The sequence below is a fragment of the Pantoea sp. SYBGC1 genome (assembly GCF_057197005.1).
Window position 1 is genome coordinate 1 of sequence record NZ_JBXUNM010000009.1, and the last position, 55,543, is coordinate 55,543.

Consider the following 55,543-nt stretch of genomic DNA (forward strand, 5'->3'; position numbering starts at 1 on the left):
ACCTGACGACCCAGCAGGATGTGCTCACGGGTCTGTGGCATCGGGCCATCAGTCGCAGCAACAACCAGGATCGCGCCATCCATCTGCGCAGCACCGGTGATCATGTTTTTCACGTAGTCGGCGTGTCCCGGGCAGTCAACGTGTGCATAGTGACGGCCTGCGGTTTCGTACTCTACGTGTGCGGTGTTGATGGTGATACCACGTGCTTTTTCTTCAGGGGTGCTGTCGATCTGGTCGAATGCACGTGCCTGGCCGCCGTTGGTTTTAGCCAGAACGGTGGTGATTGCTGCAGTCAGGGTGGTTTTACCGTGGTCAACGTGACCGATGGTGCCCACGTTTACGTGCAGTTTGTTACGCTGAAATTGCTCTTTCGCCATGGCGATAATCCTTACGTTATGCCTTCATCATTGATGAAGGCATCAGTTAACAATTTTTAAACCGTAGCCTTATTTGCCACGAGCTTCAATAACGGCCTGAGCGACGTTGTTCGGCGCATCATCGTACTTCAGGAACTCCATGGAGTAAGAAGCACGGCCTTTTGTCAGTGAACGCAGCTGAGTTGCATAACCGAACATTTCGGAAAGCGGGACTTCAGCGTGAATCTGAACGCCGGTAGCGTTAGATTCCTGACCTTTAAGCATACCACGACGGCGGCTCAGGTCACCGATAACGTCACCGGTATTCTCTTCTGGCGTTTCTACTTCAACCTTCATGATTGGCTCAAGCAGAACCGGGGTTGCTTTCTTAAAGCCGTCTTTAAACGCAAGAGAAGCAGCCAGTTTAAACGCCAGCTCTGAGGAGTCAACGTCATGGTAAGAACCGAAGTGCAGACGCACGCCCAGATCAACTACCGGGTAACCCGCCAGTGGACCAGACTTCAGCTGCTCCTGGATACCTTTATCAACGGCAGGGATGTATTCGCCAGGAATCACACCACCTTTAATGTCGTTAATAAATTCGTAGCCTTTCGGGTTTGAACCCGGCTCCAGTGGGTACATGTCGATAACAACATGACCATACTGACCACGACCACCAGACTGCTTGGCGTGTTTACCTTCAATACCGGTAACTTTAGAGCGGATCGCTTCGCGATACGCAACCTGAGGTTTACCGATGTTCGCTTCAACGTTGAATTCACGCTTCATGCGGTCAACGATGATGTCGAGGTGCAGCTCACCCATACCAGCGATGATGGTCTGGTTAGACTCTTCATCAGTCCATACGCGGAATGATGGGTCTTCTTTCGCCAGACGACCCAGAGCCAGACCCATTTTTTCCTGGTCAGCTTTGGTTTTCGGCTCAACGGCGATAGAGATTACCGGCTCCGGGAACTCCATGCGCTCAAGGATGATGACGTTATCCGGGTCACACAGGGTGTCACCGGTGGTCACATCTTTCAGGCCGATCGCAGCAGCGATGTCGCCCGCACGAACTTCTTTGATCTCTTCACGCTTGTTAGCGTGCATCTGAACGATACGGCCCAGACGCTCACGGTTTGACTTGACCGGGTTGAACACGGTATCACCGGTGTTAACCACGCCAGAGTAAACGCGGAAGAAGGTCAGGTTACCAACAAACGGGTCGGTTGCGATTTTGAACGCCAGCGCAGCAAACGGCTCGTTGTCGTCAGAGTGACGCTCAGCCGGTGTGTCTTTACCGTCGTCCAGCATACCGTTGATCGCGGTAACGTCAGTCGGTGCTGGCAGGTATTCAACTACCGCATCCAGCATCGCCTGAACACCTTTGTTCTTAAATGCAGAACCACAGGTTACCAGGATGATTTCGTTGTTCAGAACGCGCTTACGCAGAGACGTTTTGATCTCTTCTTCAGTCAGCTCTTCGCCGCCGAAGAATTTCTCCATCAGCTCGTCAGAACCTTCAGCTGCAGATTCAACCAGCTTCGCACGCCATTCGTCAGCCAGATCCTGCATATCAGCCGGGATATCTTCGTAAACGAAGGTAACGCCCTGATCTTCATCGTTCCAGTTGATGGCTTTCATTTTCACCAGGTCAACAACACCGGTGAATTTCTCTTCTGCGCCGATTGCCAGCTGAAGTGGAACCGGGTTTGCACCCAGACGCACTTTCATCTGATCAACAACTTTCAGGAAGTTAGCACCCATGCGGTCCATTTTGTTAACGAACGCGATGCGTGGAACTTTATATTTGTTAGCCTGACGCCATACGGTTTCAGACTGTGGCTGAACACCACCAACCGCACAGTAAACCATAACTGCGCCATCAAGCACACGCATAGAGCGCTCTACTTCGATGGTGAAGTCAACGTGTCCCGGGGTGTCGATGATGTTGACGTGGTGTGGCTCAAACTGCTTAGCCATACCAGACCAGTAACAGGTGGTCGCAGCGGAAGTGATGGTAATACCACGTTCCTGTTCCTGCTCCATCCAGTCCATGGTTGCGGCGCCGTCATGTACTTCACCGATTTTATGGTTTACACCGGTGTAGAACAGAACACGTTCGGTAGTGGTAGTTTTACCGGCGTCGATGTGAGCACTGATACCGATATTACGATAGCGCTCAATGGGTGTTTTACGAGCCATTTGATTCCTCTGATTCTGAGACGTTCATAGTTAAAAAAGCCCAGCAGGTAAGCCACTGGGACGCCCGCTGGGTTAATAACGACTACCTTGCTGTTACCAGCGGTAGTGTGCGAACGCCTTGTTGGCTTCAGCCATACGGTGAACGTCTTCACGTTTCTTAACTGCAGTACCTTTGTTCTCTGCAGCGTCAGAAAGTTCGTTCGCCAGGCGAAGAGCCATTGATTTATCACCGCGTTTACGAGCAGCTTCAACGATCCAACGCATTGCCAGAGCATTACGACGAACCGGACGGACTTCAACTGGAACCTGGTAGGTTGAACCACCAACGCGACGTGACTTCACTTCGACAGTCGGACGTACGTTTTCGAGTGCAACTTCGAAAGCTTCCAGACCATCTTTACCAGCACGTTGAGCCAGGGTATCAAGTGCGGTATAGACGATTGATTCAGCAGTAGACTTTTTACCATCTACCATCAGGATATTTACAAATTTAGCCAGCAGCTCTGATCCGAACTTAGGATCCGGCAGAATTTTACGCTGACCAATGACGCGACGACGTGGCATGGAAATACTCCGTTGTTAATTCAGGATTGTCCAAAACTCTACGAGTTTATTTTGACATTAAAGTTAAAACGTTTGGCCTTACTTAACGGAGAACCATTAAGCCTTTGGCTTCTTCACGCCATACTTGGAGCGAGCCTGCTTACGGTCTTTAACACCTGAGCAGTCCAGCGCGCCACGAACGGTGTGGTAACGCACACCTGGCAGGTCTTTAACACGACCGCCACGGATCAGGATCACGGAGTGTTCCTGCAGGTTATGACCTTCACCACCGATGTAGGAGGTAACTTCAAAACCGTTAGTCAAACGCACACGGCAAACTTTACGCAGTGCTGAGTTTGGTTTTTTCGGGGTAGTGGTGTAGACACGAGTACAAACACCACGTTTTTGCGGGCAAGCTTCCAGCGCTGGCACGTTGCTTTTAGCAACCTGACGAACGCGTGGTTTGCGAACCAGCTGGTTAACTGTTGCCATTAAATAGCTCCTGGATTTAGCTTTTGCTTCGTAAACACGTAATAAATCACCTCGCATTTCTACGAGGAGGCAGAATTTTAGGGCTGTGCCTATAGGGTGTCAAGAAATAACCAGGTTTTCGCGTTTACCAGGCCACTTGCTGTTGATGCTTAATCGTCAGCGCAACGAATCCAGTATAGTCCAGACGGGCAATACTGGTTGAAATTTGAGCAGATAATCCGCGTGCGGCCACATCCTCTTCCAGCACCCATAGCGTGGCCGGTGCCGCGCTGAGCCGGGCCAGCATTGTGCTGCCCTGCAGCGCGCCGGTAACCCCATCCTGCAGCAGCAGCAGGTCATCCTCCGGGCGCAGCAGCAGCAGCAGCGTTTCGATATCACACTGCCAGGGGGAGTTCATCAGCGTATAAAGCATGGCAGTTTCTCAAAAACAGATAATGCGATCGAAAGAGGCAAGCGTCTGGCGTAGTGCGTCACTCTCCAGCACCTGGGCAGTTAACACGCGTTCTGCGCTCAGGCTCACTCCGCGCGCCAGTAGCGAATGCTGACAGATATAGCACTGCTCAATATCATAGAGCGCCAGCACACCAAAGGTGGCGATATAGTCGCGCGCCAGTATGATCCCCGGCTGCTGCTGCTCAGTCAGCTGCAGCACACCGTCGCCGATAAAAAAGAGGCCAACCTCTTCGCTCAGGGCGCCGGTAGCCAGAACGGCATCCAGCCCTTCCCTGCCGGCACTGCTGCCGTGTGGTGCGCGGGTAAAGAGGAACGCAACGCGGTTCATCAAAACTGCACCAGACGATCGCAGCTGAGCGCCGCTTCAGCCAGTGCGCCCAGACCGCTGAGTTCAAAACCCGGCTGCAGGTTGCTGCCCGCCAGCTGTAAACGCGCTGCCTCCTGCCGATCGGTAATACCACGCCGTAGCGCGGCAGCCACGCAGACGTTAAGCGCGACACCGCAGGCGTCGTGCAGCTGCTGCCAGCTGCGCACAATATCAGCTTCGTCACTGGCAGGCGCGCTCAGCTCGCTGGCGTTCAGCACACCTTCACGATAAAAAAATATGCTTTCCAGCTCGTGGCCTGCAGCAATCAGCGCACGGGCAAACAGCAGCGCGCTGGTCGCGTTCTGGGTGCCGTAAGCTGGCCCGGTCACCAGCAGGGTATAGCGCATCAGCGATCCTGCCCCTGAAAATCGCCGTTCTTAAACTGACGTATATAGAGATAGACCGTATGCCTGGAGATATTCAGACGAGCAGCAACCTGATTGATGGCATCCTTGATATCAAAAATGCCTTTCTCATAGAGATTAAGCACGATCTGCCGGTTCTTGGCGTTGTTAGAGACGTTGCGATCCGCGCTGACCTCTTCAATGGTGAACTCCAGCGTCTGCATCACCAGATCTTCTACTGAACTGGCAAAGTTTACGCTTGAGTCGACCTGCTGCATCTCTGGCGGCATAAAGGTCGACATGATTTGCGAGAACGGTACATCCAGATTCATATTGATGCAGAGCAAACCAATGACGCGCTGCTGGCGATTACGAATAGCAATGGTGACCGATTTCATCAGAACACCGCTTTTGGCACGCGTAAAGTAGGCGCGGGAGACATTGCTGTCAGCGCCATGCATATCATGCAGCATGCGCAGCGCCAGATCGGTAATCGGCGATCCGACTTTACGCCCCGTATGTTCACCGTTAGCGATACGTACAGCTGAACATTTCAGATCTTCCAGCGAGTGCAGCACGATTTCGCAGTGCGAGCCAATCAGCATCGCCAGACCATCAACCACTGCCTCGTAAGATTTGAGAATATCGTAATCTGCTTGCTCAAAAGGGCGCTGCTCCAGTAAATCGAAGTCAGTCAGTTCACCGGGATTAAATGGATTAGACATCGAAGACATTACCCTACGTGGCTGGAGCCTGTCGCGACAGCATTGGGGCAGACTCATCTTATGATCATTATGCAGGCGATAGTCTGGCAAATGTCGCCCGCTTTAGCCAGAGCTTTGCACATATGCAGCAGGAATTGAACGTGCGGGGGAATGCAGAGGGAACTGCCGCCCGAAGGCGGCAGAACAGAGCAATTACTGCGCTTTTTTCTCAGCAGCGGCCGGAGCCTGTGCTTTTTCATCCGCTTTTGGTGCTGCTTTGATATCCAGCAGTTCTACATCAAACACCAGCGTGGAGTTGGCCGGAATACCCGGTACGCCGTTTTTGCCGTAAGCGAGGTTCGGCGGGATCACCAGTTTGATCTTGCCACCTTTTTTCACGTGCTTCAGGCCTTCAGTCCAGCCCGGGATGACGCCATCCAGACGGAAAGAGAGCGGTTCGCCACGGGTGTAAGAGTTATCAAATTCGGTGCCGTCGATCAGCGTACCTTTGTAGTTGACTACAACAGTGTCACTATCTTTAGGTGCGGCGCCGCTGCCCTCTTTCTCCACCTGATAGAGCAGGCCAGATTCGGTCTTCTTCACGCCCTTCTCTTTCGCGAATTTTTCAGCAAAAGCGTTGCCTTTGTCAGCATTCTCTTTTGCATCTTTTTCCAGCTTCGCCTGAGCAGCACCCTTCACGCGACCTTCAAAGGCCTGCAGGGTCTGTTCGATCTCCTGGTCAGAGAGTTTGCTTTTACCGCCAAACGCGTCCTGAACACCAGCAATCAGCTGATCTTTGTCCAGTTTGATGCCCAGTTTCTCCTGTTCCTTCAGAGAGTTGTCCATGTAGCGACCCAGCGAAGCACCCAGTGCATAGGCAGATTGCTGATCTTCGTTTTTGAAAGCAGCATTTTTTGGTGCCTGTGGCGCAGCCTGCGCCGCGTCAGCCGGAGCTGCAGCGGTTTCTGCTGCCATCGCCAGCGGTGCATTGAGTGCGACAGCCATAGTGGTAGCTAACAATGTGACTTTAAACAGTGATTTCATCCTTTCTCCAAAACCGAAGCTTCAAACCTCGGGAATCATTGCGGACAGTGGTCCACACTATAACTTTACGCGGCAGCAACGAACACTCCCGCAGTGTAATTACCCGGTTAACCTCCGACCTTTTTTGCTTCAGGAAGTTTCATCTGAGATGTAGGCGCTACGGGTAAATTCAATGGCAGGAGATAAACGCCGGGTAAATATCAGGTGATTCTGACCGCAAAGGCCGTAGAATCACGCCGGTTCATATCAATGCGCAGTACGATGACAGGAGGAGTAACGATGCAACAGACAGACTGGGATCGGCGCCTTGAAGCGCTGGAGAGCAAGCTGGCTTTTCAGGAAGACACCATTGAGCAGCTTAATCAGACGGTGGTCGAACATGAACTGGAGATGAGCAGACTGCGGGAACACGTCCGCTTGCTGGTCGACAAAGTTAAAGCGGCAGCGCCCTCAATGGTCGCTTCGCCGTCGGAAGAGACACCTCCGCCGCATTATTAATGCCTGCCGGCAGCGGAAACAGAAAGGCCACCCGCAGGTGGCCTTTTTATACCGGCAACGCTTAGTGGTTGCAGCCGCAACCGCCGCCGTGACCATGGTCGTGGTCATGACCGTGATCGTGGTCGTGATGATGACCATCTGCGCCATGCACGTGACCGTGCGCCAGCTCTTCTTCCGTGGCTTCGCGGATAGCAACCACTTCCACGTTGAAGTTCAGGTTCTGACCAGCCAGCATATGGTTACCATCAACCACAACGTGCTCATCTTCTACTTCAGTGATTTCAACCGGCACCGGGCCCTGGTCGGTTTCTGCCAGGAAGCGCATGCCAACCTGCAGCTCATCCACACCCATGAAGACATCTTTAGGTACGCGCTGTACCAGATTGTCATCATACTGGCCATAAGCATCGTTTGCCGGGATATGCACGTCAAACTTGTCGCCGACCGCGTGATTTTCCAGCGCTTTTTCCAGACCAGAAATCAGGGAACCATGACCGTGCAGATAGTCTAACGGTGCACTTACCGGTGACTCGTCAACCAACACGCCATCTTCGGTACGAACCTGATACGCCAGGCTCACCACCAGGTCTTTTGCTACTTTCATGATATCTCCTAACCGTTGAGAACTAAGGATCCCGTCTCATTGGTCTATTTTTGCGTGCAATAACCAACCAGAAAGGTTTAAAGCTGAACAGATTTACTCTGCAGAATATGCAGACCATTCAGCGTTAGTGGCGCCGATTGTAACGGAATTCAACACCACTGTAAGTCTAAGCGTAAAAAAAGCTGTGCCGGCACGCTACTCGGGATGAAAAATGCCGATCACCTGCTCATTACTGCGGATCTGATCGCGCGCCTGCTTATCGGCCTCGCGCATCTGATGCCCGCATTTTACGCATTCCACCACATCGACACTGTTTTCGCGCCACATGGCCAGGGTGTCTTTTTCCTGACAGTGCGGACAGACCGCACCGGCGATAAAACGTTTACGCATTTTTTCCTGCCCGCCTGTTGTTCACGGAAACTTTAAGTGTATACCCTGCACACCGCAAATTGCAGCGGTGGCTCTGAATGGCTTACGCTGCCGGCTTACTCATCATCCCAGCCATTTATCTGCCGCTTTTCATGCTGCATCTCACGCTGGAAGATATCCTCCAGTTCGCGTCGCGCTTCACGCACGCGGGAGACCTGCACGCTGTCATCATGGCCAGGCATCAGCTCACGCAGCATGCGCATATCCAGCCGGCGGAAATGCTGCTGCGCACGCTGCGCCTGATGAGGATGCATGCCGAGAGAAATCAGCGCCTTGCGGCCAAGCTCCAGCGCACTGGAGAACGTTTCACGGGAGAATAGCGTGACGCCCGCCTGCAGCAGTTCGTGCGCTTCAACGCGCCCGCGCGCCCGCGCCAGAATCTCCAGCTGCGGAAAATGGTGCTGGCAGAGGTGCACAATGGTCATGGCATCTTCGGGATCGCTGCAGGTAATAACAATAGACTGCGCATTCTCTGCGCCTGCGGCCCGCAACAGCTCCAGCTCGGTGGCGTCACCGTAGTAAACTTTATAGCCATACTTGCGCATCAGGCTGACCGCAGAGATATCCCGCTCCAGCACCGTGATGCGCTTGTTGTTAGCCATCAGCAGACGCCCTACCACCTGCCCGAAGCGGCCAAAACCCACTACAATAACCTGCGGCTGATCGTCCTCCACAAAGGGCTTCTCATCACTGTCATCTTTGTCATTAAAGCGACGGGCCAGAATCTTATCCACGCCCTGCATCAGCAGCGGGGTTGTCATCATCGAGAGGGTCACCGTGACCAGCAGCAGCGGCAGCTGATCGCCGCTGAACAGATGGGCGGATGACGCGGCGGAGAACAGGACAAACGCAAATTCACCGCCCTGGCTGAGCACACCCGCAAACTGCAGACGCTCTGAACTGCGCAGGCCGTAAATGCGCGCCAGCACGTAAAGCACCAGCGCTTTTATCGCCACCAGCACCAGTACGCCGATCAGAATAGCCACGATATGGGTATAGAGCACGCCAAGGTTCAGCGCCATACCAACAGAGATAAAGAACAGGCCCAGCAGCAGCCCTTTGAACGGCTCGATAGCCACTTCAAGTTCGTGCCGGTACTCGCTCTCCGCCAGCAGGATCCCGGCGATAAAGGTGCCCAGCGCCATCGACAGGCCCAGCGCATCCATAAACAGCGCCGAGCCCAGTACCAGCAGCAACGAGGCGGCGGTAAACACTTCTCTGACGCCGGAAGCGGCAATAAAGCGCAAAATGGGGCGCAGTAAATAACGGCCGCCCACCAGCATGCCGGCGAAGGCCAGCACTTTCATCGCAACTTTAAGCCAGTCAACGTGCCCGCTGTCGCCGCCGGACAGTAACGGCACCAGCGCCAGCGCCGGGATCACCGCCAGATCCTGAAACAGCAGCACCGAAAAGCCCAGCTGTCCTGATTCGCTGCGGTTCATTCCTTTATCGCGCATCAGCTGTAGCGCCATAGCCGTAGAGGACATAGCCAGACCGATGCCGCCTATCACAGCCGCCTGCCAGCTGAAATCGCTCAGCCAGAGCAGCACGCCAAGGATCGCCGCAGAAAATATCACCTGCGCCGCGCCGACGCCGAAAATTGAGCGGCGCAGTGACCAGAGTTTGGCTGGATTCAGCTCCAGGCCAATGATAAACATCAGAAACACGACGCCCAGCTCGGAGAAGTGCAGGATCTCATCCACATCGCTGATAAAACCCAGTCCCCACGGGCCGATCGCAATACCGGCGAGCAGATAACCCAGCACGGCACCAATTCCCAGCCGGGCAGCAACAGGCACGACCAGCACCGCCGCCACCAGATAGATGACGCCCGCTGTCAGTAACGTTTCACCTTGCATTACACTCCTCCCTGCGGAAGTGGTGACGCGAGCCAGTCGCCGTAGGCGCGGGCAAAATGACGCAGCGTTTCAGGCGTCTGCCGCCGCGCCCAGTGGATCACCATCGGCGTCATCCAGTGCATACGGCACATCTGCGCCGTCAGCTCAAATGGCCGCATAATATCGCTCATCGGATAGCGGTTCAGGCCGTCGTGATGATAGGCCGCTTCAGGCTCACCGGTGGTCACTACGCTGCGCCAGTATTTCCCCTCCAGCGCATTCCCATCCACGCCGCTGGCAAAACCACGTGACAGTACGCGATCCAGCCACTCTTTCAGCAGGGCAGGACAGCTGTAGGTATAGAGCGGATGCTGAAACACGACGATCTCATGGTCGCGCAGCAGCTGCTGTTCATAATGAATATCTATAAAAAAATCCGGATAGTGCGCATATAAATCGTGCACGGTGACGTGTTCAAGTTCCCTGGCCGACTGCAGCAAAACCCGATTGGCGATCGAATCCTGTGACTCCGGATGGGCGTAAAGCAGCAAAATTTTTGGTGGCTGCGACATCCTTCCCCTCCAAAGCGTCGTCACCGCAGCGGAATTCCGCTACCATGCTCAACGCAACTAAACATTATCGAATTATGTTGCCGATAAATTACCATATTCTGACGACACGGCGCCTATGATTGTCTTTTCCGCACTACAGATACGACGCGGCACCACTGTGCTGCTGGACAACGCAACCGCAACCATTAACCCCGGCCAGAAAGTGGGCCTGGTGGGTAAAAACGGCTGCGGCAAATCCACCCTGCTGTCGCTGCTTAAAGGTGAAATCAGCAGCGATGCCGGCAGCGTCACCTTCCCCGGCAGCTGGGCGCTGGCGTGGGTCAACCAGGAGACGCCAGCGCTGAGTAAAGCCGCGCTGGAATATGTTATCGACGGCGACCGCGAATATCGTCAGCTTGAATCTGAATTAGCGGATGCCAACGCGCGCGATGACGGCAACGCGATTGCGCTGCTGCACGGCAAGCTGGATGCGATTCAGGCGTGGAGTATACATGCGCGCGCGGCCAGTCTGCTGCACGGTCTGGGCTTTAGCCAGGAGCAGCTGATGCGACCGGTCAGCGACTTCTCCGGCGGCTGGCGCATGCGTCTCAACCTGGCGCAGGCGCTGGTGTGCCGCTCCGATTTACTGCTGCTGGATGAGCCGACTAACCACCTCGATCTTGACGCCGTGATCTGGCTGGAGCGCTGGCTGAAAAGCTATGAAGGCACGCTGATTCTGATCTCACACGACCGCGACTTTCTCGATCCGGTGGTGGATAAAATTATTCATATTGAGCAGCAGACGCTGATTGAATATACCGGCAACTACAGCTCTTTTGAGCGGCAGCGCGTCGCTAAACTGGCGCAGCAGCAGGCGCTTTATCAAAGCCAGCAGGAAAAAGTGGCGCACCTGCAGAAGTATATTGATCGCTTCCGCGCCCAGGCGACCAAAGCCAAACAGGCGCAGAGCCGCATTAAGATGCTGGAGCGCATGGAGCTGATTGCGCCAGCGCACGTGGATAACCCGTTCAGCTTCAGCTTCCGCGCGCCGGAAAGCCTGCCCAACCCGCTGCTGAAAATGGAAAAGGTCACGGCAGGTTATGGCGATCGCATTATTCTTGACGCGATCAAGCTCAATCTGGTGCCGGGATCGCGTATTGGTCTGCTGGGCCGAAACGGTGCGGGTAAATCTACGCTGATCAAGCTGCTGGCGGGAGAAATCGATCCGCTGGAGGGCAAAGTGGGTCTGGCGAAAGGCATTAAGCTCGGCTATTTCGCGCAGCACCAGCTTGAGTATCTGCGCGCTGAGGAGTCACCGCTGCAGCATCTGGCGCGTATCGCGCCAGCCGTACTGGAGCAGCAGCTGCGCGATTACCTGGGCGGTTTTGGCTTTCAGGGCGATAAAGTCAGCGAAGCCACCGCGCGTTTTTCCGGCGGCGAAAAAGCGCGCCTGGTGCTGGCGCTCATCGTCTGGCAGCGCCCCAACCTGCTGCTGCTGGATGAGCCAACTAACCATCTCGACCTCGACATGCGTCAGGCGCTGACCGAAGCGCTTATCGATTTTGAAGGCGCGCTGGTGGTGGTGTCGCATGACCGGCATCTGCTGCGCTCCACCACTGACGATCTCTATCTGGTTCACGACCGCAAAGTGGACGTGTTTGCCGGCGATCTGGATGACTATCAGCAGTGGCTGAGCGACCTGCAAAAGCAGCAGGCGCAGCAGGATGCCGCACCAAAGCAGGATAATGCCAATAGCGCTCAGTCCCGCAAAGATCAGAAGCGTCGCGATGCTGAGCTGCGCGCGCAGACGCAGCCGCTGCGCAAAGAGATTGAGAAGCTGGAGAAGCAGATGACGAAATGGCAGAGTCAGCTGAGCGAGGCTGAAGCCCTGCTGGCCGACAGCGCGATTTACGATCAAAGCCGCAAAGCCGATTTAACCGCCGCCCTGCAGCGCCAGGCGGAGAGCAAATCGGCGCTGGAAGACGCCGAAATGGCGTGGCTGGATGCGCAGGAGCAGCTGGAGCAGATGCTGGCGAATTAACGGTCAGCATCTGTGCCAACCCTGCAGCTTTCATCTCTTCTGCAGGGGCGGCATTTATGCCCACCAGCCCACCACCGCAATAAACGCCTCCATGACGGATCCGTCTCTTACAGATTATCTCTTTGTAGGGTCGGCATTTATGCCGACCTGGCTCACCACCGCAACGCGTTAAAACGGCACATCCCCTAACACCGTCGCTCGATGCATAATCCTGCGCGCCGGATAGTAATCGGCATTGGCGTAATGCTGCGTGACACGGTTATCCCAGATAGCGATGTCGTTCTCCTGCCAGCGCCAGCGCACCTGAAACTCCGGCTTCGTGGCGTGTGCAAACAGATAATTCAGCAGCGCGTCGCTCTCTTTTTCACTGACGCCCAGCAGACGCGTGGTAAACCCCTCGTTCACAAACAGCGCCTTACGCCCGCTGACCGGATGGGTGCGGATCGCCGGATGTCGGACCGGGGGATGCTTAGCCACCGCCTGCTGCCAGCGCTGATGCTCCTCCGGCGTGCGGCGATATTTATACTCCTGAAACGACTTTTTAAAATCGTGCTCCGCCTGCAACCCGCTCAGCAGCTGCTTAACCGGCTCAGAAAGGGTTTCATAAGCGGCAATCCCGCTGCTCCAGAGCGTATCGCCCCCGCTTTCCGGCAGCAGTTTCGCGGCCAGCAGGGCAATGGCCGGCGGTGTTTCAATAAAGGTGACATCGGTATGCCAGTTGTCGTTATCCGGCGGATTATCCTGATGGGTATCCAGCTCGATGATCTCTTCCACGCCAGCCGCATGCGGATAGACCGGATGAATATGCAGATCGCCAAAACGCACCGCCAGCGCCCGCTGCTGCTGCGGCGTAATCACCTGGTTGCGTAAAAACAGCACCTGATGACGCAGCAGGCCGTGATAGAGCTGTTCAAACTGCGCATCGCTCAGCGGACGGCTGAGATCGACATCGCTGACCTGCGCGCCGATCCAGGGGCCCAGCGCGGTAAAAGTAAGACGTTCGTTCATTGCTGCTCTCCATACCAGGGCGTCAGGCGGCGTTGCAGCGCGCGCAGACCCACTTCTAAACTAAATGCGATAACGGCAATGACGCCGATACCCGCCAGCACCACATCCGTAGCAAGAAACTCTCCTGCTGACTGCACCATAAACCCCAGGCCCCGCGTGGCGGCGATAAGCTCTGCAGCCACCAGCGTCGACCAGCCGACGCCCAGCCCGATACGCAGACCGGTCAGGATCTCCGGCAGCGCGCCCGGCAGGATCACAAAGCGCAGCAACTGCCAGCGGGATGCGCCAAGCGCCTGTGCCGCGCGCACGCGGACCTGCCGGCAGTTCTTTACGCCGGCCAGCGTGGCCAGCGTTACCGGCGCAAAAATCGCCAGATAGATAAGTAAAATCTTTGAGGTTTCACCAATACCAAACCAGATCACCATCAGCGGCAGGTAGGCCAGCGGCGGCACCGGCCGGTAAAGCTCAATCAGCGGATCGAGCAGCCCGCGCAGCGCCGGGCTCAGTCCCATCGCAATGCCGGTCGGGATACCAATCAGCGCGGCAAAAAACAGCGCCACCAGCATGCGCGTCAGGCTTGCGGCCAGATGCTGCCACAGCGTGGCGTCCATAAAACCCTGCGCACTGGCAATCAGCAGCAGTTTCTGCAGCACCTGCTGCGGCGCGGGCAGAAACAGCGGTGCAATCAGCCCCAGCGCCGTCACGCCCCACCACACCAGCAGCAGCAGCGCGATGCTTAGCAGGCTAAGCGACAGCTGGCGTGACAGCGGCCAGCGCAGGCCGCGGGTGCGCGCTGCACCACGTTTCTCATCAATAACTGCACTCATACAAACGCCTCCCGCCTGGCAAACACCTGATTCAGCACATATTCACGGCGTTCGATAAACGCCGGATCGGATTTGATGCTGCGGCACGGTTCGCCATCTGCGAAGCGCTGACCAAAATTGAGCCTGAGCCGTTCCACTATGCGCCCCGGTCCGGGCGACAGCAGCACCAGTTCGCTGGCCAGAAACACCGCTTCTTCTATGTCATGGGTAATCAGCAGGATCTGCTTGCCGGTGTCGCGCCACAGCGTCAGCAACAGGGTTTGCATCTGCTCGCGGGTAAACGCATCCAGCGCGCCAAAGGGCTCATCTAACAGCAGCAGCTGCGGATCGGCCGCCAGCGCACGCGCAATCCCCACGCGCTGACGCTGCCCCCCGGAGAGCTGCCAGATAAAACGCTTTTCTGCCCCCTCCAGCCCGACGTTGCGAATCAGCCGGCGGGCAACGGCGTGACGATCCGCTTTTGCCATACCGGCCAGCTGCAGGCCAAATGCCACGTTATCGATCACGTTGCGCCACGGCAGCAGCCCTTCATGCTGAAACACCACGCCGCGCCTGGCGTCTGGCCCGGTCACCGCTTTGCCATCCAGCGTAATGCTGCCGGACTCCAGCGGCAGAAAGCCGGCAATCAGGTTCAGCAGCGTGGTTTTGCCACAGCCGGATGGACCCAGCACCACCAGCAATTCACGGCTGTCCAGCTGCAGGTTGATATCCTGCAGCGCGGGCTGGCCGGCGTAACGTGCGTTGAGATGCGTGATGCTGAGCATACGGCCTCCGTTATTTCGCTAAAGGTGCAACAAAGCGGGTGGTGACAAAGCTGCTGTAGTCGCTGGCCGCTTCCGGCACCCGCCCCTGCTCTTTCAGAAAGTGCGCGGTATCAACAATGGCTTTATTCACCGGCTTGCCGAGTTGCTCAACCTGCTGCTGCGCCGTCAGATAGGTATTGCCTTTAACCAGGCCCGGCACATCTCCTTCCGGTACGCCGCTCAGGCGCGACAGCTTGTTCAGGTTATCCGGCTGCTTCAGCCACTGTTCGGGCTGGGCGAGATAGGCCTGCTGCGCCTCAATGGCGCTGCGGGCAAACGCGGTAACCACCTCCGGATGCTGCTGCGCAAAATCTTTACGCACCACCCAGACATCGAGCGTTGGTGAGCCCCACTGTCCCACCTGCGAGGAGTCGGTCAGCACGTGACCCTCTTTTTCCAGTTCATTAACGGCTGGTGCCCAGACGTACGCGCCGTCAATATCGCCACGCTGCCAGGCGGCAACGATCGCAGGCGGCTGCAGGTTCACTAACTGCACCTGTGAGGGCTTAATGCCCCAGTGCTTCAGCGCCGCCAGCAGGCTGTAATGCGTGGTAGAGATGAAAGGCACGGCAATACGTTTGCCGATGAGCTGTTTCGGATCGCTGATGCCTTTTTTCACCACCAGCGCCTCGGAGTTACCCAGCTGTGATGCAAGCAGAAACGCTTCAATCGGCAGCTGCTGTGTGGCAGCGACTGCCAGCGGACTTGAGCCAATATTGCCAATCTGCACATCACCGGACGCCAGCGCACGCAGCACGCTGGCACCGCTGTCAAATTTGCGCCAGTCCACGGTTGCTCCGCTCTCACGGGCAAAGGTGTTATCCGCCTGAGCGACTTTGGCAGGCTCTGCGGAGGTCTGATACGCCACGGTCACGTTGACTGCCTGCGCCTGAAACGCTATCAGTCCCAGTGCCGCTGCCAGCGAGATCATTGTTTTTTGCATTACCATCATTCTGTTTCCCGAAGTGAAGTTATGACGGCAGTGTCGCCAGCAGCGAAAATTTCATAAAGGAATTAAAAATTATCCCTCATGCCAATCAGTTCTTAGATCAACATCAGGCAACGCTATGCAAAAAAAGCAAATAGACCGGACAGAAACGGTGACAAATTTGTCAGGCGCTCACATCGCGACTGTGTTATTGATCTCTTCCTGATTTCATCACCTGAATAGCGGTTGTTATCTTCATGTCCATCGAAAAAGTCGCGCACCTGGCAGGCGTATCAAAAGCTACCGTTTCCCGGGTTCTGAACCAGCACCCCGGCGTCCGTCCCGATACGCGCAGTAAAGTGCTGGCGGCGATCAGCGCGTGCGATTACCAGCCCAATTTGCTGGCGCGCCAGCTGCGTACGGCGCAAAGCAATATGCTGCTGGTGCTGATTTCAGATATTACCAACCCCTTCTGTTCGCGCGTGGTGCAGGGGATTGAAGCGGAGGCGGAAGCGCAGGGCTATCACATTTTGCTCTGCAACAGCGCCTCTCAGCTGCGGCGGGAAACCGCCTATCTGGCGCTGCTGGCTGGTAAGGTCGTCGATGGTGTGATCACAATGGATGCCGCTGCCTGTCTGCAGGGGCTGAAAGATTTGATTGGCGATGCGCCGTGGGTGCAGTGCGCTGAATACGATCCCTCTATTAATGCATCCAGCGTGACTATTGATAACCGGCAGGCGGCTTTTGAGACGGTCCGCTACCTGGCCGGAAAGGGCCGAAAACAGATTGCGCTGGTCAACTGCGACATGCGCTATCTCTATTCGCATCAGCGTGAGAGCGGCTACCGCGAGGCGCTGAAGGCGCTGAATATGACGTGGGATCGCGTGGCGTATGCGGAGAACATCTCCTGCGAAGCGGGCAGCGCCGCGCTGCATGCACTGCTGGCACAACCCTCTCCGCCCGATGCCATTTTTACCGTGTCAGATGTGCTGGCCGTTGGCGTTATTCACGCCGCGCTCGAAGCGGGACTGCGCGTTCCGGAGGATCTGGCCGTGGTGGGTTTTGACGGTATTCCGTTTACCAGCAGCCTGAATCCGCCGCTGACCACCATTGCGCAGCCGATGAATCAGATGGGTGCCCGCAGCGTACAGCTGCTGCTGAACCGCATTCGCCAGCCGCACGCTGCCATTGTGCACGAAGTCCTGCCCTGGCAGCGTCTGGAGCGCGCATCCAGCTAATCTAGCGCCAGATCAGCAGCACACAGGCAGCGGTCAGTGCACCCATCGCAAGGTTGAACAGTTTCCAGGCACGCGGGCTATGCAGCAGGCGGCCAATCAGTGAACCAAATCCCATCCAGATCAGGCCGGATACCAGATTCACCAGCGCCATGCCCATGCTGATCGCAACCACAGAGTGCTGATAGGCAGCGCCTGCCAGGCTGAAACTCGCTATCGCCCCCAGCGCCATCAGCCAGGCTTTGGGATTGATCAGCTGCAGCAGTCCGCCCTGCCAGAACGGCATCTGCTTTACCGAACGGTCTTCGGTTTCCAGCGTCTCATAGGCGGCCGTCGCGATTTTCCACGCCAGCCAGAGCAGATAGAGGCTGCCGGCAATCTTCAGCACCAGATGCAGCGACGGATAGAGCAGGATCAGTCCGCCAATGCCAAATGCCACCATCAGCAACATCACCTGCATACCCAGCATGATACCAATAAGCAGCGGCAGCGTGCGCAGAAAGCCAAAATTAGCACCTGAGGCCGTAAGTAACATATTATTGGGCCCCGGCGTGATGGCCGCGACCCAGAGAAAACCTAACATCGACAAAAAAAGACTGAGTTCCATGAGTATCCGGATGCTCCTCATCCTTAAAAGCAGACAACCCATCGAAGCTATCAGCGAGTTATGCATCAGACAAGCACTATCCCTGGTTATTTAGATTGCCCCGCCGGCAATCCCTTTATTCCGCTGCGCGGCTTCGGCAATGCGCATTTGCAGACCCTGCTGCCGCGCCTGCTGCGCCGCCGCGTCACGCTTAAACCACACTGGCAGCGGCTGGAGCTGCCGGATGGCGACTTTGTCGATCTCGCCTGGAGCGAAGATCCGGCTGGCGCGCGCCACAAACCGCGCATGGTGATGTTTCACGGGCTCGAAGGCCATTTTCGCAGCCCCTACGCGCACGGCCTGATGCAGGCGTGCAAAGCGCGCGGCTGGCTTGGCGTGGTGATGCACTTTCGCGGCTGCAGCGGCGAACCTAACCGGCTGCAGCGCATCTATCACTCCGGTGAAACGGAAGACGCGACCTATTTCCTGCACTGGCTGCGGCGTGAATGGGGCAGCGTGCCGACGGCTGCGGTAGGGGTGTCACTGGGCGGTAACATGCTCGCCTGTTTACTGGGGCTGCAGGGTAATGAGGCGCCGCTGGATGCGGCCGTGGCGATATCAGCACCGCTGGCGCTCGCCCCCTGCAGTGAAAAGCTCGATATCGGCTTTTCCCGCTTCTACCAGCACTATCTGCTGACGCAGCTGAAAAAGAATGCGCTGCGCAAACTGCGCGCCTGGCCCGGCACGCTGCCGGTTGATGTACTGCAGCTGCGCGCGTTTCGCCGCCTGCGCGAATTTGACGACGCGATCACCGCCCGGGCGCACGGCTTTCTTGACGCCAGCGATTACTATCAGCGCGCCAGCGCCCTGCCGCTGTTAACCGGCGTACGCAAGCCGATGCTGATCATCCACGCCAAAGACGATCCCTTTATGACAGATGCGGTGATCCCGCAGCCGCAGCAATTGTCTGCCACAATTGAGTATCAGCTGACGCAGCAGGGTGGACACGTTGGCTTTGTCGGCGGCAGCCTGCTTAAACCGCATATGTGGCTGGAGCAGCGCGTGCCGGAGTGGCTCTCAACTTATCTGGATGGGCAATTGTGATTATTCCGTGGCAGGAACTGGAAGTAACAACGCTGGAAAACCTGATTGAAAGTTTTGTTCTGCGCGAAGGCACTGACTACGGTGAGCAGGAGCGCAGCCTGGCGCAGAAGGTAGCCGACGTGCGCCGCCAGCTGCAGCAGGGCGAGGTGGTGCTGGTCTGGTCTGAGCTGCATGAAACGGTCAATATTATGCCGCGGCGCGAGTTTCGCGGCTGATGCACTGCCAGATAATTCATGGTAACAATGCTCATCGCCCGACCTCACAGGGAGCACCCGTATGTCAGCCAGACACCCCGTTATCGCCGTTACCGGCTCCAGCGGCGCCGGTACCACGACAACCAGCCTTGCGTTCCGTAAAATTTTTCAGCAGCTGGGGCTGCATGCAGCCGAAGTAGAAGGCGACAGTTTTCATCGCTATACCCGGCCGGAAATGGATATGGCGATCCGCAAAGCACGCGATCTGGGCCGTCACATCAGTTATTTTGGTCCGGACGCCAATGACTTTGGCCTGCTGGAGCAGACGTTCCGGCGCTATGGCGAAAGCGGCATCGGAGAGTCGCGCAAATATCTGCACACCTATGACGAGGCCGTGCCGTGGAATCAGGTGCCGGGCACCTTTACGCCCTGGCAGCCGCTGCCGGAGAATACCGATGTGCTGTTTTACGAGGGCCTGCACGGCGGAGTAGTTACGCAGCAGCATAACGTGGCGGAGCATGTTGATCTGCTGGTGGGCGTGGTGCCGATCGTCAATCTTGAGTGGATACAGAAACTGGTACGCGATACCAGCGAACGGGGCCATTCGCGCGAAGCGGTGATGGACTCTGTGGTTCGGTCGATGGAAGATTATATCAACTACATCACGCCGCAGTTTTCGCGCACGCATCTTAACTTTCAGCGTGTACCGACGGTTGATACCTCTAACCCGTTTGCGGCGCGCGAGATCCCCTCACTCGATGAGAGTTTTGTTGTGATCCATTTTCGCGGCCTGGAAGGTATCGCTTTCCCCTATCTGCTGGCGATGATTCAGGGATCGTTTATTTCGCATATGAATACGCTGGTGGTACCGGGCGGCAAAATGGGACTGGCGATGGAGCTGATCATGATGCCACTGGTGCAGCGGCTGATTGAAGGAAAACGGATAGAGTAGAGGCCATATCTGCCAGACTATGTGGCATCGGTCGCCATAAATGGCGACCCTGCAGGGTATAGTGCCATGTTTCACAAATGACAGCACCAGCCATCGTAGGGTGCGCATTTATGCGCACCGGCACCGATTACTGCGCGACCACTTCATAACTGTGGGTGATCTCCACCCCTTTGCCAAGCATGATTGCCACTGAGCAATATTTTTCTGCCGACAGATCAACCGCCCGTGCCACCGCTTTCTCGCTCAGCGCTTTGCCGCTGACGATAAAATGCAGGTTAATCTGTGTAAAAATACGTGGTGCTTCTTCGCGCCGCTCTGAAGTCAGTTTGACCTCACAGTCAGCCACATCATTACGCCCTTTTTGCAGAATCGAAACCACATCGATCGCGCTGCAGCCGCCGGCGGCCATCAGTACCATCTCCATCGGGCTTGGCGCTTTATCGCCTGAATTCCCGTCCATTAATAACTGATGTCCTGATGAGGATTCTCCGAGAAAGGTCAGCCCTTCCACCCATTTCACACGTGCCTGCATTATTCTTTCTCCTGAAGCGGCGTTTTGCGCCAGAGTACGCGTTCATCCGGCAAACAGCAATCGCCCGCCTGCTGAAGCGAGACAACACAAGACAGCCTGCAAAAGCTGTGCTACAAACAGAGCTGAAAATTTCTTCGTCGTGGCTGATGAGGACGGGCAGAATCAAAAGCAGAGCTTACACATCCGCCCGGATAATTTTTATTAACAGGACGCGCTGGACGATTTCATCGCCTGACAGGGAATGAATGCCCCTGTGTTTTGGGCACGATTACAATAGAGGATAATAGCGAATGGTTCTCGGCAAACCGCAAACAGACCCTACACTCGAATGGTTCCTGTCCCATTGCCATATTCACAAATATCCATCCAAAAGCACGCTGATCCATCAGGGTGAAAAAGCAGAAACGCTCTACTACATCGTTAAAGGTTCCGTTGCGGTACTGATTAAAGATGAAGAAGGCAAAGAGATGATCCTCTCCTATCTGAATCAGGGAGATTTCATCGGCGAACTCGGCCTGTTTGAAGAGGGCCAGGAGCGCAGTGCCTGGGTGCGTGCGAAAACAGCCTGTGAAGTTGCTGAAATTTCCTACAAAAAATTTCGTCAGCTGATTCAGGTTAACCCGGATATTTTGATGCGCCTGTCGGCGCAGATGGCACGTCGCCTGCAGGTGACATCAGAAAAGGTGGGTAACCTGGCTTTCCTGGATGTTACCGGCCGCATTGCACAGACGCTGCTTAATCTGGCTAAACAGCCGGATGCCATGACCCACCCCGACGGTATGCAGATTAAAATTACCCGTCAGGAGATTGGTCAGATCGTGGGTTGCTCACGGGAAACCGTTGGTCGCATCCTGAAAATGCTGGAGGATCAGAACCTGATCTCCGCACACGGTAAAACCATCGTCGTTTACGGCACCCGCTAAGCTGTTTCACCCCCCACGGCGTGATGGCACCATCACGCCGTTTCTGTTTGCGATAAGCTGATGTGGCGCCGAATCATCTATCATCCCGAAGTCAATTACGCTCTGCGTCAGACGCTGGTATTGTGCCTGCCTGTCGCGCTGGGATGGCTGTGTGGCGATCTGCAAAAAGGCCTGCTGTTCTCGCTGGTCCCCGCCTGCTGCAATATTGCCGGCCTTGATACGCCGCATAAACGCTTTTTCAAACGCCTGATCGTGGGCGGTACGCTTTTCGCCACCGGCAGTTTTCTGATCCAGTACCTCACCAACGCCGCGGTTCCGCTGCCGCTTATTATGCTGGCGCTGCCGCTGCTGATTGGCGTGACGGGCGAAATCAGTCCGCTGCACGGGCGTCTGCTGCCCGGCACGCTGATTGCAGCGATCTTTACGCTGAGTCTGGTAGGGCGCATGCCGATCTGGGTGCCGCCGCTGCTCTATATCGGCGGCACGTTCTGGTATGGCCTGTTTAACTGGTTCTGGTACTGGCTGTGGAAAGAGCAGCCCATGCGTGAAACGCTGAGCCTGCTCTATCGTGAGCTGGCTGACTACTGCGATGCCAAATATACCCTGCTGACGCAGCTGACCGATCCGGAAAAAGCGCTGCCGCCGCTGCTGGCGCGCCAGCAGAAAGCGGTTGACCTGATCACCACCTGCTATCAGCAGATGCATATGCTTTCTGCCAGCCGCGATAACAGCCATAAGCGGCTGACGCGCGCTTTTCAGGTGGCGCTGGATCTGCAGGAGCATATCGCTGTCAGCCTGCACCAGCCGGAGAAAGTGCAAAAGCTGGTAGAACAGAGTCATGCGGAAGCGGTTATCCGCTGGAATGCAAAAACCATTTCGGCACAGCTCAGGCTGCTGGCCGATGCCATTCTCTATCACCAGCTGCCCGCCCGCTTTCAGATGGAAAAGCCGCTCGGCGCACTGGAAAAAATTGCGCGGCAGCATCCGGATAATCCGGTTGGCCACTTCTGCCTTTATCATTTCAGCCGCATCGCCCGCGTGCTGCGCACCCAGAAACCGCTCTATACGCGCGACCTGATGGCCGATCGCCAGCGGCGCCTGCCGCTGCTGCCCGCCCTGCGCAGCTATCTGTCGTTCAGGTCCGGCGCGCTGCGCAGCGCGGCCCGCTTTGCCGTTATGCTGATGTTTGGCAGCTCGGTTGCGCTGTTTTTTAATATTCCCAAGCCCTACTGGATCCTGATGACCATTATGTTTGTCAGCCAGAACGGCTACAGCGCCACGCGCGTGCGCATTCAGCACCGGGCGCTCGGCACCTTTGCCGGGCTGCTGATTGCCGCCGCATCGCTGCGCTTCGCCGTACCGGAATCGATCGCGTTGCTGTTTATGCTGGCAATCACGCTGGCCAGTTATCTGGTGACGCGCAAATATTATGGCTGGTCGATGATTGGCTTTACCGTGACGGCGGTCTACTCGCTGCAGCTGCTGTCGCTGAATGGCGCTCAGTTCCTGCTGCCGCGGATGATGGATACGCTGATGGGCTGCCTGATCGCCTTCGCCGGTATGATCTGGCTATGGCCGCAGTGGCAAAGTGGCCTGCTGCGCCAGAATGCGCACGATGCGCTGGAGGCGTATCAGGAGGCGCTGCGCATGCTGCTGGGGCCGGAACACGCGCCGGAAAAACTGGCTTACCAGCGGGTAAAGGTTAACCAGGCGCATAACGCGCTGTTTAATGCGCTGAATCAGGCGACCAGCGAGCCCGGTTTTAACGCGCAGTATCTGAAGGATATGCGGCTGTGGGTCACGCACAGTCAGTTCATCGTAGAGCATATTAACGCCATGACTATTCTGGCGCGTGAGCACACTATGCTGACCCCGGCTCTGGCAGAGCGCTATCTGCAGTCGTGCGAAATTGCCCTGCAGCGCTGTCAGCAGCGGCTGATCTACGACGGGCCGGGCAGTGAGAGCAACGTTATGGAGGCGCCGGAAAACCTGCATGAGGGGCCGGTGACGATTGTCGAGCAGCATGTTAAACGCATTCTGCAGCATCTCAGCGTCATGCACACCATCTCCTCTCTGGCGTGGAGCCAGCGACCGCATCATGGCCGCTGGCTGCGGGCTATTCGTCCGAAAGGATAATCAGGCTGCAATAACCCTGCGCAGCGCGGCGGCAAAGCGTGTCATTCCGGCGTCGATCTCCTCCGGAGTGATAACCAGCGACGGTACAAAGCGGATCACGTCGCTGCCGGCGGTCAGGATCATCACGCCTTCTGCCGCTGCCGCATTGAGAATATCGCGGGCTTTACTGGCATGTTCCGGTTTCAGTACCGCGCCCATCAGCAGACCCTTTCCGCGAATTTCGCTAAAGATGTCCAGCTCACTATCCAGCGCCGTCAGCGCGTCGGTAAACTGCTGCCGCCGCGCTTCCACCCCGGCCAGCACCGCCGGCGTGTTAATGATATCCAGCGCGGTTTCTGCAATCGCGCAGGCGAGCGGATTGCCGCCGTAAGTGGTGCCATGTACGCCGGGCGCCATCACGGAAGCGATCTCATGCGTGGTCAGCATCGCGCTCACCGGGAAGCCGCCGCCCAGCGCTTTCGCCGTCGTAAGAATGTCAGGCTGAATCCCGTAGTGCTCATAGCTAAACAGCTTGCCGCTGCGTCCCATGCCGCTCTGCACTTCATCCAGCACCAGCAGCGCGTTATGTTCATCGCACAGCGCGCGCAGCCCCTGCATAAATTCCGGCGTTGCCGGCATCACGCCGCCCTCACCCTGAATCGGCTCAACAACAATCGCGCAGGTATGATCGTCAATCACGGCTTTTACCGCCGCCAGATCGTTGAACGGGACGTGGACGATATCGGCCGGTTTTGGACCGAAGCCGTCAGAATATTTAGGCTGTCCGCCAACGGAGACGGTAAACAGCGTGCGGCCGTGGAAAGCGTTGTGAAACGCGATGATCTTACTTTTGAACGGCGAGTGCTTTTTGCAGGCGTAGTAGCGCGCCAGCTTGAACGCCGCTTCGTTGGCTTCCGCACCGGAATTGCCAAAAAATACGCGGTCGGCGAAGGTGGCGGCAATCAGCTTAGTGGCCAGACGCAGCGCCGGCTCGTTGGTAAAGACATTACTGGTGTGCCACAGCGTTTCGCCCTGGCGCTTCAGCGTCTCAACCAGTGCCGGATGACAGTGACCCAGCGCGGTGACCGCTATACCGCCGGAGAAGTCGATATACTCTTTACCCTGCTGATCCCAGACGCGGCTGCCTTTGCCCTTTACGGGCACAAACTGCGCAGGTGCATAAACAGGCAAAATGACGTTATCAAACGTCTCCCGGGTTACCGCTATGTTTTCCGCTGCCATTGCTGACCTCATCCGGCTGTTGAGTGATCTTAAATGAAATTATAATCACGAAATATGCATAAAAAATCACAGAATGGCAAACGGAAGTTAGCGTTCGAGAAAATTTTTCAGCAGCTGATGGCCCTGCTCGCTGAGCACGCTTTCGGGATGAAACTGTACGCCTTCCAGCGGCAGCGTGCGGTGACGCAAGCCCATGATTTCATCGGGCTGATTATCACGCAGGCTCCAGGCAGTGATCTCAAACGCGTCAGGCAGCGATCCATCCGCCACAATCAGTGAGTGATAGCGCGTCACGGTAAGTGGATTAGCGAGGTTGCGAAACACGCCCTCGCCGGTATGGCGTACCGGCGAGGTTTTCCCGTGCATAACCTGACGCGCACGAACAACCTTTCCGCCAAAGGCCTGAGCGATGGCCTGGTGTCCGAGGCACACCCCCAGCACCGGCAGCCGCCCGGCAAAATAGCGAATGGCATCCAGAGAAATACCCGCCTGGTCGGGCGTACAGGGGCCAGGAGAGATAACCAGATGGCTTAGCGGCAATGCCGCCATCTCAGCCAGCGAGATAGCGTCATTACGCACCACGCGCACCTGCGCGCCCAGCTCGCAGAAATACTGATAGAGGTTCCAGGTAAAAGAGTCGTAGTTATCAAGCAGCAGCAGCATCATGACCTCGGGTCGATCAAACCGCCGCTATTCTACGCACTTTATCGCGCCGGGCTTACCACTTTTGTCAGCTGCGCAGTCAGCGCGGCGAGATCGCCCGCGACGGCTTCGCGAATTGCCTCCTGCCACGGCTCCGGTTCCAGCCGATCCCACTCCAGCAGATAGCCGGCGTGCAGCGCCAGCTGCTCAAAAAAGATGCGCTGAGCGCGTCCGTTGCCCGCCCGGAACGGATGCAGTACATAGAGTTCACAGTAGTAGTGCGCCAGACGGGCCACAAAGGCGTCTGTATCGAGTTCAGCCAGCCCCTGCTCCTCCTCCAGCGCGCTCATCAGCGCATTGCCCTCTTTCTCAATGTATTCGCAGTGGCAGTAAGGGGTCTCGTCGCGCCAGATATCGATAGTGCGGAGTTCGCCCGCCCAGCTGTAGAGATCCTGAAACAGCGTGCGATGAATATGACGTAAACGCGGCAGGCCCAGTGTACGCGGCCCTGGATCCAGCGTCGCCAGCCGCGCGGCACTGAACGCCAGCTCCGCTTTGCGCAGCTGTGCGGCATCATGAATTTCCAGCCGGTTTTTCAGCACATCGTCGTTGTGCCACAGGTAGGGATCGCGTACCGCCAGTGAATTATCCGCCATACTGCCTCCTCAGCGAAGTGAGCCGATCTTCTGCCTGCTCAGCGGTGACTGCAGGCTCGGTCAGGGTATAACCAGACAGCCTGCAGCTGGCCTGATAGCTGGCAGCACGACGCTGCAGCCACAAAGTGGCTTTCTGTTTTTCAGTGAGTTTTTGCGGCATAGCGCCTCCGGCTGACAAGATTTGCCCTAAGTATAAGAGCAAATTCTGGCTTTGCCGGAGCGCGGTCAGCGACGTCACGCTACAGGTGACGCGGAAACAGATTAAGGCAGGATTTTCGCGGAGGTAATAACAACCGGTTTTGCCGGGACATTCTGGTACGGGCCCACATCTTTAGTCGGAACCTGGGCAATCTTGTCGATCACATCCATCCCTTTCACAACTTTACCAAACACCGCATAACCGAAGTCGCGCTGTCCGTGATCGAGGAAAGCGTTATCTGCCACATTCAGGAAGAACTGGCTGGTTGCGCTGTCTTTCTCAGCGGTACGTGCCATAGAGATGGTACCGCGCAGATTACGCAGCCCGTTATCAGCTTCGTTTTTGACCGGCGCGCTGGTCTGCTTCTGCTGCATATCCGTGGTAAAACCGCCGCCCTGGATCATAAAACCCGGGATCACGCGATGAAAAATGGTGTTGTTGTAGAAGCCGTTATTAACGTAATCCACAAAGTTTTTTACTGAAACCGGCGCTTTCTGATTATCCAGTTCAAGTTCAATGTTGCCCGCCGACGTGGTGAGCAGGACATGCGTATCCCCTTTTGCAGCCAGTGCGGAAGCAGATACGGAAGAGAGTGCTAACAGGGCGATCGCCGCTGTCAAAGTACGTTTAAGCATGAAAGAGTCCTTACCCTGGAGATCGGCTTAAAAAACAGAATTGATTGTAAAGAGCATGTAATACAAGAGCCAGCGTTTTACCTATATTTACCGGAATGTTGCAAACGTCATACTTTTGCCGCCGCGCAATCATTTGCGTGATTGAAATCACACATATCATGAAATTTGCATAGCTTATTTCACTGCTTGTTTATTAAGATCACAGTTCCATTTACAATTCATGACACTTTTGCCTCATCGTCCCCCACAGGTTATGAACATGACAAACCGTAATCGCATCGGCCTTACCTGGATCAGCTTTTTCTCTTATGCGCTCACTGGCGCACTGGTGATTGTGACCGGTATGGTGCTGGATAATATCGCGCAATATTTCCAGCTGCCCATCTCAGAGATGAGTAACACTTTTACTTTCCTAAATGCCGGCATTCTGGTTGCCGTTTTCCTGAACGCCTGGCTGATGGTGATTGTGCCGCTGAAACGCCAGCTGATTTTCGGCTTTGTGCTGATGATTCTGGCGGTAGCGGGCCTGATGACCAGCCATAACCTGCAGGTCTTTTCACTCTGCATGTTTATTCTGGGCGTGGTCAGCGGCATCACCATGTCCATTGGAACCTTTCTGATCACCCATATCTATGACGGTCGCCAGCGCGGTTCACGCCTGCTGTTTACTGATTCATTTTTCAGCATGGCCGGCACGATTTTCCCGATTATTGCTGGCGTACTGCTGGCGCGGGCGCTGCCGTGGTACTGGGTATATGCCTGCATCGGCGTTATCTATCTGGCTATTTTTGTTCTGACGCTGATGGTGGAGTTTCCGGTTCTCAAAAGTGAAGCGGCCGTTCAGGGTGGGGAAAAAGAGAAATGGGGCGTGGGCGTGCTGTTCCTCTCCATCGCTGCGCTCTGTTACATCCTGGGTCAGCTGGGCTTTATCTCCTGGGTGCCGGAGTATGCAACCAAATCGATGGGCATGGATATCGCCTCTGCCGGGCAGCTGGTCGGCAACTTCTGGACCGCTTACATGGTCGGTATGTGGGCGTTTAGTTTCCTGCTGCGCTTCTTTGACCTGCAGCGCATCCTGATGGTGCTGGCTGCGCTGGCCACCGGCCTGATGTACTGGTTTGTCTCCTCTCAGGAGGCGGGCATGCTGCACTGGATCATTATGGCGCTGGGCTTCTTCTCCAGCGCAATTTATACCACCATCATTACGCTGGGATCGCTGCAGACCAAAGCGGCCTCGCCTAAGCTGGTTAACTTTATCCTGACCTGCGGCACCGTGGGCACCATGCTGACCTTTGTGGTTACCGGACCGATAGTGGCTAAAGGTGGCGCGCATGCGGCGCTCTCTACCGCTAACGGCCTTTATGCCGTGGTGTTTGTCATGTGCGTGCTGCTCGGCTTTGTCACGAAGCACCGTCAGCACGGTCATGTGACCCACTGATGATACCGCCACTGCCGCCTCGCGCGGCAGATGCGACCCAATAAAAAGGCGAGCCAGAAGGCTCGCCTTTTTTACGTCATCCGCGCCGGTTTACGGCTGTGCGACGAACCCGACGGCGTCATACACCTTCTTCAGCGTCTCCTGCGCGTGCGCACGCGCTTTAGCTGCGCCGTCACGCATTACCTGATTGAGCAGCGCTTCATCATTGCGGAAGTGGTGATAGCGCGCCTGCAGCTCGGTCAGCATACCGGATACCGCCTCGGCAACGTCGCCCTTAAGGTGTCCGTACATTTTGCCTTCAAACTGCTGTTCAAGCTCCGGAATCGATTTGCCGGTAACGCCTGAGAGAATATCCAGCAGGTTAGAGACGCCCGCCTTCTCTTTGACATCATAGCGCACTACCGGCGGCTCTTCGGAGTCAGTAACCGCACGCTTGATCTTCTTCACGACCGATTTGGTATCTTCCAGCAGGCCGATAACGTTGTTGCGGTTGTCATCCGACTTGGACATCTTTTTCGTCGGCTCCAGCAGCGACATCACGCGCGCGCCCGATTTCGGAATAAACGGCTCCGGAACCTTAAACACGTCACCATAAAGCGCGTTGAAACGGGCAGCAATATCGCGGCTCAGCTCCAGATGCTGCTTCTGATCTTCGCCTACCGGAACCTGATTGGTCTGATACAGCAGAATATCGGCCGCCATCAGCACCGGGTAGTCAAACAGACCGGCGTTGATATTCTCTTCGTAGCGGGCAGATTTATCCTTGAACTGTGTCATACGGCTCAGCTCGCCAAAGTAGGCATAGCAGTTCAGGATCCAGCTCAGCTGCGTATGCTCCGGCACGTGCGACTGAACAAAAATGGTGCTTTTTTCCGGGTCAATGCCGCAGGCCAGATAGAGCGCCAGCGTATCCAGTGTCGCTTTACGCAGCGTGGCCGGGTCCTGACGCACGGTGATCGCGTGCAGATCGACGATGCAGTAAATGCAGTGATAGTCATCCTGCATCTGCACCCACTGACGCAGCGCACCCATATAGTTGCCAATGGTCAGTTCACCTGAAGGCTGGGCGCCGCTGAAAACGATGGGTTTGCTCATGTTATATCCTGATAATCACAGCCCGAGTGCGGGCAGAAGTTCGCCAAAAGTGTCGAGAGTTAAATCGGGCCGGCTGGTGGTAATCGACTCACCGTAGTTGTAGCCAAACGTCATACCGACATTCGGTACACCGGCAGCCTGTGCCGCGAGGATATCATTGCGTGAATCCCCGACAAACAGCAATTGTTCCGGCAGTACGCCGAAATGGCCCAGCACCAGGAAGATGCCGGCCGGATGCGGTTTTTTCACCGCTACGTCATCACCGCCGATAATCAGTGAAAAAGAGTCGCTGATGCCGAGAGAGGCCAGCAGCGGAGCGACAAACGGCGTCGGTTTATTGGTAACGATAGCGAGAGGTAATCCCTGGTCGCGCAGCGCGAGCAGCGTCTCTTTCACCTGCGGAAACAGCGTGCTGCCTGACTCAACAGTGTCAGCATAGTGCCGGTCAAAGCAGGCGCGTGCGTCACGCTGCTCTTCCGCATGCGGCTCGCGACCCAGCGCCCAGGTCAGGGCGCGCGCCATCATAATATCGGCACCGTTACCTATCCAGGTTGACGCCCGCTCAATGCCCGGCGCCGGCAGCTGCAGATCGCCCAGCGCCCGATCGATCGCCTGTGACAGGCCCGGTGCGCTATGCACCAGCGTTCCGTCAAGGTCAAAGGCCAGCGCGCGGATATCAGTGAAATGAGCCATTAACTTTCTCCAGTTCCGTGCGCATTTCATCAATGACTTTTTTGTAATCGGGATGACCGAAGATGGCCGAACCAGCGACAAACATATCTGCGCCGGCGGCAGCGATCTGTCCGATATTGTCGATTTTCACGCCGCCATCCACTTCGAGCCGGATGTCATAGCCGCTCTGATCGATCAGCCGGCGCGCCTCGCGCAGTTTATCCAGCGTGCCCGGTATAAATGACTGGCCGCCAAAGCCAGGATTGACCGACATCAGCAGAATGATATCCAGCTTATCCATCACGTAATCAAGGTAGCTCAGCGGCGTCGCCGGATTAAACACCAGGCCCGCCTTACAGCCATGCTCTTTAATGAGCTGCAGCGTGCGATCCACATGATCGCTGGCTTCCGGATGGAATGTGATATAGCTGGCACCCGCTTTCGCAAACTCCGGGATAAGCGCATCTACTGGCTTGACCATCAGGTGCACATCAATCGGCGCCGTAATGCCGTAGTCACGCAGCGCTTTCAGCACCATAGGTCCCATCGTCAGATTGGGCACATAGTGATTATCCATCACATCGAAATGCACGACATCGCCGCCTGCCGCCAGTGCTTTGGCGGTATCTTCACCCAGACGGGCAAAGTCAGCGGCAAGAATTGAAGGGGCCAGTAAAAATTGTTTCATCCGATTCTCCCAATGTTGTGCGCCAGCCTCAACTGACGTAATGCGTTGGTCGCGGACGAAACAGGCTAGCGGAAAAGCGCCAGCAGTTCGTCCACCTGCGTACGACCGCTTATGCTTCGGCTGATAGAACGCCGGGCTTTTACTACATGTAAATCCGCGTTCTGATACCACTCCCGGGTCAGCAGCGTATCGTGATTGGAAATCAGGACCGGTATCTGGCTCTGCGCCAGCTTCCCGGCCAGCTCAGCAAGATGCTGCTGCTCGCGCAGGCTGAAACTGTTGGTGTGATAGGCCGTGAAGTTGGCCGTTGCCGACAGCGGCGCATAGGGCGGATCGCAATAGACCACTGAGCCTGCAGCAGCGCTGTTCAGGGTAACATCGTACGATTCGCAGACAAAGGTCGCTTTCTGCGCGCGCTCTGCAAACCAGAGTAGTTCAGCTTCCGGAAAGTAGGGTTTGCGGTAGCGGCCAAAAGGCACATTAAATTCACCGCGCAGATTGTAGCGACACAGGCCGTTATAGCCGTGACGATTCAGATAGAGGAACAGCACGGCGCGCTGGTAAGGATCGCGGCTGGCGTTAAATGCCAGCCGCTGCGCATAATAGTGCTCAGCGCTGTTTCCTTCCGGCGTAAACAGCTGACGCGCATCCGCAATAAATGTCTGCGTACGCGTTTTAACAATGTTGTAGAGGTTAATGAGATCGCCGTTGATGTCCGCCAGATGGTAGCGGTCATAATCGGTATTGAGAAATACGGAACCGGCGCCCACAAAAGGCTCAACTAAGCAGTCGCCTTGTGGCAGGTGACGACGAATATCGTCAAGCAGTGGATATTTCCCACCGGCCCATTTCAGGAAAGCGCGATTTTTTTTCATGCTGTCGTGGTTATTACATCTTCATTGTAGCTGTGGTGAAACCGACAGCAGATCTGCGCTTAAACGGGGCCGCAGCAGCGGGCCCCACATCAATTTACTGACTCTCTTTTTTAACCTGGCTCAGCGGTTTTACCCACGGATTAACCGCACGTACTTCTGCAGGCAGCGCAGCCGCAGCCCGCTTCGCTTCGGCAGGCGTCGCGTAAGCGCCACTGACCAGCACGTACCAGGGCTGACCGTTACGTGTGGTTTTATACACGTGATAGCCGCTCAGATTCTGTTTTTTTGCCCACGCCGTCAGGCTCTCCTGCTTCGACGCCCCGCTCAGCTGCAGCGTATAGTTGCCACCCGAAGGCAGGGACTTGCTGGCGCTGCTGGCAGGCGGGTTGTGCGCTGCCGTGGTGTGGGTCTGGCTCTCGCGGGTCGCAGACGGTTTTGCCGCAGCCGCTGGTTTATGGCTGGTACCGGATGCGGTGGAGCGTGAATTATTGCTGCTGGCACGCGGCGCATTATCAGCCCGTACAGCAGGCGGCGTAACCGCTTTTCCCGCTGTGCTGCCGGCATTACCGCTTACGGTAGCGGGCGCGGTGGGCAGAGAAGAGCCGCCCTGCGCACCCTGGGCGGCAGCATCTACTGAGCCCTGCTGATTACTCAGCGCGCTGTTAAGATCGCCCGGCAGCGTGACGCGCTGCTGGTTCGCAGGCGCCTCTGTTACCTGCGCCTGCGTTGGCGTGGAGGAGACGGCAGGCATTGAGATCGCCTGCCCTTCACCGCCCGCTGCCGGCTGCGTCGTATCCTGCGGCGCGCTGCCTTCAGCCGTTGGTGCCGCTGCCTGCTGGCCGCTCATGGAGGTGGAGTCAGAGAGATCGATATGTTTTTCACTGCCGCCAGATGTCGCTGCACTGCCGCTACTACGGTTAGCCGCGGGTTTATCATCCGGCCCGGTCAGCGCTGAACCGATGCCCAGCACCAGAACCAGCAGCACCAGAATGCCAATCCCCATCATCATATGCTGACGGGAGACTGGCGCTTTGGCCTTTGGTGCAGAAGACGCTTTACGGGATCGCGCGGGACGGCGATCGCTGGCATCAGGTTTTAACTCATCTTCCGGTTTGAACTCATCCATCTCGCCTCCTCCGTAAAACGGTGCGTCTGCGACACACCGTATCACAACGTTCTTCTTCAGCCTGAACTTGCCTGCCGCAGCGTTATATGACGGTCTGCTGTCAGAACGCTACATTCGCGCTCAGTTACTGCGGCAATCGTTAATTGCAGCCAGCACCATATCATGTGCAACACCGGCACGCACTTCAGAGCGACCAATAGCGAGAGGCAGCACCAGACGCAGTTCGCCCCCGATCACTTTTTTGTCGCGCATCATATGCGGCAGATACGCTTCAGCTGTCATCTCAGCGGGGCCGGTTACCGGCAAGCCAGCGCGCTGCAGCAGCGCAATCACGCGTTCGCTCTCTGCAGCGGTAAATTGCCCCAGTCGCTGCGCCGTACGCGCGGCCATGACCATACCTGCCGCCACGGCTTCGCCATGCAGCCAGTTGCCATAGCCCATATGCGCTTCAATCGCATGACCAAACGTATGGCCCAGATTGAGCAGCGCACGCTGGCCGTTTTCACGCTCGTCGGCAGCCACCACTTCCGCTTTCAGCTCGCAGCAGCGGCGAATACACCAGGCGATTGCGCGCGCATCCAGCGCCAGCAGCGCATCAAGATTTTGCTCCAGCCAGTGGAAGAATTCACCGTCCAGAATGATGCCGTATTTGATCACCTCTGCCAGGCCAGACGCCAGCTCGCGCGGCGGTAGCGTGGAGAGACAATCTGTGTCAATGACCACCGAGGCGGGCTGATAAAACGCGCCAATCATATTTTTGCCGAGCGGATGATTGACGGCGGTTTTTCCGCCTACTGACGAGTCAACCTGCGCCAGCAGCGTGGTGGGCACCTGAATAAATCGGACGCCGCGCTGATAGCTGGCAGCGGCAAATCCGGTGAGATCGCCAATCACGCCGCCACCCAGCGCAATCAGCGTGGTGTCGCGGCCGTGCGGCTTCTGCAGCAGCGCGGTAAAAACCTCATCCATGACGGTCAGCGTTTTATACTGCTCACCGTCAGGCAAAATTACCTGATCAACATGGATGCCTGCCTGGGTCAGCAGCGTTGCCACTTTCCCGAGGTAGAGCGGGGCCAGCGTCTGGTTGGTTACCAGCATGGCGCGATCGCCTGCCTTCAGCGGCCAAAAAGAAGCCGGATCCTTAAACAATCCGGCAGCAATGGTAATGGGGTAACTACGATCCCCCAGTGAGACAGTGATCTTCTCCATGATGACCGATACCTGTTGCTGAGCCCTCAGGATACTGGATTAATTTTTTTCCAGCATGTTGATGATCTGATTGGCGACCACTTTGGCACTTTGATCATCAGTGCGAATAGTGACGTCAGCGATCTCTTCATAAAGCGGATTACGTTCATCTGCCAGTGCTTCGAGCACTTCACGAGGCGGTTCATCAACCTGCAGCAGCGGGCGCTTTTTATCGCGCTGCGTGCGGGCAAGCTGCTTTTCGATGGTGGTTTCCAGATAGACAACCACGCCGCGGGCGGAGAGACGATTGCGCGTTTCACGGGATTTGACGGAACCGCCGCCGGTCGCCAGTACGATGCCTTGTTTCTCGGTCAGCTCGTTAATGATTTTTTCTTCGCGATCGCGGAAACCAGCTTCGCCTTCCACATCAAATACCCAGCCTACATCCGCTCCGGTACGTCGCTCAATTTCCTGATCGGAATCGAAAAATTCCATATTGAGTTGCTGAGCTAACTGACGACCAATAGTGCTTTTGCCGGCACCCATCGGCCCAACCAGAAAGATATTGCGTTTCTCTGCCATTTTGTCGGTATTACTAAGAATTCGTTGATGATACCCCGCGTTCAGCGCGTTGCTGGCGGGACAGGAACTGAGACCTCATAAGCATTAGCAAGAGTCAGATAGAAAATTATCTCAACACTCATGGCCGTTTGGCAACCGAATAAATCGCCTCCGGCAACCTGCACACAGGTATGGTCTTTGGTTCGCGAGACGGTAACGCTCTTCCTTACGTGCCTTCATTAAACGGGCTACAGCTGCGCAGGCCGGGGGTTGCCGGTGCTTATCATCGGCTGATATTAGCGCTGAAAACGGCCCTTTATCTGCTTGCTGCTGCCCACTTTATGCTGGCATATTTCTTTTTTGACGCCAGTATCGCTTGTGACTGACGCCCGTCGGAAGATTATCCTGCCGCGTACCGCTACACCGTTTTAAAATCGCTAAACCTTGTAAGCTAATTCCTCTCTGGCGTCAACGCGCACGGCACTACAGAACGAATTTTCCGCTTTATCCGGCAGAAAGCGCTGCTTCCCTGACCAGTCTGGGGGTAATAAAGATAACCAGCTCACGTTTTTTCTGCTCCTGCAGCTGCTGCCGGAACAGCGCGCCCAGCAGGGGCACCTCTCCCAGCCACGGCACGCGTTTTTCACTCTGCGTGCGCTGCTGCTGAAAAATGCCGCCCAGCGCCAGCGTTTCGCCATCACGCAGCGTCACCTGCGTCTCAATTTCCTGCTTTTCAATGCTCAGCACCTGGTTCTCTCCCAGCGTCAGGCTGCGGCCAGGCATGTTCTGGCTCAGCCGCAGCCGCAGCTGAATGCGACCGTTGCCCAAAACCGTGGGAGTGACCTCCATGCCCAGCACTGCCTCTTTAAACTCAATGGCCGTCGCACCGCTGTTGCCTGATTTCACTTCATACGGAACTTCGGTGCCCTGTTTGATGGTGGCCGTCTGCTGATGCGCAGTAAAGAGCCGCGGGCTGGCGATAATATCGATCTGATTCTCCTGTTCCAGCGCGCTCAGCTCAAGATTCAGCAATTCACCGCTCATTTTACCCAGCGTCACCCCGGCGCGCAGTGCCGGCGTACTGACGGCCAGCGGCAGGCTAAGCTGCGGATTGCGCAGCGTCGCCGCTACCGCATCTGCCGGAGAGAGCTGCCAGCTGACGCCCAGTTCACGCAGATGCTCTTCGTTAAGCGTCACGATATGTGCCTGCAGCTCGACCTGCTCCAGCGGCCGGTCAAGGGCTTTGAGCCAGCGCGTGGTGCTTTCCAGTGCCGGTGCCGTATCGCGCAGCAGCAGTGAGTTAGTACGGCTATCGACCGTGACGCTGCCGCGTGCTGACACCAGTGAAGGCTCTCCCTGCAGGCTGCGGTGAATATCGCTGGCGCTGGCATAATGAAGCGTAACGGTGCGCTGCTCCAGCGTCTGCTGCGCCTGTCGCTCTTCCTGCTCCTGCCGGACCCGCTGCGTCTGACGCTGCTGCCAGCTTTGCGGATAGACCAGCAGCACCCCCTCCTCTTCTATCAGAACAAGATCGGTCAGGCGTGAAATCAGCGACAGGGCATGCTCTGCGCTCACCTTCTCCAGGCGCAGCGACAGTCGTCCCTCAACTCCGGGCGCAATCAGCAGATTAGTCTGCTGATAATCCGCCAGCGCCTGCAGAATGCGCTCTACCGGCGCATCGTCAAATACCAGGCTCAGCGTGCTGGTCTGCGCCTGCAGTGGGGTGCTTAACATAAGCCCCAGCAGCATCGCGATCCGTTTCATAAAAGCCTCCTTTAATTACCCAAACGATCTGTTGCTTCACACAGCGGCGCGGCGCGGTTAACGTCAGCGTGCGCGCGGTTATCTCCGTGACCTGCCAGGGATAAACCGGAAAAGGGATGGATGGCTCCAGCCGGTAGCTTTTCCCCTCGGGCGATATTACCCAGGCGACAAAGTGCGGTGCGCGACCTGCCACGCCCTGCAGACGCCAGTTCTGCGGCGTGGCGGCGGGCGGTTCGCAGGCGCGGGTGGTCAGAGGGACGAAAGGATTGCGTGCGTCGGCGGCACTGAACCAGAGCAGCAGGCACAGCAGTGCGCTACTCCGCATCAGATTGCTCCAGCCACAGCTCTGCCGTAAGCAGACGCGCGCCGGACCGCAGTGAAAAACGCTGCGGTACCGGCTGAGCGGTTCCGGCCAGTTCACTGAACAGCGGCATAAATTCACGCCACTCCAGCTGCAGCACCAGTTCTGATGGCTGAGCCTGCGGCTGCCAGTTTTGCAGCTGCGCGCCACGCGTGTTCACCAGCTGCTCCAGCGATGCGCTGGCCGCGCTGCCGCGCTGCGGCACCTGTAACATAGCGATCTCCTGCGTAAGCGTGGCGACTGACGGCAGCAGCGCCTGCTGCAGCTGGCTTTGCTGCGCGGTAAGCGCTGTCAGCGCTGTCCGCTGCTGTGCCAGCGCCTGCTGCTGGGGACGCAGCAGCAGTAGCCAGAGCAGCAGCACGGCTGCAGCAACCAGCGCGCTGCAACCGGCACGCCACGCAAAAGGCCACAGCGTATAGCGCCACATCAGCTCACTCATCGCGCGGCTCCCGCATCCGCGCCTGCAGCGTGAACCGGTATCGGCCATCGGACTGCCGGGTTATCGCCCTCTGCCTGACGGCGGCAAACAGCGGCTGTGCCAGCAACCGATGGCGCAGCTCGCTCACCGCAGCCACGCTGTCACTCCACCCTTCGACGCGCAGCAGCTGCTGCTGACGATCGATACGCTCCAGCCACAATGCATCCGGCAGCAGCCCCGGCAGCTGCTGCCAGAAACGTTGCCAGTGCTGATACTGCAGCGCCACCTGCTGACGCTGCTGCTGTAAGTCCAGCAGCCTGTCGCGCGCCTGCAGCAGTGATTGCTGTTGCGTGCGCAGATGCCGCAGCGCAAGCAGCCGCTGCCGGGCCTGTTCTGTTGCGCTTTCAGCCTGAGTCAGCTGCTGTCTGCTATATCCTCCCAGCAACAGCGCAACGAGCAGCGGCAGCGTTAACGCGGTAACCAGCAGATATTTCGTCTGCCGGCAGCACTTCTGCCACTGCCGCTCACGCCACGGCAGCAGATTAACCCTTAGCATGAGCTGTCTCCGGGGCGCAGCGCCAGTCCCAGCGCCAGCGTAAAGTCACCCTGCTGTGCGGGCAGAGGCGGCTGCTGGTAGCGTAATAATGAGAGCGGCAGGCACAGCTTCGCCTGTAGTGTGGTCAGGGCTGACGAAGAGGTACAAAACGAGTCCGATACCTGCGGAAAGAGCTGTGTAACAGTGTCTGAATTGAGCGCGCCTGTGATGATTCCACAGCGCAGCGCGCCATCATTAAACACCCAGAACCCGTGCTCGCCTGCCGGGTGGATCAGCAGCGTATGCAGGGCAAGCGGCAGCTGCTGTGCGACCTGCATCAGAGCCTGCGTGCTCAGTTCAAAGATGTCAGGCTCAAGACCCGCCTGCTGCAGCGGCTGCAGCCACTGCGTCATCACGTCCCGCCGTGCCGCCGTCACCTGCAGCGTGTTTTCAGTCGCGTCACACTGATAGTCAAACGCCAGCAGCGCGGTTTCCACCGGAAAGAGGATGCGGGCGGCGGCAGTGACATAACGATTTAAAGCGGGTTCGCGCAGCGAGGTGTCGGGCAGCGGCAAGGTCCGCTGCAGAACCAGCTGTGGCGGCAGGCCAACGCGCAGTGAAAACTGCGCCGGCAGCTGCCGCCGCCACGACGCTAACATCTCCTGTAACAGCGGCGAGCTTTGCAACACGCCGTTGCGTAACGTATCGTGCGGCAGCGCTTGCTGCCACCAGTGTCGCAGCTGCCAGCCATGACGACGGCGTTCAATACCCAGCGCACACAGGTGCCTGTTCTGAATATCCAGTCCAATTTGCCAGCGCTGAAAAGCCATACGCGCGATCTCCTTATCATCAAAGGTAAACGCTAAACCCGGCTATGCTGAATGACAGGCAAATGACGGGTATATCAAAGCGTCAGGCTTGCCTTTATACTACCGCGCGATTGTTTATAAACTGCCCAAACGCCAACAGATGGGAATTCTCAGGTGAAGTTCGTAAAGTATTTATTGATTCTTGCAGTGTGTTGCATTTTGCTGGGAGCCGGTACGGTTTATGGCTTATACAAGTATATAGAGCCGCAGCTGCCCGATGTGAACACATTGAAAGATGTGCGTTTGCAGACGCCGATGCAGGTTTACAGCGCCGATGGCGAGCTGATTGCCCAGTATGGTGAAAAACGCCGCGTACCGCTGACGCTGAAGCAGATGCCGCCAGAGCTGATCAAAGCATTTATCGCGACCGAAGATAGCCGCTTTTATGAGCATCACGGCGTCGATCCGGTGGGGATTTTCCGTGCCGCCAGCATCGCGCTGATGTCAGGCCATGCGTCGCAGGGTGCCAGTACGATTACTCAGCAGCTGGCGCGTAACTTCTTTCTGAGCCCTGAACGTACGCTGATGCGTAAAATCAAGGAAGCGTTCCTGGCCATCCGCATTGAGCAGCTGCTGAGCAAAGATGAGATCCTTGAGCTCTACCTCAATAAAATCTATCTCGGCTATCGCGCGTATGGCGTTGGCGCGGCGGCTCAGGTCTATTTCGGTAAAACGGTCGATCAGCTGTCGCTGAGTGAAATGGCGATGATCGCTGGCCTGCCGAAAGCGCCCTCAACCTTTAACCCGCTCTATTCGCACAGCCGGGCGCTGGCGCGTCGTAACGTGGTGCTGGCGCGCATGCTGGATCAGAACGACATCACACAGCAGCAGTATGAAGAGGCCCGCAATACGCCGCTGACCGCCAGCTATCACGGTCCTGAGATCGCGTTTTCTGCCCCTTATCTCAGCGAAATGGTGCGTCAGGAGATGGTGAAACGTTATGGCGACCGCGCCTATGACGACGGCTACAAGGTGTATACCACCGTAACCCGTCGCCTGCAGGAAGCGGCGCAGCAGGCGGTGCGTAACAACGTCATGGCTTATGATATGCGCCACGGCTATCGCGGCCCGACCGCCGTGTTATGGAAAGTGGGTGAGACGAGCTGGGATCAGCCGCGTATTCTTAAGACGCTGAAAACGCTGCCCGCCTACGGACCGCTGAATGCCGCAGTGGTCACCAGCGCCAGCGCTCAGGAGGCCACGGCCTTACTGAAAGATGGCAGCACGGTCGCGCTGAAGCTCTCCGGCGTGCGCTGGGCGCGCCCTTATAAATCAGACACGCTGCAGGGCCCGACGCCGCGCAGTATCACGCAGGTGCTGCAGGCTGGTCAGCAGATCTGGGTACGTAAAGTGGGTGATGAGTGGTGGCTGGGTCAGGTCCCGCTGGTGAACTCTGCGCTGGTGTCGCTGAATCCGGAAGATGGCGCAGTGCGCGCGCTGGTGGGCGGATTCGATTTCAATCAGAGCATGTTTAACCGTGCCACCCAGGCGCTGCGCCAGGTGGGATCGAACATCAAGCCTTTCCTCTATACCGCCGCTATGGATCGTGGCCTGACACTGGCCTCTATCCTCAACGATGTGCCGATCTCCCGCTGGGACGCCGGCGCAGGTGCAGACTGGCGGCCTAAAAACTCGCCGCCAACCTATGCCGGTCCTATCCGTTTACGGCAGGGGCTGGGAGAGTCTAAAAACGTGGTGATGGTACGCGCCATGCGCGCGATGGGCGTCGATTATGCTGCGGAATATCTGCAGCGCTTTGGCTTCCCGGCGCAAAATATTATTCATACTGAGTCGCTGGCGCTGGGTGCGGCTTCATTCACCCCGCTGCAGGTGGCGCGTGGCTATGCGGTCATGGCAAACGGCGGTTTCCTGGTTGATCCCTATTTCATCACCCGCATTGAGGATGAGCAGGGAGGCGTGATTTTTGAAACAAAGCCTAAGATTGCCTGCCCGCAGTGTAATCTGCCGGTGATCTATGGTGATACGAAGAAGTCAGTTGCCCTGAATGAAGAGAGCGTGGAGAACGTCGCCACCTCTGATGAGTCGAAGAATCAGACGGTGCCACAGCCAGCGCTGGAGCAGGTTCCGGCACAGCCGCAGCCAGCAGGCGATCAGCAGTATGCGCCGCACGTGATCAATACACCGCTCTCTTTCCTGATCAAAAGCGCGCTTAACTCCAATATCTTTGGCGAGCCGGGCTGGATGGGTACCGGCTGGCGTGCCGGACGCGATCTTAAGCGAAATGATATCGGCGGAAAAACCGGTACGACAAACAGCTCTAAAGATGCCTGGTTTTCCGGCTATGGCCCGGGTGTGGTGACGTCAGTCTGGATTGGCTTTGATGATTCACGCGCGCTGGGACGTTCAACCGTATCAGGTGCGATTCCGGATCAGATTTCCGGTTACGAGGGCGGAGCCAAGAGCGCGCAGCCGGCGTGGGATGACTATATGAAATCTGCGCTGGAGGGCGTACCGGTGCAGCCGCTGACGCCGCCGGAAGGCGTGGTCACCGTGACTATCGACCGGGCAACCGGCAAACTGGCTAACGGTGGTGGCAATACGCGTCAGGAGTATTTCATCAACGGCACGCAGCCGGTGGAATATAGCGTGCACGACGTCGGCACAACCATTATGGACAATGGCGAAAGCCACGAGCTGTTCTGATAAACAGGCGCCTGCGGGCGCCTTTTTTATTCAGTAATCAAGCCGGCCCTGTTTTACCAGCCATTCGCGCACCAGAAACAGCGCACTGACGTTACGCGCTTCGCTGAAGTCAGGTTCTTCCAGCAGCGCCAGCAGGTTCTTTAGCGGCCAGCGCCGTACCACCAGCGGCTCCGGCTCATCCCCTTCCAGCTTCTCTTCATAGAGCCCTTCAGCCACCACGATATTCATTTTGCTGGAGAAGTAAGAGGGTGCCATGGTGAGCTTGCCGAGGGCTTCAAGACGGGTCGCGCCGTAGCCAGCCTCTTCTTTGAGTTCCCGGTCGGCCGCCTCAAAGGCGCTTTCGCCCGGATCGATTAGCCCTTTTGGAAAACCAAGCTCATAGCTTTCCAGCCCCACCCCATACTCCTGAATCAGGATAACGTCGTCGCCGAGAATCGGCACAATCATTACCGCTTCGCGTTCAGAAGGCTTCATGCGCTCATATACGCGGCGTGCACCATTGCTGAAAGCGAGATCGACGGCTTCAATGGTAAACAGGCGGGAGCGGGCCACCGCTTCTACCTTGAGGATGTCAGGTTTTTTCAATGGAGTGGTCATATCAGCCTCAGACGTTGCACAACCTTGTGAAATGCGATAGCGCCAGCATACCGAAGGCCGCGCAAATGTGCGACAGGCAACGCAGGCTAAGCGGCAGCCCGATTGGGCGACCCGCCGTATGGCGCGCTACACGCACGCTCGTTTTAAGCGTAAGTCAACGCCTCAGCGCGAAATTCAGAAAATACCGATATTTAATTGAGTATTGCCTGGTTAACATCCTGTCACGGATTAATCTAATAATTTATAATCCGATGATTTAGCGCATTATTTTATCTGTGTTTCTTCTTGTCAGAACCTCTTCTGCTCGCCAGAATTGACACATCTTACGATTTTCGCCGGGAGTAGAACGTTAACGTGAAGGCATTTCGTTGGCTGGAATGAGCTGAGCATGAGCACTTTTATTGTCATCCTGACAGTGATGCTGATCGGCTCATCATTAGCAGGTATCGCTTACTGGTACGCTATGCGGCATCGTCCGCCGTTAGCGCGACCGCTGCCGTTTATCAGTCCGCCCTGCCGCAAACTCTCGGATGATGAGCGCACCGCAGTAGAAAAGTATCTGGCTGCGCTGGCGAAACGTCAGCCGCCGCGCACCCGCGCCCGCTTTGCCACGGAAGCGGAAGCGCTGACGCTGACGGCTCAGAGTAGTCATGTCTACCCGGTTACCCGTTCCATCACCCGCTACGGTCTCTCAACCGACGATCCGCACAAATGGCGCTACTATCTGGATGAAGTGGAAGTGCATCTGCCGCCGCTCTGGGAACAGTATATTGCCGATGAAAATTACGTTGAGCTGATCCGCACGCAGACGCTGCCGCTGGTCATCTCTCTGAATGGTCACTCGCTGGTTAACTACGCCATTGATCAACCTACCCTGCCGCCGCTGATCCAGCCTGCCAGTACCAACGCCTCTATCCGTAAAGCAGAGAGTGAAAACGTTGAGTTACTGCGGGTGCGCAAAGAGTCACACGAGGAGTACCAGCTTTCGCGACCTGACGGTACGCGTGAAGCGGTCGTTATCAGCTGCGCTTTTTTGCTGTTTTTTCTCGGTCTGGTGCTGCCGGGCAATCTTCTGCTCTGGCTGGTGGTGCCTGGCTGCATAATGATCGCCGTCAGCCTCTGGTTCCTCTGTCGTTTTCCCGGTGAGAGAAGCCTGCGTGATATTCACTGCCTGCGCGGTGCGCCGAAACGCTGGGGCCTGTTTGGTGAATCGAACCAGGAGCAGAGCAACATTTCGCTGGGCATTATCGATCTCATCTACCCGCCGCACTGGCAGCCTTATATCGCTCACGATCTGGGACAGGTCACCGAAGTGGATATCTATCTGAACCGTCAGGTTGTGCGTCAGGGGCGTTTTTTATCGCTGCAGGATGAGGTCAGGAATTTCCCGGTCCAGCGGTGGCGCAAGAATCTGGTACTGACCTGCGGTTCACTGCTGGTACTGGCAATGCTGCTGACCTGGATCCCGCTCAGTATGCCGCTCAAGCTGAGCCTGGCCTGGGTCAAAGGCACGGAAAGTCTTGAGGTCGACAGCGTGGATAAGCTCTCTGCCCTGCCGCTGCACGTCGGCGATGTGCTCAGGGTGACGGGAACCGGTATGTGCTCGGTGCCAGGCAATTACCAGAGTAATCGTACCTACGCTTATATGCCTTTTGACTGCTCTGCTATCTACTGGAACAAAGCCGCTCCGCTGCCTCAGCCGCAGTCTGACATTATTGATAAGGCCGCTGCGCTGCTGGATACCACCCTGCGCCAGCTGCATCCGGAGACCAGCACCGATCCCAAGCTTAATCCGCAGCTCGCCTCAGCGATTCAGAAGTCAGGCATGATTTTGCTGGATGATTTTTCCGAGCTGGTGCTGAGGACGCAGGATCTCTGCAGCCAGCAGCAGGATTGCGTCCGGCTGAAAAATGCGCTGGTTAACCTGGGCAATGCGAAAGACTGGGATTCGCTGATCCACCGCGCGGACACCGGCAAACTCAGCGGCATGAATGTGCTGTTAAGACCTGTCAGTGCCGAAGCGCTGGAGAATCTGGTGAATACCGCGACTTCAACCTTCTTTTCCCGTGAAACCCGTCGCGCGGCGGAAACGCTGAACAGCCCACCGCCGGGCGGCTTTCTCATCATCAGCGATGAAGGCCGGCAGCTGGTGACGCAGCCGCAGCCTGCCGTCTCCCTGTTTGATCTGGACGCACCTTCGCAGTGGCGCGAGCTGCAGCGTATTGCGGGCATGCTGCTGCATACGCCGTTCAGCGCCAGCGGCATCATTACCAGTATGAGTACCGACGCTAACGGGACACGCCATATCATGCTGCATAACGAACCGGATGCTATGGCGCAATGGCGCTACATTGGCAGCGTTGTGCTGATGCTGATACTGCTGATTTCCGCAGTGGTGAACGGGTTGCTGACGCTGCGTCGCATCCATCGTAACCGGCTGCGCATGGCTGAAATTCAGCAATATTATGATAAATGCTTTAACCATAATCTCAGCACTATGCAGAGTGTGCGCTCGCTGTTCTGACCCTCCGCCCTTCTGTGCTACCCTGACGCGCAATTTTTGCGACGGCTGTCGGAGCCGGCATTTACGCTAAACTGATAGGGTGCGGCGTCGCGTCGCACCTTGATTTATCACTTTCTGCCCATATCTCCGGGTATCTGCAGCTCTTCCTCTGCGGAGTTCGCGTCAGAGCCGGTTGCATATTGCGCGACGCGATCATAAGAGCCCGGCCAGCATCTGGCGCAGAGATCCGGGCGTCAGCCGCTTCCGACGCCGACTGGCCGCCACCCTTTTTCAGCGCCGCCCTGCCGGACCCGTTTGCCGGTAAAGGTGAAACGCTGCGTTAAAGCAGGAGCCACTATGAAAGAGAAAATCAGCGACGGCGTACGCCTGGATAAATGGCTGTGGGCCGCGCGCTTCTATAAAACCCGCGCGCTGGCACGTGAAATGATCGAAGGTGGCAAGGTTCATTATAACGGTCAGCGCAGCAAACCCAGCAAGCTGGTTGAATCGGGCGCGGAGTTAACGCTGCGACAGGGAAACGATGAGCGGACGGTGATCATTAACGCCATCAGCGACCAGCGGCGCCCCGCCAGCGAAGCGCAACTGATGTATAGCGAAACCGCCGCCAGCGTGGAAAAACGGGAAAAAACGGCGCTGGCGCGCAAGCTGAACGCGCTGACTATGCCACATCCGGATCGCCGGCCTGATAAAAAAGAGCGTCGCGATCTGATGAAATTTAAACTGTCGGGTGATGAATAATTTTCACCCCTGCGAGAGAAAACTTATGTCTGTTCAAGATCAATTACACCGTTACCTGTTCGAAAACGTTGCCGTGCGCGGCGAGCTGGTCAATGTCTCCCATACCTGGCAGGAAATTGTCCGCAACCATGACTATGCAGAGCCGGTAAAAACGCTGCTGGGCGAGCTGCTGGTTGCGACCAGTCTGCTGACCGCCACGCTAAAATTTGATGGTGATATCACGGTGCAGCTGCAGGGTGACGGCCCGCTGACGCTGGCAGTGATCAACGGCAATAACCGCCAGGAGCTGCGTGGCGTGGCGCGCGTGAAAGAAGGTGCAGAGATTGCGCCCGGCAGCACGCTGAAAGAGATGACCGGTAACGGATATCTGGTTATCACCATTACACCAGAAAAAGGCGAACGTTATCAGGGTGTGGTCGGTCTGGAGGCGGATACGCTGGCAGGCTGTCTGGAAGACTATTTCATGCGTTCTGAGCAGCTGCCTACCCGCCTGTTTATCCGTACTACCGAACAGGGCGCAGCCGGTATTTTACTGCAGGTGCTGCCCGCGCAGGAGACCAGTCAGGATGATTTCAATCATCTGGCCATGCTGACGGAGACGGTGAAAGCAGAAGAGCTGATCACGCTGCCGGCAAACGATGTGCTGTGGCGTCTCTATCACCAGGAAGAAGCCACCGTTTACGATCCGCTGCCCGTTATGTTTAAGTGCACCTGCTCGCGCCAGCGCTGCGGTGAAGTGCTTAAAACGCTGCCAGAGAGCGAAGTGGATGAGATCCTCAAGGAAGATGGCAAAATTGATATGCACTGCGACTATTGCGGCACGCACTACGTCTATGACGCGGTTGATATTGCTGCCATCCGGAATGAATCTGTCAGCGACAGCGACCAGCTGCATTGATTCCGCTGCGGGCGGCCACGCCGCCCGTTTCGCGTAAAACTATACCCCCATGTTTTTTCACGGAAATTAACTAATTTTCACTAACTTTACTTTTATAAGTAGCCGATTTCTCCGCTTGTCACGTTCCAGTTCGCATTTTTAACTATCTTCACTTTCCGCTTCTGCTCAGATGTGTACACTGCGCGCGATCTGTCCTGCGCAACCGAGTGCGCCACGCGGCAGACACCCCCTAAAAATGCAATGAAGTACCGATTTAAGGAGCAGTCACATGCGCGTTAACGGCCTGACATCGCAAGACCTCGCCGACCTGGGCATCAGCGGCACTACTGAAGTGGTGTATAACCCTGACTATGACACGCTGTTTCAGGAAGAAACCCGCCCGGAGCTGGAGGGTTATGCGCGAGGCACCCTGACGCAGAGCGGCGCCATCGCCGTGGATACCGGCATTTTTACCGGTCGCTCACCGAAAGATAAATATATTGTCCGCGATGACACGACGCGCGATACGCTGTGGTGGAATGGTACCGGCAATGGTAAAAACGATAATCAGCCGCTTTCGCAGGAGACCTGGCAGGCGCTGAAAGATCGCTGCACACAGCAGCTTTCAGGCAAACGCCTGTTTGTGGTGGATGCCTTTTGCGGTGCCAATCCTGACTCCCGTCTGAGCGTACGCTTTGTCATGGAAGTGGCCTGGCAGGCGCATTTTGTGAAAAACATGTTTATCCGCCCGACCGAGGAAGAACTGGCCAGCTTCACGCCTGATTTTGTGGTGATGAACGCGGCGCAGTGCACCAATCCGGACTGGCAGGCGCAGGGGCTGAACTCAGAAAATTTTGTTGCATTTAACCTGACAGAACGCATGCAGCTGATTGGCGGTACCTGGTACGGCGGCGAAATGAAGAAAGGCCTGTTCGCCATCATGAACTATCTGCTGCCGCTGAAAGGCATCGCCTCAATGCACTGCTCCGCGAACGTGGGTAAAGCGGGCGACGTGGCCGTGTTCTTTGGCCTCTCCGGCACCGGCAAGACCACGCTCTCCACCGATCCTGAGCGGCAGCTGATTGGCGATGATGAGCACGGCTGGGATGACGACGGCGTCTTCAATTTCGAAGGCGGCTGCTATGCAAAAACCATCAACCTGTCTGAACAGGCAGAGCCGGAAATCTATCGCGCCATTCGTCGCGATGCGCTGCTGGAAAACGTGGTGGTGCGTGCCGACAGCAGCGTGGATTACGCCGATGGCAGCAAAACAGAAAACACCCGCGTCTCCTATCCGATCAATCACATTGAAAACATTGTGCAGCCGGTTTCCAAAGCGGGTCACGCGAAAAAGGTCATTTTCCTTACGGCGGATGCGTTTGGCGTGCTGCCGCCGGTTTCACGGCTGACGCCAGAGCAGACGCAGTATCATTTCCTTTCCGGCTTTACTGCCAAGCTGGCCGGTACTGAACGCGGCGTCACGCAGCCAACGCCAACCTTCTCTGCCTGCTTTGGCGCCGCATTTCTGACCCTGCATCCAACGCAATATGCTGAAGTGCTGGTTAAGCGCATGGAAGCGGCGGGCGCGCAGGCTTATCTGGTTAACACCGGCTGGAACGGCAGCGGCAAACGCAACTCACTGAAAGATACGCGGGCGATTATCAACGCGATTCTGGCAGGCGAGCTGGATAACGCCGCCACCGAGACACTGCCGGTGTTCAATCTGCAGATCCCGACGCAGCTGGCCGGAGTGGACGCCGCCACGCTGGATCCGCGCCGCAGCTGGCAGAGCGAGGCGGAGTGGCAGCAGGCCGCGCAGGATCTGGCACAGCGTTTTATCACGAACTTTGAGAAGTATACCGACAACGATGCGGGTAAAGCGCTGGTAGAGGCGGGTCCGCAGCTGTAAGCACGGCTGAACAGCTGTAGCGGGCGGCATCACTGCCGCCCTTTTTTCTGTCTGCTCAGGAGCTGTGCGCGACGCTGGTCAGCGCGGTGCTGTTTTCCGGCATCGGCAGCCACGCGCGAATACGTAATCCGCCGCGCTCGCTGGCACCAATCTCCAGCGATCCCTCATGCGCATCAATGATGCGCTGCACAATCGCCAGCCCCAGCCCGGTGCCGCTGGTACTGCGGGCGCTGTCGCCGCGCACAAACGGCTGAAACAGATGCTGCAGCTGATCGGGTTTAATACCGGGACCATCATCATCAACCTGGAACCAGGCGCGATTAAGCTCCTGACCGCTGCTGACCTTGATCCAGCCGTTACCATATCGCGCAGCGTTGACCACCAGATTTGCCACCGCACGTTTAATGGAGAGCGGATTGATATTCAGCATCAGCTCATCGGTCATCACCGCATTCTCAATCTCGCGTTCATAGCCGCTCTCAGCCGCAACCACTTCTCCCAGCACGCTGTTGAGATCGGCCCGCTCAGTCTGCATCTCCTGACCCGTACGCAGATAATCGATGAACTGCTCGATGATGGCGTTGCACTCTTCGATATCTTTGTTAATCGACTCCGCCAGGTAGCCATCCTGCTCACCCATCATCTCAGTCGCCAGACGGATGCGCGTCAGCGGCGTGCGCAAATCGTGACTGACGCCCGCCATCAGCAGGGTGCGATCGTCAGCCAGCTGCTTGACGCCGGCTGCCATCTGATTAAAGGCGCGCGTCACTGAACGCACTTCAGAGGCCCCATACTCACGCAGCGGCGGCGGAATAATGCCTTTGCCCACCTGCAGTGCCGCGTGCTCCAGATCCACCAGCGGCCGGTTTTGCATCCGGATAAACAGCCAGGCTCCGCCAATCGCCAGCAGCATAATCGCCAGCGTGTAGCGGAACAGCGGCGAGAAGTCACCCTGATGAATTTCCGTCAGCGGCACCCGCACCCAGATATCGGGCGAAAGCCAGGTTTTCAGCCAGACAACCGGCGAGTTTTTGTTGACCTCGACGCGCACATCGGTCGGGCCACCCAGCTGCTGCGCCATCTGCTCACTCAGAAACTCATAGTGCTGCGCCCAGCGCAGCCCGCTCTCTTCTGCCGCCGCGTTGGTATAAAGCGAAATCCCCAGCTCGCGGTAAATTTCGCGCCGGAAAGCGGGTGGCACTTCCAGCTGCGTCCCGTCTTCCAGCTGCAGCCGATCGGTCATCAGCATACGCACTTCGTAGGCCAGCACCTTATTAAACTGCTGCAGGCTGGGAAGAATAGCGAAGTTCAGCACCACCAGATACGTCGTTACCAGGCTGACGAACAGCAGGGTAACGATCAGCAGCAGGGTGCGGGCAAAGGAGCTGCGGGGCGAGAAGCGCAGTCGCCTCATGCTTTACTGCCGTCCGGCACAAAGACGTAGCCCAGACCCCAGACGGTCTGGATATAGCGCGGATGCGCGGGATCTTCTTCCACCATGCGGCGCAGGCGTGAAATCTGCACGTCGATTGAGCGTTCCATGGCGCTGTATTCACGCCCGCGCGCCAGGTTCATCAGCTTGTCACGCGAAAGCGGCTCACGCGGATGACTCACCAGCGCTTTCAGCACGGCAAATTCACCGCTGGTCAGCGGCATAGGCTCATCTTCACGGAACATTTCACGCGTGCCGAGGTTCAGTTTGAATTTGCCAAAGGCGATAACCGCCTCTTCCTGTGAAGGCGCACCCGGCAGCTCGTTGGCCTGACGACGCAGCACCGCGCGGATCCGCGCCAGTAGTTCACGCGGGTTAAACGGCTTGGGAATATAGTCATCCGCCCCGATTTCCAGCCCGACAATGCGGTCAACCTCTTCACCCTTAGCCGTCACCATGATAATCGGCATCGGGTTGCTCTGGCTGCGCAGACGGCGACAGATAGAGAGGCCATCTTCGCCCGGCAGCATTAAATCCAGCACCATCAGATGAAACGATTCACGCGTCAGCAGGCGATCCATCTGTTCAGCATTAGCGACACTGCGCACCTGAAAGCCCTGTTCGGTGAGATAGCGTTCCAGCAGCGCGCGCAGACGCATATCGTCATCAACGACCAGAATTTTGTAGTTCTCTTGCATGTTCAACTCCCAAAGGCGCCATTGCCTGAAGCAATATTGTGAGGATAAGGGACCCGTCTGTGACAGATATTTATGGTTTATATTCTAAGCGAAATTGTTACAAAGCATATTAAACAGGAGCTTATATTTAATTTCTTGCCTGGAATGCGGCTCCGCTCCCGCTTTTGCCACCCGATTTTACCCCGATTAGCGCTTGTCTGAAAAAACGGCACTTTTTCTCACTGCGCGTGGCTCGACCGTATTTTTCCCGCTCTGCCAGAGCCTGTCCTGCGCTTTCACATCAATTCAGCGGGATAGCAGACCGCCGGCAGCACAAAACTGCGCAGATTCTGGTTAGCGCCTGATAACGCTCTCGGAAGAGTGCCAGCGGCGGCACAATCCAAGACCATTTATAAATAAAGACAGTTAAATCAGCGAGTAAACACTACTTTCGCCCGACCTGATGATCTCCGACACTTCTGCTGTATCGACCCGATCGGTGTCATGTGGAGAAGAAAAATGAAAAAAGTTGTTCTGCTGAGCGCGCTGGTTCTCTCCAGCCTTACCCAGGTTCAGGCGGCAACGTCAGTCGGTGAAGCCGCTGGTGCGCAGGCGTCAACGACGGCAAAAGGCAACTCGGATGCAATTGGCGTGGGCGCAGTAGCAGCACTGCTGGGCGTGGCGCTGGCTACCATGGGCGGTGGCGATGGTAATGGCAGCAGCACCTCAACCACTACCGCAACGGTGCCGGGCAAGTAAGCGCTGTACAGCGGACTGCGCTGCCTGTGGCTCACCACGCGCAGTGCAGTTCACTTACGCCTTGTCGTGATAGGTAATCTGATTCACAAACCAGATCTTTTGTCCTTCAGGCGTGTTAACGGTGACCTCATCATCGACCTCTTTTTTGATCAGCGCCCGCGCCATAGGTGAATCGATCGAGATGTACTCTTTCACATTATCGCCATAGATTTCATCCGGTCCGACGATGCGAAAACGCTTTTGTTCCCCCTGCTCATTCTCCACCTCTACCCACGCACCGAAAAAGACTTTGCCCTCCTGCTGCGGAGCGTAATCAACAATTTTTAGCTCAGCGAGGCATTTGCGCAGGTAGCGTACCCGCCGGTCAATCTGCCGCAGCAGCCGTTTGTTGTAGGTATAGTCCGCGTTTTCTGACCGATCGCCGAGGCTGGCGGCCCAGGAAACGATACGGGTGATCTCCGGACGCTTCTCATTCCACAGATGATCGTGCTCGGCGCGCAGCTTGTTGTAGCCTTCGCGGGTAATCAGTTGAGTTTTCATTACATCGGCTCATTTATGTCAGTTTTGCAGGTCGCCAGCTGCGTACATTGACTGCTCCCCGCCCTAAAGGGCGAGGATTCCCACTTCAACGCAACCTGCCTGAGCCGCATTACGCGGCTTCAGGGTTTACAGTCGCTCCGTGGGCTAACGCGGTCAGCCCGACCGCTTTTATATTCTTCGCGGCGTTTACGTCACGATCATGGTTAGCCCCGCACTCAGGGCAGATCCACGAACGAACGTTAAGCGCCATCTCTGGCATGGTATAGCCGCAACCGCTACAGCGTTTTGAGGACGGGAAAAACTGGTCAATGGCGACCACGGATCGCCCCGACCATTCGCCCTTATATTCAAGCTGGCGAACAAATTCGCCCCAGCCCGCGTCTGCTATCGCTCTGGATAGTTTCGGGTTGCGGATCATATTCTTCACTTTCAGGGATTCGACGCAAACAACTTGATTCTCGTTAATGAGTTTGCGGGATAGCTTGTGCAGGTTATCCAGGCGGCAATCAGCAATTTTCGCGTGAATGCGGGCGACTCTGGCGCGGGCTTTGGCGCGGTTCTTTGAGCCTTTTTGTTTCCTGCTCAGACGTCGCTGTAGCAGGGCTAATCGCTTCGCATATTTAGCGGTATGGCGGGGATTGCCGGTTTTGAATCCGGTATCGGTGACGAACAAATCTTTTAAACCAACATCAATGCCGACCGTGGACGCGGTGATCGGCAGTGATACAGGTTCAAACCTGCAGAGGCACGAAACAAAGTAGCGTCCCGCTGAATCTCTGGACACGGTGACGGTAGACGGCACGGACGGCAAAGGGCGACTCCAGCGCACGTCTAAAGGCGCTTTGCTCTTTGCCATGTACAACCTGCCGTCGCGGTATTTAAACGCGGCATCAGTCAGCGTAGCGGCCTGTTTATGGCGCTTGCTTTTGAATGTCGGATACTTTGCCCGACCTGCAAAGAAGTTAGAAAAGGCGGCTTGTTGGTGGCGCAGGGCTTGCTGTAATGGCACGCTGGAAACGTCATTGAGCCAGGCAAAATCTGGCTCTTTTTTCAGTGCGGTTAATCGTGCGCTGGCTTGTGTATAGCCGATCTTCTCTTGCCGTTCGTAATAAGCATCGGTGCGCCAGCGAAGAATGCTGTTATAGACAAAACGCACACAACCGAACGTTTGAGCCAGTAACTCAACCTGATCGGGTGTTGGATAGAATCTGTATTTATATGCGCGCTTCATGCTTTACATATTACGGCACATTATGTAAGAAGGCCAGGGAATGTTACGCAGTTACCGCGCTTATATCCCCGCCCGATTGGGCGAGGTCTTACGCGCAAATTGATAAGCGACGCTGCCGCAGGCAGCAAGATGCGGGCGTGATTCAGAAAAAGATGGATTGCCGCCCGGCTGGCTGGCAATTTACGCCCTCAGTCCGTATAACTGTCCCCTGTTTTTAACCCCGGATAAGCAAGATCGTTACTGATGATGAAAGATTCGCTGAGCCAGATTATCGCAGGTGAGCTGCAGGCACGCGCCGAACAGGTTGATGCCGCCGTACGCCTGCTGGATGAAGGGAATACCGTCCCCTTTATTGCACGTTACCGTAAGGAAGTCACCGGCGGGCTGGATGATACCCAGCTGCGCGCGCTGGAGAGCCGCCTGAGCTATCTGCGCGAGCTGGACGATCGCCGCCAGTCAATTCTGAAATCGATTGACGATCAGGGCAAACTCTCGCCGGAACTGGCGCAGGCTATCAACAGCACGCTGAGTAAAACCGAGCTGGAAGATCTCTATCTGCCTTACAAGCAGAAGCGCCGTACGCGTGGCCAGATCGCCATTGAAGCGGGCCTCGAACCGCTGGCTGACACATTGTGGAACGATCCCTCGCAGCAGCCGGAAGCGGTAGCCGCAGGCTTTGTGGATGCGGATAAAGGCGTGGCGGATACGCGCGCCGCGCTCGATGGCGCACGCTATATCCTGATGGAGCGGTTTGCTGAAGACGCCGCGCTGCTGGCAAAAGTGCGCGACTATCTGTGGAAAAATGCCCATCTGGTAGCACGTGTCGTTGAGGGCAAAGAAGAGGCGGGCGCTAAATTCCGCGACTATTTTGATCACCACGAAGCGCTGAGCAGCGTGCCTTCGCACCGCGCACTGGCGATGTTTCGCGGCCGCAACGAAGGCGTACTGCAGCTGTCGCTGAATGCCGACCCGCAGTCTGAAGAGGCGCCGCGTGAAAGCTATGGCGAAACGCTGATTGCCGATCACCTGGGTCTGCGTCTGAATAATGCGCCGGCTGACAGCTGGCGCAAAGCAGTGGTGAGCTGGACATGGCGCATCAAGGTGCTGCTGCATCTCGAAACCGAACTGATGGGAACCATCCGTGAACGGGCTGAAGATGAAGCGATCAACGTCTTTGCCCGCAATCTGCACGATCTGCTGATGGCCGCTCCGGCCGGTATGCGCGCCACAATGGGGCTTGACCCCGGCCTGCGCACCGGTGTGAAGGTTGCCGTAGTCGATGCGACCGGTAAACTGGTGGCCACCGATACGGTCTACCCGCACACCGGTCAGGCGGCGAAAGCGGCGGCGGCCGTCGCGGCGCTCTGCGTAAAGCATCAGGTTGAGCTGGTGGCGATTGGTAACGGCACCGCCTCGCGCGAAACCGAGCGCTTTTTCCTCGATGTGCAGAAACAGTTTCCGCAGGTCAGCGCGCAAAAAGTGATCGTCAGTGAAGCGGGTGCCTCTGTCTACTCCGCCTCGGAACTGGCGGCTCTGGAGTTTCCTGACCTCGACGTATCGCTGCGCGGTGCGGTCTCTATTGCCCGTCGCCTGCAGGATCCGCTGGCCGAGCTGGTCAAAATTGACCCTAAATCGATTGGTGTGGGCCAGTATCAGCATGATGTCAGTCAGAGCCAGCTGGCGAAAAAGCTGGATGCCGTGGTTGAAGATTGCGTTAACGCCGTTGGCGTCGATCTCAACACCGCCTCGGTCGCCCTGCTTACGCGCGTAGCGGGCCTGACGCGCATGATGGCGCAGAATATTGTGGGCTGGCGTGATGAAAACGGGCGTTTTCAGAACCGTCAGCAGCTGCTGAAAGTGAGCCGCCTCGGACCAAAAGCATTTGAACAGTGCGCCGGCTTTCTGCGCATCAATCACGGCGACAATCCGCTGGATGCCTCTACGGTGCATCCGGAAGCGTATCCGCTGGTGGAGCGTATTCTCTCTGCCACTGAGCAGGCGCTGGATGCGCTGATGGGCAATCCCGGCAGCCTGCGCAATCTGAACGCGCGCGACTTTACCGATGAACGCTTTGGTCTGCCTACCGTGACCGATATCATCAAAGAGCTGGAAAAGCCGGGCCGCGATCCGCGTCCTGAGTTCAAAACCGCGCAGTTTGCCGAAGGCGTGGAAACCATGAACGATCTGCTGCCCGGCATGATTCTGGAAGGCGCCGTAACCAACGTGACGAACTTTGGTGCCTTTGTGGATATCGGCGTACATCAGGATGGACTGGTGCATATCTCCTCTCTCTCCGATCGGTTTGTGGAAGATCCGCATCAGGTGGTGAAAGCAGGCGATATCGTGAAGGTCAAAGTCATGGAAGTGGATCTGCAGCGTAAACGTATTGCGCTCACTATGCGTCTGGATGAACAGCCGGGTGAGAGCAATGCGCGCAGCGGTAGCCGGCCTGCTGCCAGAGAACCGGCGCGCGCGGCAAATCCGGCCAAAGGGCGCGGCAAGCCTGCGCCTGCAGGCAACAGCGCCATGGGCGATGCGCTGGCTGCGGCTTTTGGTAAAAAGCGCTGATTTCAGCCTGCTAATCTGCCTGCAGCCGGCAAATGGCTGCAGGTAACAGGTTGCGAAATTGTCCCGTCAGGCTACGCTGAAAAAATCTGTGTGATCCACTGACCTTCCGCGTGGCCTGACAATCTGATGGATAAAATCAACGCCCTGCTCGATGAGATCTATGAAGGAGACCTGCCCGCCATCGCGCGCGAGCGTCTGCTGTCACATATCCGCGCCGCGCGCGACAGCGTCAAGCTGCCACGTAAAGCGCACTGGGATGAGAAAGATGTGGTGCTCATCACCTACGCCGATCAGTTTCGTGAGCCGGAGCAGCCCACCCTCGCCAGCTTTACGCGCTTTTATCAGCAGCACCTGCAGTCTGCCTTTAACCTGGTACACCTGCTGCCA

General features: G+C 56.7%; 58 protein-coding genes (1 of these 58 cut by a window edge). 17 read left to right on the forward strand and 41 right to left on the reverse strand.

Annotation, left to right across the window (positions count from 1 at the left end; genetic code table 11):
- From AC2CF9_RS14270 to fkpA, 9 genes are all read right to left on the reverse strand, one after another.
- A partial coding sequence (locus tag AC2CF9_RS14270; RefSeq protein WP_484557300.1) for a GTP-binding protein occupies window positions 1-377 on the reverse strand: 377 nt, incomplete at its 3' end.
- A gap of 69 nt (window positions 378-446) precedes the next feature.
- Entirely contained in the window at window positions 447-2,561 is a 2,115-nt protein-coding gene (gene fusA, locus AC2CF9_RS14275; RefSeq protein WP_150018494.1) for an elongation factor G, read from the reverse strand.
- A 93-nt stretch (window positions 2,562-2,654) separates the two neighbouring features.
- Entirely contained in the window at window positions 2,655-3,125 is a 471-nt protein-coding gene (gene rpsG / locus AC2CF9_RS14280; RefSeq protein ID WP_007886246.1) for a 30S ribosomal protein S7, read from the reverse strand.
- Window positions 3,126-3,221: 96 nt separating this feature from the next.
- Window positions 3,222-3,596: a 30S ribosomal protein S12 gene (rpsL, locus tag AC2CF9_RS14285; RefSeq protein ID WP_010616440.1), complete on the reverse strand. Its 375-nt coding sequence runs from the start codon at window positions 3,594-3,596 to the stop codon at window positions 3,222-3,224.
- Between the two features lie 124 nt (window positions 3,597-3,720).
- On the reverse strand, window positions 3,721-4,008 hold the full coding sequence (gene tusB / locus AC2CF9_RS14290) for a sulfurtransferase complex subunit TusB (protein ID WP_150018493.1): 288 nt from the start codon (window positions 4,006-4,008) through the stop codon (window positions 3,721-3,723).
- 9 nt (window positions 4,009-4,017) lie between these two features.
- Window positions 4,018-4,377, reverse strand: a complete 360-nt coding sequence (gene tusC / locus AC2CF9_RS14295; protein ID WP_484557301.1) for a sulfurtransferase complex subunit TusC — start codon at window positions 4,375-4,377, stop codon at window positions 4,018-4,020.
- Entirely contained in the window at window positions 4,377-4,763 is a 387-nt protein-coding gene (gene tusD / locus AC2CF9_RS14300; RefSeq protein WP_484557302.1) for a sulfurtransferase complex subunit TusD, read from the reverse strand. The genes tusC and tusD overlap by 1 nt, the downstream gene beginning before the upstream one ends.
- Window positions 4,763-5,485, reverse strand: a complete 723-nt coding sequence (locus tag AC2CF9_RS14305; RefSeq protein WP_065648594.1) for a helix-turn-helix transcriptional regulator — start codon at window positions 5,483-5,485, stop codon at window positions 4,763-4,765. Before AC2CF9_RS14305 ends, tusD begins: the two co-directional genes overlap by 1 nt.
- A gap of 192 nt (window positions 5,486-5,677) precedes the next feature.
- Window positions 5,678-6,508: an FKBP-type peptidyl-prolyl cis-trans isomerase gene (fkpA, locus tag AC2CF9_RS14310; protein ID WP_039380847.1), complete on the reverse strand. Its 831-nt coding sequence runs from the start codon at window positions 6,506-6,508 to the stop codon at window positions 5,678-5,680.
- A 279-nt stretch (window positions 6,509-6,787) separates the two neighbouring features.
- On the opposite strand from fkpA, the gene AC2CF9_RS14315 reads away from it, so the two are divergent.
- Entirely contained in the window at window positions 6,788-7,006 is a 219-nt protein-coding gene (locus tag AC2CF9_RS14315) for a protein SlyX (protein WP_039380849.1), read from the forward strand.
- 61 nt (window positions 7,007-7,067) lie between these two features.
- Here AC2CF9_RS14315 and slyD read toward each other — a convergent pair whose 3' ends face one another.
- The 4 genes from slyD to kefG all read right to left on the reverse strand — a co-directional run bounded on the left by slyD (window position 7,068) and on the right by kefG (window position 10,449).
- A complete protein-coding gene (slyD, locus tag AC2CF9_RS14320) occupies window positions 7,068-7,610 on the reverse strand; it encodes a peptidylprolyl isomerase (RefSeq protein ID WP_150018490.1) in 543 nt (180 codons plus the stop codon).
- Between the two features lie 195 nt (window positions 7,611-7,805).
- Window positions 7,806-8,000 (reverse strand): YheV family putative zinc ribbon protein, encoded by a 195-nt coding sequence (locus tag AC2CF9_RS14325; RefSeq protein ID WP_039380854.1) that lies wholly within the window; start codon window positions 7,998-8,000, stop codon window positions 7,806-7,808.
- Window positions 8,001-8,095: 95 nt separating this feature from the next.
- Window positions 8,096-9,898 carry a glutathione-regulated potassium-efflux system protein KefB gene (gene kefB, locus AC2CF9_RS14330; protein ID WP_150018489.1) on the reverse strand — a complete coding sequence of 601 codons (1,803 nt, stop codon included), beginning with the start codon at window positions 9,896-9,898 and terminating at the stop codon, window positions 8,096-8,098.
- Window positions 9,898-10,449, reverse strand: a complete 552-nt coding sequence (gene kefG, locus AC2CF9_RS14335) for a glutathione-regulated potassium-efflux system ancillary protein KefG (RefSeq protein ID WP_484557303.1) — start codon at window positions 10,447-10,449, stop codon at window positions 9,898-9,900. The genes kefB and kefG overlap by 1 nt, the downstream gene beginning before the upstream one ends.
- A 115-nt stretch (window positions 10,450-10,564) precedes the next feature.
- Between kefG and AC2CF9_RS14340 the strand changes: the two genes are divergently transcribed.
- A complete protein-coding gene (locus AC2CF9_RS14340; RefSeq protein WP_484557304.1) occupies window positions 10,565-12,469 on the forward strand; it encodes an ABC transporter ATP-binding protein in 1,905 nt (634 codons plus the stop codon).
- A 168-nt stretch (window positions 12,470-12,637) separates the two neighbouring features.
- Here the strand turns inward: AC2CF9_RS14340 and tauD are convergent, their stop codons facing one another.
- From tauD to tauA, 4 genes are read right to left on the reverse strand one after another with little or no spacing between them, the layout of a single operon-like run.
- On the reverse strand, window positions 12,638-13,477 hold the full coding sequence (tauD, locus tag AC2CF9_RS14345; protein ID WP_039380866.1) for a taurine dioxygenase: 840 nt from the start codon (window positions 13,475-13,477) through the stop codon (window positions 12,638-12,640).
- On the reverse strand, window positions 13,474-14,304 hold the full coding sequence (gene tauC, locus AC2CF9_RS14350; protein ID WP_145339886.1) for a taurine ABC transporter permease TauC: 831 nt from the start codon (window positions 14,302-14,304) through the stop codon (window positions 13,474-13,476). Before tauC ends, tauD begins: the two co-directional genes overlap by 4 nt.
- On the reverse strand, window positions 14,301-15,068 hold the full coding sequence (gene tauB, locus AC2CF9_RS14355) for a taurine ABC transporter ATP-binding subunit (RefSeq protein WP_484557305.1): 768 nt from the start codon (window positions 15,066-15,068) through the stop codon (window positions 14,301-14,303). Before tauB ends, tauC begins: the two co-directional genes overlap by 4 nt.
- 10 nt (window positions 15,069-15,078) lie before the next feature.
- The gene (gene tauA, locus AC2CF9_RS14360) at window positions 15,079-16,059 is read right to left on the reverse strand and encodes a taurine ABC transporter substrate-binding protein (protein WP_484557306.1); all 981 of its coding nucleotides are present in this window, start codon (window positions 16,057-16,059) and stop codon (window positions 15,079-15,081) included.
- Window positions 16,060-16,292: 233 nt separating this feature from the next.
- Between tauA and AC2CF9_RS14365 the strand changes: the two genes are divergently transcribed.
- Window positions 16,293-17,273 (forward strand): LacI family DNA-binding transcriptional regulator, encoded by a 981-nt coding sequence (locus AC2CF9_RS14365; protein WP_094111207.1) that lies wholly within the window; start codon window positions 16,293-16,295, stop codon window positions 17,271-17,273.
- 1 nt (window position 17,274) lies between these two features.
- Here AC2CF9_RS14365 and AC2CF9_RS14370 read toward each other — a convergent pair whose 3' ends face one another.
- Entirely contained in the window at window positions 17,275-17,877 is a 603-nt protein-coding gene (locus AC2CF9_RS14370) for a LysE family translocator (protein WP_039380881.1), read from the reverse strand.
- Window positions 17,878-17,937: 60 nt separating this feature from the next.
- Here AC2CF9_RS14370 and AC2CF9_RS14375 point away from each other — a divergent pair, with 60 nt between their 5' ends.
- The 3 genes from AC2CF9_RS14375 (at window position 17,938) to AC2CF9_RS14385 (ending at window position 20,106) form a co-directional block, all read left to right on the forward strand.
- Window positions 17,938-18,960, forward strand: coding sequence for a hydrolase (locus AC2CF9_RS14375; protein WP_484557307.1), 1,023 nt, complete (start codon window positions 17,938-17,940; stop codon window positions 18,958-18,960).
- Complete coding sequence (locus tag AC2CF9_RS14380; protein ID WP_065648582.1) at window positions 18,957-19,175, forward strand: YheU family protein; 219 nt, start codon at window positions 18,957-18,959, stop codon at window positions 19,173-19,175. The genes AC2CF9_RS14375 and AC2CF9_RS14380 overlap by 4 nt, the downstream gene beginning before the upstream one ends.
- A gap of 61 nt (window positions 19,176-19,236) precedes the next feature.
- Window positions 19,237-20,106: a phosphoribulokinase gene (locus tag AC2CF9_RS14385; RefSeq protein WP_039380889.1), complete on the forward strand. Its 870-nt coding sequence runs from the start codon at window positions 19,237-19,239 to the stop codon at window positions 20,104-20,106.
- A 127-nt stretch (window positions 20,107-20,233) separates the two neighbouring features.
- Here the strand turns inward: AC2CF9_RS14385 and AC2CF9_RS14390 are convergent, their stop codons facing one another.
- Window positions 20,234-20,638 (reverse strand): OsmC family protein, encoded by a 405-nt coding sequence (locus tag AC2CF9_RS14390; RefSeq protein ID WP_108570290.1) that lies wholly within the window; start codon window positions 20,636-20,638, stop codon window positions 20,234-20,236.
- A 290-nt stretch (window positions 20,639-20,928) separates the two neighbouring features.
- On the opposite strand from AC2CF9_RS14390, the gene crp reads away from it, so the two are divergent.
- Together crp and AC2CF9_RS14400 are read left to right on the forward strand one after the other, a co-directional pair.
- Window positions 20,929-21,561, forward strand: coding sequence for a cAMP-activated global transcriptional regulator CRP (crp, locus tag AC2CF9_RS14395; RefSeq protein WP_000242755.1), 633 nt, complete (start codon window positions 20,929-20,931; stop codon window positions 21,559-21,561).
- Window positions 21,562-21,621: 60 nt separating this feature from the next.
- Entirely contained in the window at window positions 21,622-23,697 is a 2,076-nt protein-coding gene (locus AC2CF9_RS14400) for a YccS/YhfK family putative transporter (protein ID WP_150018481.1), read from the forward strand.
- On the opposite strand, the gene argD is transcribed toward AC2CF9_RS14400, so the two are convergent.
- From argD to ppiA, 5 genes are all read right to left on the reverse strand, one after another.
- Complete coding sequence (gene argD, locus AC2CF9_RS14405) at window positions 23,698-24,918, reverse strand: bifunctional acetylornithine/succinyldiaminopimelate transaminase (RefSeq protein ID WP_484557308.1); 1,221 nt, start codon at window positions 24,916-24,918, stop codon at window positions 23,698-23,700.
- Between the two features lie 87 nt (window positions 24,919-25,005).
- Window positions 25,006-25,581, reverse strand: coding sequence for an aminodeoxychorismate synthase component 2 (gene pabA, locus AC2CF9_RS14410; protein WP_484557346.1), 576 nt, complete (start codon window positions 25,579-25,581; stop codon window positions 25,006-25,008).
- A 41-nt stretch (window positions 25,582-25,622) separates the two neighbouring features.
- On the reverse strand, window positions 25,623-26,216 hold the full coding sequence (locus tag AC2CF9_RS14415; protein WP_484557309.1) for a putative adenosine monophosphate-protein transferase Fic: 594 nt from the start codon (window positions 26,214-26,216) through the stop codon (window positions 25,623-25,625).
- Window positions 26,206-26,376: a YhfG family protein gene (locus tag AC2CF9_RS14420; protein ID WP_150018478.1), complete on the reverse strand. Its 171-nt coding sequence runs from the start codon at window positions 26,374-26,376 to the stop codon at window positions 26,206-26,208. The genes AC2CF9_RS14415 and AC2CF9_RS14420 overlap by 11 nt, the downstream gene beginning before the upstream one ends.
- A gap of 101 nt (window positions 26,377-26,477) precedes the next feature.
- Window positions 26,478-27,050, reverse strand: coding sequence for a peptidylprolyl isomerase A (gene ppiA, locus AC2CF9_RS14425; RefSeq protein ID WP_039380907.1), 573 nt, complete (start codon window positions 27,048-27,050; stop codon window positions 26,478-26,480).
- Window positions 27,051-27,309: 259 nt separating this feature from the next.
- Here ppiA and tsgA point away from each other — a divergent pair, with 259 nt between their 5' ends.
- The gene (tsgA, locus tag AC2CF9_RS14430) at window positions 27,310-28,488 is read left to right on the forward strand and encodes an MFS transporter TsgA (protein WP_104086023.1); all 1,179 of its coding nucleotides are present in this window, start codon (window positions 27,310-27,312) and stop codon (window positions 28,486-28,488) included.
- A gap of 90 nt (window positions 28,489-28,578) precedes the next feature.
- Here the strand turns inward: tsgA and trpS are convergent, their stop codons facing one another.
- From trpS to pilM, 12 genes are all read right to left on the reverse strand, one after another.
- Entirely contained in the window at window positions 28,579-29,583 is a 1,005-nt protein-coding gene (gene trpS, locus AC2CF9_RS14435) for a tryptophan--tRNA ligase (RefSeq protein WP_094111202.1), read from the reverse strand.
- 15 nt (window positions 29,584-29,598) lie between these two features.
- Window positions 29,599-30,276 (reverse strand): phosphoglycolate phosphatase, encoded by a 678-nt coding sequence (locus AC2CF9_RS14440; protein ID WP_094111201.1) that lies wholly within the window; start codon window positions 30,274-30,276, stop codon window positions 29,599-29,601.
- Entirely contained in the window at window positions 30,260-30,943 is a 684-nt protein-coding gene (gene rpe, locus AC2CF9_RS14445) for a ribulose-phosphate 3-epimerase (RefSeq protein WP_039380919.1), read from the reverse strand. The genes AC2CF9_RS14440 and rpe overlap by 17 nt, the downstream gene beginning before the upstream one ends.
- 65 nt (window positions 30,944-31,008) lie before the next feature.
- A complete protein-coding gene (gene dam / locus AC2CF9_RS14450) occupies window positions 31,009-31,818 on the reverse strand; it encodes an adenine-specific DNA-methyltransferase (protein WP_150018477.1) in 810 nt (269 codons plus the stop codon).
- A 94-nt stretch (window positions 31,819-31,912) separates the two neighbouring features.
- A complete protein-coding gene (locus tag AC2CF9_RS14455; RefSeq protein WP_484557310.1) occupies window positions 31,913-32,944 on the reverse strand; it encodes an SPOR domain-containing protein in 1,032 nt (343 codons plus the stop codon).
- A 120-nt stretch (window positions 32,945-33,064) separates the two neighbouring features.
- Window positions 33,065-34,153 carry a 3-dehydroquinate synthase gene (gene aroB, locus AC2CF9_RS14460; protein ID WP_039380926.1) on the reverse strand — a complete coding sequence of 363 codons (1,089 nt, stop codon included), beginning with the start codon at window positions 34,151-34,153 and terminating at the stop codon, window positions 33,065-33,067.
- 39 nt (window positions 34,154-34,192) lie between these two features.
- On the reverse strand, window positions 34,193-34,714 hold the full coding sequence (aroK, locus tag AC2CF9_RS14465; protein WP_039380929.1) for a shikimate kinase AroK: 522 nt from the start codon (window positions 34,712-34,714) through the stop codon (window positions 34,193-34,195).
- A gap of 483 nt (window positions 34,715-35,197) precedes the next feature.
- Window positions 35,198-36,457, reverse strand: coding sequence for a DNA uptake porin HofQ (gene hofQ, locus AC2CF9_RS14470; protein ID WP_484557311.1), 1,260 nt, complete (start codon window positions 36,455-36,457; stop codon window positions 35,198-35,200).
- Complete coding sequence (locus AC2CF9_RS14475) at window positions 36,375-36,782, reverse strand: HofP DNA utilization family protein (protein ID WP_150018473.1); 408 nt, start codon at window positions 36,780-36,782, stop codon at window positions 36,375-36,377. Before AC2CF9_RS14475 ends, hofQ begins: the two co-directional genes overlap by 83 nt.
- Complete coding sequence (locus AC2CF9_RS14480) at window positions 36,772-37,257, reverse strand: HofO family protein (RefSeq protein WP_484557312.1); 486 nt, start codon at window positions 37,255-37,257, stop codon at window positions 36,772-36,774. Before AC2CF9_RS14480 ends, AC2CF9_RS14475 begins: the two co-directional genes overlap by 11 nt.
- Complete coding sequence (locus tag AC2CF9_RS14485; RefSeq protein ID WP_150018472.1) at window positions 37,250-37,792, reverse strand: PilN domain-containing protein; 543 nt, start codon at window positions 37,790-37,792, stop codon at window positions 37,250-37,252. Before AC2CF9_RS14485 ends, AC2CF9_RS14480 begins: the two co-directional genes overlap by 8 nt.
- Window positions 37,786-38,601 (reverse strand): pilus assembly protein PilM, encoded by an 816-nt coding sequence (gene pilM / locus AC2CF9_RS14490; RefSeq protein ID WP_484557313.1) that lies wholly within the window; start codon window positions 38,599-38,601, stop codon window positions 37,786-37,788. The genes AC2CF9_RS14485 and pilM overlap by 7 nt, the downstream gene beginning before the upstream one ends.
- Before the next feature lie 153 nt (window positions 38,602-38,754).
- Between pilM and mrcA the strand changes: the two genes are divergently transcribed.
- Entirely contained in the window at window positions 38,755-41,304 is a 2,550-nt protein-coding gene (gene mrcA / locus AC2CF9_RS14495) for a peptidoglycan glycosyltransferase/peptidoglycan DD-transpeptidase MrcA (RefSeq protein WP_150018470.1), read from the forward strand.
- A 30-nt stretch (window positions 41,305-41,334) separates the two neighbouring features.
- On the opposite strand, the gene nudE is transcribed toward mrcA, so the two are convergent.
- Window positions 41,335-41,901, reverse strand: a complete 567-nt coding sequence (gene nudE / locus AC2CF9_RS14500) for an ADP compounds hydrolase NudE (RefSeq protein ID WP_039380943.1) — start codon at window positions 41,899-41,901, stop codon at window positions 41,335-41,337.
- Between the two features lie 388 nt (window positions 41,902-42,289).
- On the opposite strand from nudE, the gene AC2CF9_RS14505 reads away from it, so the two are divergent.
- The 4 genes from AC2CF9_RS14505 (at window position 42,290) to pckA (ending at window position 47,949) form a co-directional block, all read left to right on the forward strand.
- Entirely contained in the window at window positions 42,290-44,425 is a 2,136-nt protein-coding gene (locus AC2CF9_RS14505) for an intracellular growth attenuator family protein (RefSeq protein ID WP_484557314.1), read from the forward strand.
- Window positions 44,426-44,761: 336 nt separating this feature from the next.
- Window positions 44,762-45,163 (forward strand): ribosome-associated heat shock protein Hsp15, encoded by a 402-nt coding sequence (hslR, locus tag AC2CF9_RS14510; RefSeq protein WP_150018468.1) that lies wholly within the window; start codon window positions 44,762-44,764, stop codon window positions 45,161-45,163.
- A gap of 25 nt (window positions 45,164-45,188) precedes the next feature.
- A complete protein-coding gene (gene hslO / locus AC2CF9_RS14515; RefSeq protein WP_150018467.1) occupies window positions 45,189-46,061 on the forward strand; it encodes an Hsp33 family molecular chaperone HslO in 873 nt (290 codons plus the stop codon).
- 268 nt (window positions 46,062-46,329) lie between these two features.
- On the forward strand, window positions 46,330-47,949 hold the full coding sequence (pckA, locus tag AC2CF9_RS14520; protein ID WP_484557315.1) for a phosphoenolpyruvate carboxykinase (ATP): 1,620 nt from the start codon (window positions 46,330-46,332) through the stop codon (window positions 47,947-47,949).
- Between the two features lie 55 nt (window positions 47,950-48,004).
- On the opposite strand, the gene envZ is transcribed toward pckA, so the two are convergent.
- Entirely contained in the window at window positions 48,005-49,363 is a 1,359-nt protein-coding gene (gene envZ / locus AC2CF9_RS14525; protein ID WP_150018465.1) for a two-component system sensor histidine kinase EnvZ, read from the reverse strand.
- Window positions 49,360-50,079: an osmolarity response regulator transcription factor OmpR gene (gene ompR / locus AC2CF9_RS14530; protein WP_001157751.1), complete on the reverse strand. Its 720-nt coding sequence runs from the start codon at window positions 50,077-50,079 to the stop codon at window positions 49,360-49,362. The genes envZ and ompR overlap by 4 nt, the downstream gene beginning before the upstream one ends.
- Before the next feature lie 498 nt (window positions 50,080-50,577).
- Here ompR and yjbE point away from each other — a divergent pair, with 498 nt between their 5' ends.
- Window positions 50,578-50,817 carry an exopolysaccharide production protein YjbE gene (gene yjbE, locus AC2CF9_RS14535; protein WP_094111190.1) on the forward strand — a complete coding sequence of 80 codons (240 nt, stop codon included), beginning with the start codon at window positions 50,578-50,580 and terminating at the stop codon, window positions 50,815-50,817.
- A gap of 54 nt (window positions 50,818-50,871) precedes the next feature.
- Here the strand turns inward: yjbE and greB are convergent, their stop codons facing one another.
- Both greB and AC2CF9_RS14545 read right to left on the reverse strand, forming a co-directional pair.
- Window positions 50,872-51,357, reverse strand: coding sequence for a transcription elongation factor GreB (greB, locus tag AC2CF9_RS14540; protein WP_039380962.1), 486 nt, complete (start codon window positions 51,355-51,357; stop codon window positions 50,872-50,874).
- Window positions 51,358-51,466: 109 nt separating this feature from the next.
- The gene (locus AC2CF9_RS14545; protein ID WP_484557316.1) at window positions 51,467-52,588 is read right to left on the reverse strand and encodes an RNA-guided endonuclease InsQ/TnpB family protein; all 1,122 of its coding nucleotides are present in this window, start codon (window positions 52,586-52,588) and stop codon (window positions 51,467-51,469) included.
- 246 nt (window positions 52,589-52,834) lie between these two features.
- On the opposite strand from AC2CF9_RS14545, the gene AC2CF9_RS14550 reads away from it, so the two are divergent.
- Window positions 52,835-55,156 (forward strand): Tex family protein, encoded by a 2,322-nt coding sequence (locus AC2CF9_RS14550; protein ID WP_484557347.1) that lies wholly within the window; start codon window positions 52,835-52,837, stop codon window positions 55,154-55,156.
- A 126-nt stretch (window positions 55,157-55,282) separates the two neighbouring features.
- A protein-coding gene (locus AC2CF9_RS14555; protein WP_484557317.1) for an alpha-amylase family glycosyl hydrolase crosses the window boundary here: on the forward strand, window positions 55,283-55,543 show its 5' portion. The gene runs 1,425 nt beyond the window's last position; 261 of the gene's 1,686 nt are visible here — the first part of the coding sequence; the start codon lies at window positions 55,283-55,285; the stop codon falls past the right edge of the window.

Bases quoted from the DNA above. Each gene is read 5' to 3' on its own strand.
- tusD (WP_484557302.1), bottom strand. From the start codon at position 4,763: ATGCGCTATACCCTGCTGGTGACCGGGCCAGCTTACGGCACCCAGAAC.
- AC2CF9_RS14545 (WP_484557316.1), bottom strand. From the start codon at position 52,588: ATGAAGCGCGCATATAAATACAGATTCTATCCAACACCCGATCAGGTT.
- aroB (WP_039380926.1), bottom strand. From the start codon at position 34,153: ATGGAGAAGATCACTGTCTCACTGGGGGATCGTAGTTACCCCATTACC.
- AC2CF9_RS14550 (WP_484557347.1), top strand. From the start codon at position 52,835: ATGAAAGATTCGCTGAGCCAGATTATCGCAGGTGAGCTGCAGGCACGC.
- AC2CF9_RS14480 (WP_484557312.1), bottom strand. From the start codon at position 37,257: ATGAGTGAGCTGATGTGGCGCTATACGCTGTGGCCTTTTGCGTGGCGT.
- pckA (WP_484557315.1), top strand. From the start codon at position 46,330: ATGCGCGTTAACGGCCTGACATCGCAAGACCTCGCCGACCTGGGCATC.
- AC2CF9_RS14385 (WP_039380889.1), top strand. From the start codon at position 19,237: ATGTCAGCCAGACACCCCGTTATCGCCGTTACCGGCTCCAGCGGCGCC.
- ompR (WP_001157751.1), bottom strand. From the start codon at position 50,079: ATGCAAGAGAACTACAAAATTCTGGTCGTTGATGACGATATGCGTCTG.
- rpe (WP_039380919.1), bottom strand. From the start codon at position 30,943: ATGAAACAATTTTTACTGGCCCCTTCAATTCTTGCCGCTGACTTTGCC.
- AC2CF9_RS14340 (WP_484557304.1), top strand. From the start codon at position 10,565: ATGATTGTCTTTTCCGCACTACAGATACGACGCGGCACCACTGTGCTG.
- AC2CF9_RS14400 (WP_150018481.1), top strand. From the start codon at position 21,622: ATGTGGCGCCGAATCATCTATCATCCCGAAGTCAATTACGCTCTGCGT.
- yjbE (WP_094111190.1), top strand. From the start codon at position 50,578: ATGAAAAAAGTTGTTCTGCTGAGCGCGCTGGTTCTCTCCAGCCTTACC.
- AC2CF9_RS14485 (WP_150018472.1), bottom strand. From the start codon at position 37,792: ATGCTAAGGGTTAATCTGCTGCCGTGGCGTGAGCGGCAGTGGCAGAAG.
- AC2CF9_RS14440 (WP_094111201.1), bottom strand. From the start codon at position 30,276: ATGGCTCATTTCACTGATATCCGCGCGCTGGCCTTTGACCTTGACGGA.
- AC2CF9_RS14325 (WP_039380854.1), bottom strand. From the start codon at position 8,000: ATGCGTAAACGTTTTATCGCCGGTGCGGTCTGTCCGCACTGTCAGGAA.
- tsgA (WP_104086023.1), top strand. From the start codon at position 27,310: ATGACAAACCGTAATCGCATCGGCCTTACCTGGATCAGCTTTTTCTCT.
- AC2CF9_RS14420 (WP_150018478.1), bottom strand. From the start codon at position 26,376: ATGCCGCAAAAACTCACTGAAAAACAGAAAGCCACTTTGTGGCTGCAG.
- AC2CF9_RS14365 (WP_094111207.1), top strand. From the start codon at position 16,293: ATGTCCATCGAAAAAGTCGCGCACCTGGCAGGCGTATCAAAAGCTACC.
- argD (WP_484557308.1), bottom strand. From the start codon at position 24,918: ATGGCAGCGGAAAACATAGCGGTAACCCGGGAGACGTTTGATAACGTC.
- AC2CF9_RS14390 (WP_108570290.1), bottom strand. From the start codon at position 20,638: ATGCAGGCACGTGTGAAATGGGTGGAAGGGCTGACCTTTCTCGGAGAA.
- aroK (WP_039380929.1), bottom strand. From the start codon at position 34,714: ATGGCAGAGAAACGCAATATCTTTCTGGTTGGGCCGATGGGTGCCGGC.
- AC2CF9_RS14305 (WP_065648594.1), bottom strand. From the start codon at position 5,485: ATGTCTAATCCATTTAATCCCGGTGAACTGACTGACTTCGATTTACTG.
- tauA (WP_484557306.1), bottom strand. From the start codon at position 16,059: ATGATGGTAATGCAAAAAACAATGATCTCGCTGGCAGCGGCACTGGGA.
- AC2CF9_RS14315 (WP_039380849.1), top strand. From the start codon at position 6,788: ATGCAACAGACAGACTGGGATCGGCGCCTTGAAGCGCTGGAGAGCAAG.
- pilM (WP_484557313.1), bottom strand. From the start codon at position 38,601: ATGGCTTTTCAGCGCTGGCAAATTGGACTGGATATTCAGAACAGGCAC.
- kefB (WP_150018489.1), bottom strand. From the start codon at position 9,898: ATGCAAGGTGAAACGTTACTGACAGCGGGCGTCATCTATCTGGTGGCG.
- envZ (WP_150018465.1), bottom strand. From the start codon at position 49,363: ATGAGGCGACTGCGCTTCTCGCCCCGCAGCTCCTTTGCCCGCACCCTG.
- AC2CF9_RS14455 (WP_484557310.1), bottom strand. From the start codon at position 32,944: ATGGATGAGTTCAAACCGGAAGATGAGTTAAAACCTGATGCCAGCGAT.
- greB (WP_039380962.1), bottom strand. From the start codon at position 51,357: ATGAAAACTCAACTGATTACCCGCGAAGGCTACAACAAGCTGCGCGCC.
- tauD (WP_039380866.1), bottom strand. From the start codon at position 13,477: ATGAACGAACGTCTTACTTTTACCGCGCTGGGCCCCTGGATCGGCGCG.
- fkpA (WP_039380847.1), bottom strand. From the start codon at position 6,508: ATGAAATCACTGTTTAAAGTCACATTGTTAGCTACCACTATGGCTGTC.
- hslO (WP_150018467.1), top strand. From the start codon at position 45,189: ATGTCTGTTCAAGATCAATTACACCGTTACCTGTTCGAAAACGTTGCC.
- trpS (WP_094111202.1), bottom strand. From the start codon at position 29,583: ATGAGCAAACCCATCGTTTTCAGCGGCGCCCAGCCTTCAGGTGAACTG.
- dam (WP_150018477.1), bottom strand. From the start codon at position 31,818: ATGAAAAAAAATCGCGCTTTCCTGAAATGGGCCGGTGGGAAATATCCA.
- pabA (WP_484557346.1), bottom strand. From the start codon at position 25,581: ATGCTGCTGCTGCTTGATAACTACGACTCTTTTACCTGGAACCTCTAT.
- tauC (WP_145339886.1), bottom strand. From the start codon at position 14,304: ATGAGTGCAGTTATTGATGAGAAACGTGGTGCAGCGCGCACCCGCGGC.
- AC2CF9_RS14375 (WP_484557307.1), top strand. From the start codon at position 17,938: ATGCATCAGACAAGCACTATCCCTGGTTATTTAGATTGCCCCGCCGGC.
- tusB (WP_150018493.1), bottom strand. From the start codon at position 4,008: ATGCTTTATACGCTGATGAACTCCCCCTGGCAGTGTGATATCGAAACG.
- AC2CF9_RS14370 (WP_039380881.1), bottom strand. From the start codon at position 17,877: ATGGAACTCAGTCTTTTTTTGTCGATGTTAGGTTTTCTCTGGGTCGCG.
- AC2CF9_RS14475 (WP_150018473.1), bottom strand. From the start codon at position 36,782: ATGCGGAGTAGCGCACTGCTGTGCCTGCTGCTCTGGTTCAGTGCCGCC.
- crp (WP_000242755.1), top strand. From the start codon at position 20,929: ATGGTTCTCGGCAAACCGCAAACAGACCCTACACTCGAATGGTTCCTG.
- hofQ (WP_484557311.1), bottom strand. From the start codon at position 36,457: ATGAAACGGATCGCGATGCTGCTGGGGCTTATGTTAAGCACCCCACTG.
- tauB (WP_484557305.1), bottom strand. From the start codon at position 15,068: ATGCTCAGCATCACGCATCTCAACGCACGTTACGCCGGCCAGCCCGCG.
- ppiA (WP_039380907.1), bottom strand. From the start codon at position 27,050: ATGCTTAAACGTACTTTGACAGCGGCGATCGCCCTGTTAGCACTCTCT.
- AC2CF9_RS14505 (WP_484557314.1), top strand. From the start codon at position 42,290: ATGAGCACTTTTATTGTCATCCTGACAGTGATGCTGATCGGCTCATCA.
- AC2CF9_RS14415 (WP_484557309.1), bottom strand. From the start codon at position 26,216: ATGGCGGATAATTCACTGGCGGTACGCGATCCCTACCTGTGGCACAAC.
- fusA (WP_150018494.1), bottom strand. From the start codon at position 2,561: ATGGCTCGTAAAACACCCATTGAGCGCTATCGTAATATCGGTATCAGT.
- nudE (WP_039380943.1), bottom strand. From the start codon at position 41,901: ATGACCACTCCATTGAAAAAACCTGACATCCTCAAGGTAGAAGCGGTG.
- hslR (WP_150018468.1), top strand. From the start codon at position 44,762: ATGAAAGAGAAAATCAGCGACGGCGTACGCCTGGATAAATGGCTGTGG.
- rpsL (WP_010616440.1), bottom strand. From the start codon at position 3,596: ATGGCAACAGTTAACCAGCTGGTTCGCAAACCACGCGTTCGTCAGGTT.
- tusC (WP_484557301.1), bottom strand. From the start codon at position 4,377: ATGAACCGCGTTGCGTTCCTCTTTACCCGCGCACCACACGGCAGCAGT.
- slyD (WP_150018490.1), bottom strand. From the start codon at position 7,610: ATGAAAGTAGCAAAAGACCTGGTGGTGAGCCTGGCGTATCAGGTTCGT.
- kefG (WP_484557303.1), bottom strand. From the start codon at position 10,449: ATGTCGCAGCCACCAAAAATTTTGCTGCTTTACGCCCATCCGGAGTCA.
- rpsG (WP_007886246.1), bottom strand. From the start codon at position 3,125: ATGCCACGTCGTCGCGTCATTGGTCAGCGTAAAATTCTGCCGGATCCT.